Source organism: Flavobacterium okayamense, assembly GCF_019702945.1.
Lineage (GTDB): Bacteria > Bacteroidota > Bacteroidia > Flavobacteriales > Flavobacteriaceae > Flavobacterium > Flavobacterium okayamense.
Map to the genome: position 1 here is coordinate 1499462 of NZ_AP024749.1, position 57671 is coordinate 1557132.

Genomic DNA, 57671 nt, shown 5'->3' on the forward strand with positions numbered 1-57671 from the left:
GCAATAATGAGTGCTTATGAAGGTTTGTTAAAAGAAGGCAATCAGCCGAGTTATTTTTTATATCTTGAAGTTCCACCGCATACAATTGATATCAATATTCATCCAACAAAGACTGAAATTAAGTTTGATGATGAGCAATCATTATATGCTATTTTGCGTGCTTCAGTGAAGCACAGTTTAGGCCAATTTAATGTAGCGCCCGTTTTAGATTTTGAGCGAGATCCAAATTTAGATACGCCTTACGATTATAAAGACAAAGATTCTTCTACGCCATTAATTCAAGTAAATGCTAATTTTAATCCGTTTGCAACTGAAACAAAAACAAAATCTTCTGGAAGTTCAGTTTCTTATGCGTCAAAAAGTAATCATTTTCCTAAAAAAGAGTCGGCTTCTTGGGAAAGTTTATATGTCGATTTAAAAACAGATACTGAAGAAGTGGCTTCGATTTCTTTTGAAAGTTCAGCAGTTACAGGTTCATTATTTGATGAAAATGAAGTTGAAAAATCGACAACCACATACCAAATTCACAAAAAATATATTGTAAGTTCTATCAAATCAGGAATGTTAGTGGTTGATCAAAATAAAGCACATCAGCGTATTTTATACGAAAAGTTCCTTGAGAATATTACGGTTCATAGTGCTTCAAGTCAGCAATTGTTGTTTCCGTTGCATTTATATTTTTCAACCGAAGAAATTGAATTTATAAAAGAATTACAACCTTCATTAGAAAACACGGGTTTTCAATTTGATGAAATTCATTCAGATTCCATCCAAATTTCTGGAATTCCCGTAAATGTACAAGAGAGTGAAGTCTCTATTGTATTAGAGGAATTAATTTCGAATTTACAAAATGAAATTCCAGAAAATAGCTTTTCACTAAACGATGGAATTGCAAAAACGATGGCGAAAAGTTTAGCCATAAAAACGGGTACAAGCATTACGGTAAAAGAACAAGAAAATTTAGTTAATTCATTATTTGCTTGTAAAGACCCAAACGTTTCACCTTTTAATAAACCAACTTTCATTACGTTAAGTGTGGAAGATTTAGATAAAAAATTCGCTATATGATGAGAATGACCGATATGGTTAAGCATTTGCTTATCATAAATATTATATTTTTTGTAGGTAGTTTTCTTGCTCCACAAGCGCAAGAATTATTAGCCTTGCATTATTTTGAAAACGATAGATTTAGAATTTGGCAACCGTTAACGCACATGTTTATGCATGGTGGAATTGGTCATATTTTCTTTAATATGTTTGCTTTAGTCATGTTTGGTAGTACGCTAGAACATTTCTGGGGCGGAAAGAAATTTTTGTTTTTTTACATTTCTTGTGGTTTAGGAGCTATGTTGTTGCATACTGCGGTTAATTATTATTCAGTTCACGAAGGTGTCAGCATTTTGATTGAAAATGGGTTTTCAAAACAAGAAATTTATTCTTTATTGAATGAGGAAAAATACAATCTGCAATGGCAAGAGTTTTTATCTCCAACAGTTTTTCAAAATATGACACAAGGGTTTATTGGTGTTGCTGTTGGGGCTTCAGGCGCAATATATGGTTTGTTAGTAGCTTACGCATTTATGTTTCCTAATGCTGAATTAATGTTGATATTTTTACCAGTTCCTATTAAAGCAAAATATTTTGTGCCTGGATTATTGTTAATGGATTTATATTTAGGTTTAAACGGAAATCCAATTTTAGGTGGAAGTACAGGTATTGCTCATTTTGCGCATATTGGTGGCGCAATAATTGGGTTTGTTATGATGTGGTATTGGAAGAAAAATCAATTTGATAGAAACCGCTGGGATAGATAAGTAGAAGTCAAAAGTCAAAAGTAAAGTTTATTAAATGCCAATTTTAGACGATTTAAAATTACAATACAAACTAGGAGGAATAGTACAAAAACTAATCTTCTGGAATGTTGGTGCTTTTATATTATCGTTAGTTTTCTTTTACCAATTTAAAACAGGGAGATTTGTATATCCAAATTGGCTAGCTTTATATTCATTCTTTGATGTATTTATTGCAAAACCTTGGACACTGGTAAGTTATATGTTTTTACATGGAGGATTTTTACATTTATTATTCAACATGCTAGTATTGCACTTTTCAGGAAGATTATTTACCACTTTTTTTACAGAACGTCAGCTATTTGGATTATATGTATTAGGAGGTATATTTTCTGGAGTCATTTTTGTTTTAATCTATTCTTTGTTAGGTATTTCTTCAGTTTTAGTTGGGGCAAGTGGTGCTATAATGGGAATTCTTATTGCAACAGCAGTATATTCACCTTATATGATTGTTAGACTAGCTTTAATTGGAAATGTCAAGCTTTGGCATATCGCTGCAGTTTTATTAATAATGGATTTATTACAATTGCCTATTGACAATAGTGGTGGACATTTAGCGCATTTAGCCGGTGCTTTTTTTGGTTTTTTATACGTTAAAATGCTTCAAAGAGGAATTGATTTATCTATGCCAATTTCAAAACTTCAGGATAGTTTAGTAAATTTAAGTAAACCAAAAAAGAAGACACCATTTAAGAAAGTCCATAAAAATCAATATTCTCAAAAAACACAATCAAGTTTTAAAAAAGATATCAATCAAAAAAAGATAGATGATATTTTAGATAAAATTAGTCAATCGGGCTACGATAGTTTGACGAAAGAAGAAAAAGAATTTTTATTTAAAGCAGGAAAATAATGAATAAAGAATCGTTTGCAAGTAGGCTGGTTTTCTTTTGCAATAAAGTTTTAGCTTTAGTGACGATTCTTGCTTATATATTACCTTTTTTAGCGCCTAAGTTGTTTCCATTTTTAAGTGTTCTTACATTAATCTTACCTTTTTTTATTGTATTAAATGCTATCTTTTTTGTCTTTTGGGCATTGCAATTAAAACGGAAAATGATTTTGTCGGGTTTGGTTTTATTTTTTGGAATTACATTCGTTAGTAAATTATATAAGTTTTCAGAAACCGATTTACCAAAGGAATCGACAGATTTCTCTTTGATGAGCTATAACGTTCGTTTGTTTAATTTGTACGAATGGTTGCCTGCTAAAGACATTCCAGAGCAAATTACAGAAGTCATTCAAGATTACAATCCAGATATTTTATGTCTGCAAGAATATTCACCTAACGATAAGGTTCGTTTACGTAATTTTCCTTATAAATTTATTGAAGTTGATGGAGGGAAAAACAAATACGGACAAGCTATTTATTCTAAATTTGAAATTGTAAATAAGGGTGAAATCGACTTTCCTAATTCAAGTAATAATGTACTTTTTGTTGATGTTGTAAACCAAAAAGATACCATTCGTGTATACAGTATGCATTTACAATCCATTAAGATAAGCACTGATATTCATGAGAAAATTGATGAAAATAAATCAAAATTTATCTTTAAGAGAATTAGTGAGGCTTTTAGCGAACAACAATTGCAAGCCGAAATGATTAAGGAACATTATAATAGCTGTAAGTATCCAAAAATTATTTGTGGAGATATGAATAACAGTGCTTTTTCATACGTGTATCGCACAATTAAAGGCGAAATGAAAGATGCTTTTGAAATGGCGGGAACAGGTTTTGGTAAATCATACAATTTTGATTTTTATCCTGCGCGAATTGATTATATTTTCACTGAAAATGAATTCGAAATAAAAGAATTTAAAAACAATACCAAAGTAAAATTAAGCGATCACTTTCCTATTTATACTCGTGTAAGTTTAGAGAAAAAATAAATTTACAATTGCTGATTTTTCAAATAATCAACTGCGTGTCTTCCTTCGTTAAAAAGTAAATCAAGAATACTCAAGTTTGGAAGGAAACCATTTTTTTCTTCGAAAACCTGTGTATATTCTTCATTTAGAAATGTATCTTTTTTACCATTTACTAAATAACGGAAATCAGTTTTGTCTTGAATTTCGTGAAAGTATTCATTGGTTTTACTGAAAGGTAAATCAACACCCAAACATTCATTTACAATTTCAAAAATTTGAAAATTCAAATCCATCATAAATTCGTGTTTCTTTTCAAAAATCGGTCGAAAATCATCTTCAAAATATTCAAAGAATGGAGAAGTCCTATAAGCAGCTTCTAAAGATTTGAAATGATTTTTTTGCCAATCAAAATCATTTTCAATTCGTGTATCTTTAAACTTTTGATGTTTTTCCTTTGAATGTTTTACAGGAATGTTAAGCAATTGCAATCCATTTGGACTATAAATGTACATTCGATTGCGATTGGTTTGTTTTTGGAAATTATCTTCTACTTCAAAAGTAATTTCATTGGCTTGAACCATTGCCGTATAATGACTAATCGAAGGGAAATATGTTGGATGAAGGATTATTTTCATTTTCTTAGTTTAAGATTTAAGGTTGTTTAAACAATTTTAAACCCTTAAACTTTTAATTAATTTACTTCTTTAGCTTTCTTTTTCTTCTTCCAAAAGTATTCGCCTACAAAATATAAAGCTAATAACACTAAAAAGTAACTAAAATAAGATTTGGGTTGTCCTTCACCAGAAACTGTTGTAAATAATCTGTCCCAACGAATTTTCCAATTTTTAATACCATCATTAATTCCATCAATACTCATCCATATAAAAATTGGTTTTCCTACTATGTGATCTTCAGGAACGTAACCCCAATAACGAGAATCTTCAGAATTATGACGATTATCTCCCATCATCCAATAGTAGTTTTGTTTGAAAGTATAATCTTTAGCTAATTGTCCATTGATTAAAATTTCATCACCATTAACTTGTAAAGTATTGTGTTCGTAATCAGTTATAATTCTTTTATAAAAAGGTAAAGTTTCTTTATTTAAAGGAACAGTTTTTCCAGCTTCAGGAATATAAATTGGGCCAAGGTTGTCTTGAGTCCAATTATAATCATTGTGAGGGAAAATAGGTGCTTTTTTATGTGTGGATTCAACTGATTTATGTTTCATTAAAAAGTCAGCTATCTCATTTTCAGGATAGTCAACAAAAAGTAAATTATCGGTGTCTCTAATGACAGCACTTATATTATTTTCTCTTAATCTTTGAATAATAGAGGGAAGGTCACTATTTTTAAAATCAGGTTTTAATTTAAAAATATATGAAAACCTTGTGTTTGTGGTGTCTATGTTTTTTGTTAGAGACTCTATATTTGACAAACTTTTAAGCCTTGCCAGACTTTCTTCTGTTAATGAAGGAAAATAAACAAAGTTGTTGAGTCTTTGGAATTTATCATTATTATATGTGTTTAGACTATATAAAAATGAATTATCAATTTCTGAACCTTCTTTAAATTTTACTGAATATGAGAATTGAACTTTAGAGCGATTAGGTAAGATTAATTTATCGTTGTTTACAATTAATTCTCCATTAACAATTTCTATTTTATCTCCAGGAACTCCAACACATCTCTTTACATAATTTGATTTTTTGTCAACTGGTTTTTCAGCAAATCTGTGTAAACCATCTCTGAATTGATAAACCGTATCAACAGGCCAGTTGAAAACTACAATGTCATTGCGTTCAACTTTTTGATAACCAGGTAATCTAAAATAAGGTAATTGAGGCCATTTAGTATACGATTTTGTGTGTACAATTGGTAAGGTATCGTGAACCATTGGAGCGGCAACAGTTGTCATTGGTGTTCTAGCTCCATAATTAAATTTACTTACAAATAAGAAATCTCCAACTAATAAAGATTTTTCTAAAGACGAAGTTGGAATAGTAAAAGGTTGGATGAAATAAGTATGAACAAAAGTTGCAACAACAATTGCAAATGCTAAAGAACCAATTGTATCCATAGCTTTTGTTGGCGCTTTTAAATCACGATTTGCAAAATAGGTTACCTCTTGAGTGTAATTTACATAAGCGATATAAAATCCCAGCGTTACAATTCCAAGAATCATATCAAGAGTTGATTTTTTACCAAAAGTTCTTAAAGTTTCAATCCATACAATTGGAAACATAAACAAGTTAATAATTGGAATGAAGAGTAATAATGTCCACCATGTTGGACGATTGATTATTTTCATCAGCACAATAGCATTATAAATAGGAACAAATGCTTCCCAAGCTTTTCTACCTGCTTTTATGTATAATTTCCAAGTTCCTAATCCGTGAATAACCTGAACTAATAATATGAATAAAATCCAACTTGATGTTTCCATAATTTTTTATTTACTATAAGCTTTAAGCAATATGCTGTCAGTTATTTTAATTCGTAATTTTTAATTCGTAATTGAAAACTAAATTCCTAAAACGTCTTTCATCGTAAAAACGCCTTTTTTCCCTAAAATCCATTCAGCTGCAACTACTGAACCTAAGGCAAAACCTTCTCTTGAATGAGCGGTGTGTTTAATTTCTATTTGGTCTACTTCGCTATCATAGAAAACACTATGCGTACCAGGAACATTTTCAATTCTTTTCGCATCGATATGAATTTTGTTTTCATTAGCTTCGTCTAATGTCCAATTTTCATATGAAGTATTTTTTATAATTCCGTTTGCTAATGAAATAGCTGTTCCACTTGGTGCATCTAATTTTTGCGTATGATGAATTTCTTCCATTGAAACTTTATACTGTTTCAAGTTGTTCATCATTTTGGCTAAATATTCGTTTAATTCAAAAAAGATATTTACACCCAAGCTGAAGTTTGAACCATAAATAAAACTTCCGTTTTTTTGGTTACATAACGCCACCATTTCATCATATTTTTCTAACCACCCCGTTGTACCACTTACTACTGGAATCCCTTTTTCTAAACAAGTTGAAATATTTTCAACAGCTACACTTGGAACACTAAAATCAATAGCAACATCTGCATTTTCTAATCCATCAAAGCTATCTTGACTTCCTTTGCGTAAAACTAATTCATGATTGCGTTCTAAAGCTATTCGTTCGATAACTTTTCCCATTTTTCCGTATCCTAAAAGTGCAATTTTCATGAGGTATATGTCGCTCTTTGTTTTAAGTGTTAGCTAAAAAAGTGTTAAAAATTATAGGTTAGTTTTAAACCAGTATTGTATTTGTAGTCAATTTGATTTTGATAAAGATCTGGAGCGACTGAAAGGTTATCATTTACATTAAATTGCATTAAATGTGCATCAACATTAGCGTCTATAATGTTTAAAATGTAAATTCCTGCAGTGATTAAAGCTGATAAATCTCTGTTTCTTTGGTGAAATTGTTGCGCACGAATCAATCTGTCGTTATCTAATCCACCATAAATAGGGTGATTAGGATCAGAAGTTCCATCTAAACGACGCTTATATTCATCTCTAAACTCATGATACTTTTTATTGTTCCAAGTATAAAAGTAAATTCCACTACCTAATCCAATGTAAACTATTGGGATTTTCCAATATTTCTTATTGTAAGCTTGTCCTAAGCCTGGTACTAAAGCTGAGTAAAATGCAGCTTTTGCAGGTGATAACGGATTTATTTTTGTTGAAACCGTATCTTGAACTTCAATTCTAACTTCTTCTTGCGCGACTCCAGTTAAAGTGCCGAAAACGAAAAAGAATAAAAATATTTTGAATAAAGACTTCACTAATTGTTGATTAATTTCAAAATACGGTTAAAATCTTCTTCAGAATGGAACGGGATAGTAATTTTTCCTTTACCATTTCCTGCAATTTTCACATCTACTTTAGCGCCAAAAAAGTCATTAAATGATTTTTTATCAGAATCGTTTACATCAAATGAAGTTGCTTTAGCTTTTGCCGATTTCGGTTTTAAACTATCTTGATATTTTTTAACTAAAGCTTCGGTTTCTCTAACTGATAAATTTTCAGTTACAACTTTGTGGTAAATATCACTTTGTGCATCAACATCGCTAATGTTAATTAAAGCTCTACCGTGTCCCATTGAAATAAAACCATCTCGCATTCCAGTTTGAATGATTGGATCTAATTTCAATAAACGTAAATAGTTTGTAATTGTTGAACGTTTTTTACCAACGCGGTCGCTTAATTCTTCTTGTGTTAAATTGATTTCATCAATTAATCTTTGGTAAGAAATCGCAACTTCAATTGGGTCTAAGTCATGACGTTGAATATTTTCAACTAACGCCATTACTAATGATTCGTTATCGTTTGCTAAACGAATGTAAGCAGGAATTGTTTCTAATCCTGCTAATTTAGAAGCGCGTAATCTTCGCTCACCCGAAATTAATTGGTATTTATTAAAATCTAATTTACGAACAGTAATTGGTTGAATGACACCTAATTCTTTAATAGAAGTCGCTAATTCCGTTAAGGTTTCTTCGTTGAAGTTTGATCTAGGTTGGAATGGATTCACTTCAATTGCATCCAATTCCAATTCAATAATGTTACCAACAACCTTATCTGCTCCTTTATCTTCAACCGATTTAATATCGTTTGCTGGGTCTTTCAATAAAGCCGATAATCCTCTTCCTAATGCTTGTTTCTTTACTGCTTTCGCCATGCTTATTATTTATTTTTTTGAATAATTTCTTCTGCTAAATTTAAGTAATTGCTCGCGCCTTTACTTGTCGCATCATAATTAATAATACTTTCACCAAAACTTGGTGCTTCACTCAATTTTATATTTCGCTGAATTACCGTTTCAAAAACCATATCGTTAAAATGTTTTTGAACTTCTTCAACCACCTGATTCGATAAACGTAAACGAGAATCGTACATCGTCAATAATAATCCTTCGATATCTAATTCTGGATTGTGAATTTTTTGAACACTTTTAATAGTATTCAAAAGTTTTCCTAAACCTTCTAATGCAAAATATTCACACTGAATAGGAATGATAACACTATCAGCAGCAGTTAACGCATTTAACGTTAACAATCCTAAAGAAGGTGCACAATCGATAATAATGTAATCGTATTTATCTTTAACCGATTGTAAAGCTTGTTTCAGCATATACTCACGATTTTCTTTGTCTACCAATTCAATTTCAATGGCAACTAAATCGATATGAGCCGGAATTACAGATACATTTGGTGCACTACAATTCATGGTTGCCTCATCTGGAGTATTGCTGTGTTCTAAAACTTGGTACGAACCAATTTCAACACTTTCCACATCGATACCCAATCCAGAACTAGCATTTGCCTGTGGATCAGCATCTATTAATAAAACTTTCTTTTCTAATACCCCTAAAGAAGCTGCAAGGTTTACTGATGTAGTAGTTTTTCCTACGCCTCCTTTTTGATTAGCGATTGCAATGATTTTACCCATTTTACGATTCAGAATTTAGGATGGTAAAAATACAATTATTTATGGTTTATTCAAGTTAAATTTGTTAACAATAGACAATATAGTAAAATATATTTTGGCATAAAAAGTTAGTGTAAAAATTACCAATTATTTAAGAATCTTATTTTTGTAAAAAAAATAAACTGATGAAAATAAATATAATTACTCCAATGGAAATTGAAAACGAAAAAGTTATCAGTGCTATTGAGAGAATTCAAAATAAAAAACACGAATATCATTTGGTTACTTCTGAAATTGGAAGAGAAGCAACAGCCAAAACCATGATGTATTTGCCCGATAGTGATGTGACTATTCTGTTAGGTTTTGCGGCAATTGTTGGAAAAGAATCGGAAATGCCATACGAACTACGTTTTGGGAAACCTATTGAAATCACTACAGCATCTTTATACGGTTACGAAGGCGGCTTATTTGAAAATGGAAAACCAATTCGTGTACAACCGAAATTAAATTTACCTTGTTTGTCTTCTTTAACTTCCGATAAATTTGTTCGAACAACCAATTTAGCTGAAAAGACGGTAGTAAACATGGAAGATTATACTTTTATGTATTTAAAACGCCCGCAAGATTTTATTGTTCGAGTGATTTCGGATTATTTGCCACATGAAGTTGAAATTGATTTTTTCGAACATGTAAAAAACATCGACTTTTTATCGGCAATTGAAGCGATTGAAAATAATTTAATATAGTTGTCACTTCGAGCGGAGTCGAGAAGTCTCATTATTTAAATCCCACACAACTTCTCCGCAGCAGCTAGCAAAGTTTCATCCGTTTTAGCGAAACAAAAACGCAACATATGTTTGTCGGTTGCATCTTCATAAAAAACCGAAATTGGAATAGCGGCTACACCATATTCGGTGATTAGTTTTTTAGCGAAATCAACGTCGTTTTCTTTAGAAATGGCGTTGTAATTTACTACCTGAAAATACGTTCCATCGCAAGGCATTAATTCAAATCGACTATTTTTTAGTAAGCTTTGGAATAAATCTCTTTTTTGTTGGTACATTTTTGAAATTTCACTAAAATCAACTACATCTAAATATTCTGCAATGGCGTGTTGGGAAAAACTATTCACACTGAAAACCAAAAACTGGTGTACTTTTTTCATTTCGTACATCAAATTTTCAGGCGCAATTAAATAGCCAACTTTCCAACCGGTAACATGTAGCGATTTCCCAAAAGAGGAAGCAATAATGGTTCTATGTTTTAATTTTTCGCGAGTATTAAATGAGATATGCGGTTGTGTAAACGTAATGTATTCGTACACTTCATCACCCAAAACTATAATCTCAGGATGTTTTTCTAAAATAGTTTCTAAAGCTTCAAAATCACTTTCTGTCCAAATTCTTCCTGTAGGATTGTGCGGATTATTCACTACAATCATTTTGGTTTTTGGCGTAATTGCCGCTTCAATTGTGTTGAAATTTGGCGTGTAATCTAAATTCAACGAAACACGAACAGGTTTTCCACCAGCGACTAAAACGGAAGGTTCGTAACTGTCATAACTTGGATCTAAAATAATGACTTCGTCATTTGGATTCACAAATGTATTAATGGCTGTAAAAACACCTTGCGTAGCACCAGCAGTAATTAGCATTTCGGTTAAAGTGTTGACTTTTCTACCGTATTGTTTTAAAGTTTGATTCGCAATTTTATTTAATAGCGAAGGCAAACCAGCCATAGGTGTATATTGGTGAATATTTTCACGAATAATGCGTTCCGAAATTTGTAATAAACGCTCGTCTTCAGGGAAATTTGGAAATCCTTGCGATAAATTGATAGCTCCGTGTTGGTTCGCTAATTGCGACATCACGGAGAAGATACTAGTGGTAATGTTAGGTAATTTAAACATGGCACGAAAATACTAAAAATGTCCCGAAGATTTCTTTAATAAAATAGGAAATTGAAGCTTGAAATTTGTTGTGGCAAAAAAATAAAAAATGCAAAATTGCCACACTTTTTGTGGCATTTTTTTTAAAATGAAAACTTTGCCATAGCTTTTTTTCTAGAATTTTGATCCTGAAATTAAGTTTTAACTACCTGAAAATCAATACAAAAAAATAAAATAAATTTTTATTTGGAAAATTGAAAATTTTAAATATAAATTTGCAGCAGAAATTTAATAACCTTTTAAAACGAAGAAAAATGTTTGTATTTAAATCATTACCTCAAAGCAATTCATCAGTTGGAACTGGTGTGGCTGTTCTTCGTGGCTTAACGCAATCATAGATTAAAACACTATATATGAAAAAGCCCGAAGACATTTAGTTTCGGGCTTTTTTGTTTATTCTAGAACCTTCAAAATTTTCCCGAAACGATTTCAAAAAAAAGCAATGTGCTAAGTATGCCATTTTGGTTTGCTGCGGTTCATTGTTATGAATCATTTTTAAAATTATTATGGGAAATAAACTATCTGGGAAAGACCTAATCAAATTAGGCTTCCCAAAAAATAATGCAATAAATATTGCCTTAGGGCAAATTAATAGATATCGAAAAAGAGAGAAAAAGGAGAAAATTTTAACCGAAGCTAAGCAAGTATTGTTACATCCAGAACAATTTAAAGGAGATGGTACTTGGGGAAAAGTGGTGGAAGGTTTAATCAATCCCGTTCAAGTAAAGTTTAACGAATTAAAAACTACTCGAGCGCCTTTTTCAATTTTTGGAGAAAACGAAATTGATGAACAAGCAAAGTTTCAATTGTATGATGCTTTAAAATTACCTGTAGCGGTAAAAGGTGCTTTAATGCCCGATGCACATTCAGGATATGGATTACCAATAGGCGGAGTTTTAGCCACTGATAATGCGGTTATTCCGTATGGAGTAGGTGTGGATATTGGTTGCAGAATGAGTCTTTCTATTTTCGATTTACCGGCTTCTTTCTTCAAAGGGAAAGACCATCAATTGCAAGCGATTTTGAAAGACAATACCAAATTTGGTATGAGTGAAACGCATAAAGTTAAAGCTGATCACGAAGTGTTTTATCGCGAAGAATTTAAAACCATTCCATTGGTAAAACAATTGTTAGACAAAGCCTATAAGCAATTAGGTTCGTCTGGCGGAGGAAATCATTTTGTGGAATTCGGAATTGTGAAATTAGACAATCCGTTGCCTGAATGGAAATTGGAAGCCAAAGAATATGTAGCGGTTTTGTCACATAGTGGTTCAAGAGGATTGGGTGCTAATATAGCCAAACATTATACGTATTTAGCGAGTAAACAATGTCCGTTACCAAAGAATGTACAACATTTAGCTTGGTTGGATTTGAATACGCACGACGGACAAGAATATTGGTTAGCAATGAATTTAGCAGGCGATTATGCCAAAGCATGTCACGAAGATATTCACCGAAGATTGGCTAAAGCGCTTGGGAAACGCATTGTGGTGACTATTGAAAACCATCACAATTTTGCTTGGAAAGAAATCGTAGACGGTAAAGAATGTATTGTACACCGAAAAGGAGCGACACCAGCTGCCAAAGGACAATTGGGAATTATTCCAGGTTCTATGACAGCTCCTGGATTTATCGTAATGGGTAAAGGCAACGAAGACAGTTTGCAATCGGCTTCTCACGGAGCGGGTCGTTTGTTTTCAAGAGCAAAATGTAAAGCAACTTTTACGCAAAGTCAGATTAAAAAAGTCTTAGCGGATAATGATGTGACTTTGATTGGTGGAAATATTGATGAAGCGCCAATGGCATACAAGAACATTCATACGGTAATGAATTTACAAACCGAATTAGTAGATGTGTTAGGTACTTTCACACCGAAAATTGTTAGAATGGATAGATAAAATTTAAAATTATGGGAGCACCACATAACATTAAGAGATACGGCGAATTGTGGAATCAATTACGTATCGATGAAGGATTGAGAATCCTTTCTATTATAAAAGAATATATAGTTATTTCTGGAGGTTGGGCATGGCACTTTATGAGCGTGCCTAACCACACAGAATATAAGCATGCACACGATCATAAGGATATTGATGTTTTTGTAAATCCTAAAAATGTTTCTAGAGTAATGGAACTTTTACAAGCAAATGGTTTTGAAAAAGTTTGGACTCGATATGACCATTTGCCTAGTCAAGAGAATTTTAGGAGATATGAAAAAGTTATTGAAATAAAAGGTGAAAAACCTTTTAGAATAACTATCGATTTTTTTGAAAGAGATGATATTAAGGCTATAGAGTCTAATGGATTTTTGGTGGTTTCACCAAGCCAATTATTGACTTTTTATAGAAACATTCATTCAAGTGATAAATGTTGGGCAGTTTTGAAAGCTAAAGAATTTATAGAGAAGGGAATTAATCCAGTAGGAAGAATTGAGCTTTCTGAAATTCCAAAAGAGTTTCAAAAAGTTAAAAAGTAAAATTTAAAATATTGGAAAAAATAATTCAAATAACCTCTGGAAGAGGGCCTGCAGAATGTACTTGGGTAGTAGCGCAAGTATTGAAAAAAGTGTTGCAAGAAGCCGAATCTTTTAATTTAAAAGCAACGGTTTTGCAACACGAAGCAGGTTTGGAAAATGGAACGGTAGCTTCAGCTATGGTTCAAATTATAGGAAATGAAGCGGATGAATTTGTCGCTTCATGGGTAGGAACGATTCAATGGATTGGGAAAAGTAAGTTTCGAAAGTTTCACAAACGTAGCAATTGGTTTATTGGAATCTTTGAAGTAGAAGCCATTAATACCAAAGCTTTTTCGGAAAAAGACATTCAATACCAAGCGATGCGAAGTTCGGGAGCGGGCGGACAGCATTTGAACAAAGTGAGTTCGGCGATACGTGCTACGCATATACCAACAGGAATTAGTGTGGTGAGTATGGATTCGCGTTCGCAACATCAAAATAAAAAATTGGCAACAGAACGTTTGTTGGTGAAATTAAATGAAGCACAATTGGATGTGTTGAAGCAACAATTCCAAAGTCAGTGGATGAACCAAATGGCGGTTGAACGTGGTAATCCCATTCGTACGTTTGAGGGTTCCGATTTCAAGAAACTCAAAGTAGATAAAAAATTTAAACAGGAGCGACAGCGCCTTAAACGAGATTTAAAAAATGAAAAATATTGATAAATACTTATTTCAAGCCTTGGATAATTATCCGTATTGGTTGGAAGGAACGGTTGAGTCTTTAGATTATGCGTTATCGTATGATGCTAAAAATGTAACGGCTTTGTGTTTGTATGCTCGAATAGAAGCCGAACAATTGCAAAATTATGAAGCGGCAAAAAATTATTTTCAAGAAGCATTGGCTATTAACATTGATGCCGTTGCGGTGTATCCGTATTATTTGGAAACCTTGCTTTTAAATGAAGATTACGAGGAAGCTTCGAAATTAATTGATTTTGCCTTAACAATTAAAGGCATAAATAAAAAAACAATTTTGTTGAAAAAAGTACAACTGTTAGAACGTCAACAAGAGATAAAAGCGGCTTTACAATTAATGAAAGAAGTGAAATTATTCTCTTTTGATAGCGAAACTTATGAAGTGGAACAATTGGAAACCCGATTAAAAGCGAAAAAAGAATTGTTACAACCTAAGAAGAAATCCAAGAAAAAGAAAACGGATAAAAAAGGCAAGAAGAAATGATAAAACCAGCTGTAAGGCTGGTTTTTTGGTTTAATTGATATTGTTTTTAGAATGATTACTCTTCTAGTAAAACCTCTAAAATACTAATCGCGGCATCGCTAATTTTAGTTCCAGGACCAAAAACTGCAACGGCACCGGCGTCGAATAAATATTGGTAGTCTTGTGCTGGGATAACTCCTCCAACAATTACCATAATATCTTCTCTTCCGTATTTTTTCAATTCTTCAATAACTTGAGGAACTAAAGTTTTGTGTCCCGCCGCTAAAGAAGAAACGCCTAAAATGTGTACGTCGTTTTCTACCGCTTGTTTGGCAGCTTCTTGTGGTGTTTGGAATAAGGGACCAATGTCTACGTCAAAACCTACATCGGCATAACCTGTTGCTACTACTTTAGCACCACGATCGTGACCGTCTTGTCCCATTTTGGCAATCATAATTCTTGGGCGACGTCCCTCTTTTTTAGCAAAGGCATCTGCTAATTGTTTTGCTTTTTCAAAGCTTTCGTCGTTTTTAATTTCTTTACTATACACGCCACTAAAACTTCTAATTTGTGCTTTGTATCTTCCGAAAACAGTTTCTAAAGCATCGCTAATTTCACCTAAAGTAGCTCTGTTGCGTGCTGCATCTACTGCTAAATCTAATAAGTTACCGTTTCCTGTTTTGGCACATTCGGTTAGTTTGTCTAAACATTCGGCAACTTTTGCGTTATCACGCGTTGCTTTTATTTGATCCAATCGCTCGATTTGTTGTTTACGAACAGTTTGGTTATCTACTTCTAAAATATGTAACGGATCTTCTTTCTCTAAACGGTATTTGTTAACGCCAACAATAATATCTTGTCCGCTATCAATACGGGCTTGTTTACGAGCCGCCGCTTCTTCAATTCTTAGTTTCGGAATTCCAGCTTCAATGGCTTTCGTCATACCGCCTAATTCTTCTACTTCTTCCATTAAAGCCCAAGCTTTTTCGGCAATTTCAGCTGTTAAACTTTCTACGTAATAACTTCCTGCCCAAGGATCAACGGTTTTACAGATTTTCGTTTCTTCTTGTAAGTAGATTTGTGTATTACGAGCAATACGCGCAGAGAAATCGGTTGGTAAAGCAATCGCTTCGTCCAATGCATTCGTGTGTAACGATTGTGTTCCGCCAAATGCTGCTGCAGCTGCTTCAATTGCCGTACGAGCCACATTGTTAAAAGGATCTTGCTCCGTTAAACTCCAACCTGAAGTTTGACAATGCGTACGTAAGGCTAATGATTTATCGTCTTTTGGATTGAATTGTTTCAATAATTTTGCCCAAAGCATACGACCAGCACGCATTTTTGCAATTTCCATGAAATGATTCATTCCGATTGCCCAGAAAAACGAAAGGCGAGGAGCGAAGGTATCAATATCCATTCCGGCAGCAATTCCAGTACGAATGTATTCCAAACCATCGGCTAAAGTGTATGCCAACTCAATATCGGCAGTAGCACCTGCTTCTTGCATATGGTAACCCGAAATAGAAATCGAGTTGAATTTCGGCATGTTTTTACTCGTATATTCGAAAATATCGGCAATGATTTTCATCGAAGGCGTTGGTGGATAAATATAAGTATTTCGCACCATAAATTCCTTCAAAATATCATTCTGAATCGTTCCTGATAATAGGTTAGGAGCAACGCCTTGTTCTTCCGCAGCCACGATGTAGAATGCCATGATAGGTAAAACCGCACCATTCATGGTCATCGAAACCGACATTTCACCTAATGGAATTTGGTCGAAAAGAACTTTCATATCTTCTACCGAGTCGATAGCAACTCCAGCTTTTCCAACGTCACCCACCACTCGTTCATGATCAGAATCGTAACCCCTGTGTGTCGCTAAATCGAAGGCTACTGAAAGTCCTTTTTGTCCAGCCGCTAAGTTTCTTCTGTAAAAAGCATTACTTTCTTCCGCAGTTGAAAATCCTGCATACTGACGAATTGTCCAAGGTCGGCGAACGTACATGGTAGCATAAGGTCCGCGTAAATTTGGCGCAAAACCAGCTGCAAAACCAATGTGTTCTAAATTTTGAATATCTTCTTCAGAATAACTTGGTTTAACTTCAATTCCTTCAGCAGTTGTGAAGTTCTCGACTCCGCTCGAACTGACAGCTTCTGATTTTGTACTTTTTACTATCTGTAAATCTTGTATATTTTTTCTCATGATTATTGCTCTTGAGATAAACGTTCTTGTTCTAATTTTTCGGCTAATCTTCTCTCAATAATAGGAGTAATCAGCGTTTTTCTTGGATTTTGTTTCACAAACGGATACAATTCCAAATCATCTTTCATTCGGTCGTTTTTGTTAGGATATTTATTGGTTCCTAATAAAACTTCTTTTCCGTTGTCAAACAATTCTTGTTCTTTATCGGCACTTTCTTTAATTTTTCGTTGAATAGTTCCTTCGATTAATTGTGTAATGAAGCCACCATTTGCTTCAATATCTTTAAATAATGCTAAGGCTTTTTCGGCTAATTGTTCGGTTAAGATTTCAATATAATAAGCGCCATCAGCAGGATTATCTACTTTATCGAAATAGCTTTCGTTCTTTAAAACTAATAATTGATTACGTGAAATTCTATCGCCAAACTCGTTGTCTTTATGGTAAATGGCATCGTAAGGTAAATTACTTACTTCATTAGCTCCGCCAAGAATTGCCGACATACATTCAGTTGTAGTACGCAACATATTTACATTGTAATCATAAAGTGTTTTGTTGCGTTTCGTAGGAACTGCAACAATTTTACAATCTAACTTATGGTTGTATGCTGAAGCTAGCGTATTGAATAAAATACGTAAAGCACGAAGTTTAGCAATTTCGAAGAAATAGTTAGAACCTACAGCAACTTCAAAAGTAATAGGTTGTTTTATCGTTTCAATTCTATTAAAGTACTCGTTTACATGTGCTAGTGCATAAGCCAATTGCTGTACCATATTAGCACCAGCATTTTGGTAACTCGTAGTATTAATACTTAAGAAAGGAATTTTATTTTTTTGATTGATGGTGTTAAGTTGGTCAAAATCTTTTTCCAAGTTTTCAAACCAATTTCCATCTTTAACTAAATGACCAATTGAATCGAGTTGTATTGTAAAATGAGCTTGATTTTGAAGCGCAAAAGTTTCTAATTTTTGAACGAAATCGATTGAAAGAAAAGGTAAATAAAAAGAATACTTATTATTTTCTAGAGGAAGATTTTGCATTAACTCTTCAATCGAAATGTTTTCGTTTTCTAAAGTAAAGCGTATAGTTTCAGCACCACGATTTAAAACGTCTTTTGCTTTTATATTAGATTTTGCAACATCGTGTACATAAATATCTTGTAGAATTTGAAATGTTGTATTTTGTGTTTCAACAGCTACATTATTTTCAAACTCGTCATTATGATAAAAAGGTTTTACTTTAATACCTTCTAAGCTTTCCCAAACCAAAGTGTCGTTATAATCGGCACCTTTTAGTTCGACTTGTATTTTTTGTTTCCATTCTTTTGAAGATACATTTGTAAACTCTTCAAATAACTTTTCCTTTGCCATTGGTATTTATTAAATGGTTAAAAGTTTAAAAATCGGTTTGTTCTTCCTGTTTTTCGCCTTCATACTCTATTATATATATGTCTTCATTTTCGCGCTTCATATAGTATTTTTCTCGAGCGTATTTTTCAATTTGATCAGGATTTTTAAGTTTTTTTATACGAATACTATCTTTTTTTATTTCGGTTTTATAGTATTCGATATTGTCTTCTAATTCGTCGATTTCCTTATTTAAGACACGATGTTCAAGATAAGAATAATTATCTAAAAAAAGTATCCATATAATAAATCCTAAAAGTACTAAAGCATATCTGTTTCCTAAATATCTTAGAAAAGGGTATTTGTTTAGTATGTCTTTTATTTTTTTCAATTAACGAATTCGTTGTTTAATTACTGCACGAACTACATCAATGGCAACAGTGTTGTATTTATCATTTGGAATGATAATATCTGCGTAATTCTTTGTAGGTTCAATAAATTGCTGATGCATTGGTTTTAAAGTGTTTTGATATCTATTTAAAACTTCTTCCATGTCACGACCACGTTCAGCAATATCACGTTTTAAACGACGAATTAATCGTTCGTCAGAATCGGCATGAACGAAAATTTTAATATCAAACATTTCACGAAGCTCAGGATTGGTTAGAATTAGAATTCCTTCTACAATCATAACTTTTCTAGGATGAGTTACAATTACGTCGTCTGTTCTGTCGTGAGTTACAAAAGAATAAACAGGCTGTTCGATAATTTGTCCAGCTTTTAATTCTTTTAGATGTTGTACTAATAAATCAAAATCGATAGCACGAGGATGATCAAAGTTGATTTTTGTACGTTCTTCGTATGATAAATGATGTGTTTCTTTATAATATGAATCTTGAGAAATAATTCCAACTTCAGTAGCTGGTAATTCATTCATAATTTGATGAACTACAGTTGTTTTTCCGCTTCCTGTTCCTCCTGCAATACCAATAATTAGCATAGTTGTATTGTTTTGTTAAATATTTGGCAAATTTACATATTTGAAATGAATTTTTACTTTTTTAAAAATTTTAAAATAATTGGTTTTTTATTTGTTGGAGATAATTTTAATAGTATATTTGCACCCACAAATTCGGGGTGTAGCGTAGCCCGGTCATCGCGCCTGGTTTGGGACCAGGAGGTCGCAGGTTCGAATCCTGCCACCCCGACAAAAGCCTTCTCAATTTTGAGGAGGCTTTTTTATTTATGGTAGTTATGTTTTATACTTACATTTTATTCAGTACAAAGACACATAAGTATTACGTTGGTCAAACTAATAATTTATCTGATAGATTATTCAGACATAATTCAGGACAACAAGTTTCAACTAAAAATGGTATTCCTTGGATTTTGATTGTTTCTTTTGATTTTTCAACGAGAAAGGAAGCGGTTTATTTGGAAACTAAAATTAAGAAAAGAGGTATTAAAAGATTTTTAATTGATAATGATTTATTAGAACAATAATAGCGTCCCGCAAGGGCGGGAAGGTCGCAGGTTCGAATCCTGCCACCCCGACAAAAGCCTTCTCATTTATGAGAAGGCTTTTTTATTGAAATAATCAATTGTAAAATAGTTTTTTGTAATCTTAATAACACTTTTATTATTTCAAATTTCTTACTTTTGAAACTCAAAAAAATAATACAATATGTCAAATTCTATAGAAAGAGTAAAATGTTTAATAATAGGCTCTGGTCCTGCAGGTTATACTGCAGCAATTTATGCAGCTAGAGCAAATATGTTTCCAGTATTATACCAAGGTCAGCAACCAGGAGGTCAATTAACAACTACAAATGAAGTTGAAAATTTTCCTGGATATCCTGATGGAATTACTGGCCCTGAAATGATGGTACAATTACAAGCACAAGCAACTCGTTTTGGTACAGATATCCGTGATGGATGGGCAACAAAAGTTGATTTTTCAGGAGAAGTACACAAAGTTTGGATAAATGATACAATTGAAATACATGCTGATACAGTTATTATTTCTACAGGTGCTTCTGCAAAATATTTAGGTTTAGAATCAGAGCAACATTATTTAAAATTAGGTGGTGGAGTTTCAGCTTGTGCGGTTTGTGATGGTTTCTTTTATAGAAATCAAGAAGTTGTAATCGTAGGAGCAGGAGATAGTGCTTGTGAAGAAGCTCACTATTTATCTCATATTTGTAAAAAAGTAACCATGTTAGTTAGAAGTGATGTTTTTAGAGCTTCTAAAATTATGGAAGAGCGTGTGCGTAAAACGCCAAATATTGAAATTTTAATGCATACTGAAACAGATGAGGTTTTAGGTGACGGACAAGTAGTTACTGGTGTTAGAGCTAAAAATAGAGCGACAGGAGAAGTTACTGAAATTCCTGCAACTGGTTTCTTTGTCGCTATTGGACACAAGCCAAATACAGATATTTTTGCAGATTATTTAGATTTAGACGAAACAGGATACATTAAAAATATTCCAGGTACTGCAAAAACAAATGTGCCAGGTGTATTTGTTGGCGGAGACGCAGCAGATCATGTGTATCGTCAGGCAATTACTGCTGCTGGAACTGGTTGTATGGCGGCTTTAGATGCAGAACGTTATCTAGCTTCGAAAGAGTAATAAATTTTAAGATATTAAAAATCCCGCTTTTAGCGGGATTTTTTTATTGTTTCAAGTAGTCATATAAACTTTCTATATCTTCTTTATCTAAGTTATTTGAAAAAGTAGCTATATGATATACTTTTTTAAAAGTTTTTACTTTAGTAGTATCAATTTGATTTTTAAAAGTTAGCCAAGTTTTTAATTTTATCGAATCTATATTTGCCAATGCGGGTCCAGTCATATTTTTATGAAGCCTATGACAAGCTGAACAATTAGAATCGAATATTTCTTTTCCTTTGTTTTCGTTTTCAGTCAAACTAATTGTTCCACAAATTAAAGTTGGTTCAGGAGTAGCACAATTTAATTTTTGCGCATTATTTTGTAAGGTAAAAATGATAAAAATAACGGATAAGAATGTCAATATTGAAAAAATAAATATGTAAATTCTTAATCTTTTCATTGTTTAAGAAGCCTAGCTCTTTGTGTTCCTAATATAGGATATACTTTTACAGTTGGAATTTCTTCTGTTCCTTTTCCGGTAGTTTCTACTTTATTGGTATTGGTAAACATAATTTCAAAATCCATGTAGTCGTCATAGAATTTTTCAGTAGTTGTAATTAAACTTCCATTAACTTCAAACATTGAAAATATTCCATTATCGAAAACTGATGCCTGTAAAAGAATACCATTGTTTTCGTCAATAATGTATTGACCTTTCGCTTTGTCTTTTTCGATTAAAAAATAATTTCGAGGTTGATTATTGTAAACCAAAACATATTTGTAAGTTCCTATAGTATCTGTTTTAGTAAAGTGAAATTCCATATCAATTTCTTGTTTACCTTTCGCGCTAACGATTTCTAATTTACCTTTGTAATTCCCCAGAAAGTCATCAGGAAAATTCTTTTCTTGACCAAAACTTAGTCCGAAAGTTAGAAAACTTACTATGTATAGGAATAATTTCAATTAGAACTCTTTTTTATATAAAGTAGTTGAATTAGTAAATTTTAGAATTTCAATTTTTGGCTCGCCGTATAATTCTATTTCACTTTTTCCTGAAGCAGAAATAGTGATAAAGTTGGTAGCGTAAACAATTGCTTTTGCATAGCCTTCAATATTGATTTCTAAATCTTTAGCTGTTAATTTCTTTACATCTAAATTAACATTATTATCCAAACGAAGTTTTACAGTTTCGGCATCACCTTCAATTTTAGCTTCACTCTTTTCATACATATCCACTTTAAGTTCGGGTGAAGCTACTAAGGCTTTTAATTCTGCATTTTTACTTAATTCTAATGTAGTATTTTGAGCCTTTACATTTAATTCTGCTTCAGCTTTGTCATTTAAAATTAATGTAAAATAATTTGACTGAACGTTTAAAAACGATTTCGATTTATCGTAATTTTTTATTGTAATGTTTTCAGCTTGTAAATCATTTAATGCATTAACTACAGTTTCACCTTTAGCGGAAACTAATTTTAAATTTTCGGTGTAATTAATACGAATTGAAAACTTTTTTGCGCTAATAACATCTTTTAAAGCATAAACGCGAAGTGTGTTACCTGCAACTGAAAAGTTAATAGCATCATGTAAATTATCATCGGCTTCAATTTCTAGTGAAGGTTTATCTCCTTTTACTAAAAACACTTCTAAATTATCTTCAACTTCAATGTTTTCAAAGCTTTCTAAATCATTAATAGTATGAGTAATAATTTTAGAACCCTTAATTTTTTCTTTCTTTTGACCGAATGATAAAGTGGTAAATAATACGAGTGTTAGTACAAGTGTAAATTTTTTCATAAATAAAATTGTTTTCAATACGTAAACAATAATTGTTCCAAAGTATAAAAACAAACCTACATAAAAAAATGAATCTAGCAAAGTGACTAAAAATAAAAAATCCCGAAAAAATCGGGATTTTAATTATTTTCTTGAGATACTTCCTCCGGAACTTTCATTTACAGAAACATCTGTAGGATTTGATACATAATTTATTGAACTTCCGCTAGAAGCTTCTGCTTTTAATTTTTTAGATGCATTCACTGTTGTTGAGCTTCCGCTTGATGCATCGGCATCTACATTGTTTGCAATTAATTCTGATAAGTTAATTGAACTTCCGCTAGAAGAATTTGTTGAAACATTATCAGCACTTCCTAATAATTGAATTAGACTTCCGCTACTTCCATCACAAGTTAATACTTGGCTTTTTATATTCAATTTCACATTACTTCCGCTACTAGCGTCTATTTTTAAATCATTAAAAGCTAATTCGTTTTCACTTTCTATGCTAACGCCACTAGATGCTGAAATGCTATTTAAATTAGGAACTTCAACAAAAACTTTTTTAGCGATTGATTTGTAAATATTTGTATCGCAATAAACTTCTAATGTACCATTTTCTACTACCGTAAAAATATGATCTTGTAAGTTAGCGTCAGCTTCAACTTCAACATAAGTTGTGTTTCCTTGTTTTAGGTGAACTTCTAATCCGTTTTTAGCTTTAATTGCTGTGAACGAATCTACTCTTCGTTTTGTTGTAGTTACATTTCCATCGCCTGAAATCGAATTAAAATTACCACAACTTACGACTAACATTGCAGCAAGAGTAGCAATTATTAATTTCGTAATTTGAACAATTAGTTTAATCATGATTGTTTTGTTTTATAGTTGTTATAGTTGTTTATTTTGTTTGAATGTTTAAACTGTTTTCTTCTAATTTTATATTAACTTCTTTATCGTTAACTTTAATTATAACATTTTCATTTAGAGAATCATTTTCTGTTTCAATTAATTCGGCAGGACAAGAAAGACAATCAAGGTCTTTAGATTTCAATTGATATAAATTATCTTCTTCTCCATAATACATACTAATATCAGAATTAGAATTTGTTAAAAACTTGCTTACACTTTCTTCTGGATAGAAGTAAATACCTTCAGGTAAATACAAATAAATATCTACTTCTTGATCTCTAAACTTGTTTTTGAAATCTGTTGTAAAATAGTTGTCTAAGTTAACTCTATTTCCTTGAATTTCAAAATTATAGTTTATTTTTTCGGCATACGATTTAGCATCAATATGCGACTTTCCATTAGCTGTTTTTTCAATCTGAATATGAGCATTTTCAGTTTCAGATTTCATTAAATGTAAACGAACATTGTTAGAATATATTATCTCGTTATTGTTTTCGTCATGAGTATATTTTCCATGTTCTCTATTCCTAACATTTTTGGTAAAAAAGTCATTGTAAGTCATTTTTACATACAAAGTATCATTTGCTAGTAATGCAATTTCTTCTCTGTGAACAGTTTTGCCTTCATATCCTTTTTCAGTAGCTTGTTTTATGCCGAAATAAGCTAAAGTGATTATTGAAATTAACCAAATCCCAAGCAGTGCTATTTTAAAATAATTTCCAACAGGTCTCATGTTTGAAATTAACAATTTAAAACCCAATAAAAGAAAGAATAATAAAGGAATTCCAACGCTTAAAATCAATAATAATCCTTGTAGCCATAGTGGCATATTAATTTCAAAAGGAGTGTTTACATGATTAAATATAAATGTATCAGGCATTGAAGAAGTGAACATCATTACAATTCCACCAATGATTATCCCTAATAATGACATTGCGGCAAAAATGATAATAAAAACACCCATAACCTTTGCAATTCCTCTAAAAATAGCTAAAAACAAATCACCTATTGTTGTTGCAATTTGATTTGCACCAGATTTAGCTGTATTGGCTACTTTTTCATGGTCGATATTGTTTATTTTTTCTGAAATTTCACCGATACCTTCCTTTACTTTTTTCTCAATATTTGAAATGTTAATAGCTTCACCTCTCATTTCTAGTTTTTGAGAAGTTGTAATTGCTTCAGGAATTAAAATCCATAGTATTAAATAAATTAAAACCGAAGTTCCAAAGCTTATAAATGGTGAAATAATGAATAAAATTCTAACCCATAGAGGATCGATTCCGAAATAATGACCGAAACCAGCAGCAACCCCACCAAGAATTGAATTATCTCTATCACGATATAATCTTCTTGTTCGTGATGTTGAAGTTGTAAATGTAGATTTTGAACTATACGAGTTGTCTTCGTCTATTCTGTAATCTTCTGGTTGCCCCATTATTGAAATAACTTCATCTATTTCAGTTAGTCCGATTACTTGTGTTTCATTTTTCATTCTTTCTTGAAACAGTTCAGCAATCCTGCTTTCAATGTCTTTAATAATCTCGTCTCTTCCTTCAGGAGAAAGTGATCGCTTAACCGCGTCGAAATAACGTGTTAACTTTTGGTATGCATCTTCATCTATATGAAAGAAAAATCCACCTAAATTTATACTTATTGTTTTGTTCATGACGTCTTAGTTTTGGCTTGATTGTGTTATTATATTTACAGCGTCAGACAATTCTGTCCATGTACTGTTTAATTCTTTTAAAAATTCTTGTCCTTCATCGGTTAATCCATAATATTTTCTTGGAGGTCCCGAAGTTGATTCTTCCCAACGATAGCTTAAAAGGCCATCATTTTTTAATCGCGTTAGTAGAGGATAAACTGTTCCTTCCACCACTAATAGCTTAGCGTTTTTTAGCGTTTCTAAAATTTCAGATGTATAGGCTTCTTTGTCTTTCAATACAGATAAGATGCAAAACTCTAAAACTCCTTTACGCATTTGAGCTTTTGTGTTTTCAATGTTCATAATGCTTTACTTTTTTGAACCCGATTTACATCGGGTTTTAATTAAACTGTTCATTTTTTGATTTATGATGATTGATGATTATTTTATAAAATTTATAGTTAACGGATATTTATAATATTCTCCATCTGCAGCTTTATATGCAGCATAAAGGATTAAGAAAAATTCAGCTAGTTTAAGAGCAATCAATAATACTGCAGCAACAAATCCTACTAAAACCATTCCGGTGATGTTTTGAGTTGTAAATACTTCATGAAACTCAACTGAGTGATGCTCTAATTCTAATTGTTGAATAATTTTAAACAACCAAATTAAAAAAGTTGGCACCGCAATAATTATAAATAGTAATGAGTATAATAAAATACTTAATTGAAAATTTAAAGTTTGTTTTCCATGATGGTCTACAAAATTTGATTTTTCTTTATTTGTTGTCCATAATAATAATGGAAAGATATAATTTCCAAAAGGTATTATGTATTGCGATAAACTACTTAAGTGTGTTATTGCAGCTATGCTTCTTTCATTTGATGTTTTCATTTCTTTTTTTTTTAGTTGATTAATTTTAAAAAGAAAAGGTTTGATGTTATATTACCAACTAATTTCTTTTACAAAGATAAGTCTAAAAAAAGGTATTGTGTAACGCATAGTACTTAAATTTAACATTTTTTTAACATTATAAAAAATAGTATGTATGCATAGTATTTTTTGTATATTTACCAAAAATAAAGGGATTATGCAGTTTACACCATCAAAATTAAATACGTTTATGTTTTTTAAACTTCCATCTGCATATTGGAGTGGAGTTAGAGTAAAAACTATTGAATTGAATAAATGTGAAGCCACTGTAAAGCATCGTTGGTTCAATCAAAATCCGTTTAATTCAATGTATTTTGCAGTGCAAGCTATGGCTGCCGAATTCACAACGGGAGCTTTAGTTATGTATCAAATCAAACAAAGTAAAACTAATATTTCGATGCTTGTAGCTCAAAACAAAGCTGTTTTTACAAAAAAAGCTACTGGAAGAATTACTTTTACTTGTAACGATGGTGATAAAATTGCAGAGACTATTCGAAAAGCAATTGAAACAAAAGAAGGGCAAACTGTTTGGATTACTTCTCGTGGTGTAAACGAAAAAGGAGAACAGGTTTCAGAAATGCAATTTGAATGGACTGTTAGACTAAGAAATTAAGTTAAAAAGGTAAAATGCAAAACCTACTTTTTTATCTAATTTCATTTTTAAATCGACAAATCGTCAAATTCTCAAATTAATAACAAATAAAACATCTGTTAACAAAAGTTAATTAACTTACTTTTCCATTTTTTACTTTGTAAATTTGAGAAAGTAAAAAATATAAAATGAAAGTTTTAATTACAGGTGCAACAGGTTTGGTAGGAAGTGAATTGGTAAAATTATTGCTTCAAAATGGTGTGTCGGTAAATTATTTGACTACTTCTAAAAGTAAACTTGAAAATCAAGATTTATATAAAGGTTTCTATTGGAATCCACAAAATGGTGAAATAGATAGAAATGCATTTGATGAGGTAACTGCTATAATTCATTTGGCAGGAGCATCTATAGCTCAAAGATGGACATCTAAGAATAAACAAGAAATAATTGAAAGTAGGGTTTTACCTATACGACTTTTATATAATGAGTTGTCAAAAATAGATCATTCTGTTCAACAATTTATATCAGCTTCAGCGATTGGAATTTATCCTCATGATTTTACTAAAGTTTATACAGAAGATGAGAGTGAAATTGATAACTCTTTTTTAGGGCATGTTGTAGCAAAATGGGAAGATGAAGCAGATACCATTGGAAAACTTGGAATTAATGTTTCAAAAATTAGAATTGGCTTAGTTCTATCAAAAAATGGAGGTGCATTGCAAGAATTTGTTAAACCAATAAAGTTTGGGCTAGGAGCTCCTTTTGGTAATGGTAAACAATATCAATCATGGATACATGTTTTTGATTTAGCAAACATCTTTTATTTTGTGTTAAAAGAAAAATTAGAGGGTGTTTACAATGCAGTTTCGCCATATCCTATTACAAACGAAGATTTAACAAAAGCTATTGCAAAACAATTAGAAAAACCACTTTTATTGCCAAAAATTCCAAAAGTAGCTATGAAACTAGTTTTAGGTGAAATGCATTATTTGTTATTTGTTAGCCAACATGTTAGTGCAAGGAAAATTTTAGATAAAAAATTTCAATTTAAATATCCAGCAATAGATAAAGCTTTACAGAATTTATTACCATAAAAAAATCCCGAGAAATCGGGATTTTTATCTTTATTTAAAATAATATTATTTTGAAGCTTTTACTTTAACAACTAGTTCAATATCATCATTGATAAATTTATCTTTTAAATCATCAAAAATTGATTTAGAGCCATAATTAACGCCCCAAGTTGTTCTATTAATTTTAAAAGGATCAGAAGTTAAACTAACTTCAGTATCAGAAACATTAATTTCTGCAGGAAAATCTACAGCTTTTGAGATTCCTTTCATAGTTAAAACTCCTTTAACGAAGAAAGCACCATTTGCTTCTTCAATTGAAACAATTTTAAAATTACTTGTAGGGTGTTGATTAACATTAAAGAAATGGTCTACTTTTTCAGCATCATCTCCAGTTCCTTTTAGGTGTCCTTCAAGAGCGGCTTTGTCATCGCCTTCAAGGTCAGTAACATTAATAGTAGTCATGTCAATAGTAAAGTTACCACCAGTTACTTTTCCGTCTGTTACCTCAAATGACCCATCTTTCAAAGAAATTGTTCCTGTATGAGTTCCAGTTGGTTTTGCACCTGTCCAATTTATTACAGAATTTGCTGTATCTACAGAATAATTTGGGTTAATTTCAGCAACTTCAACTGTTTCAGTAGTTGCTTCAGTTTGATTTTCCTTTTTACAACTTGTAAATGCAATAAAACTTACAAGAGCTAATGTTAGCATAGTTTTTTTCATAAAGTATCTGTTTTTATAGTTAAAATTGGTTTTTATTCCCTCAAATATAATTAAAAATTTTATTACAAAAAATAGTGTAACATTGTTAATTAGAGATAAGTATAAAAAAATCGCTGACAATTTGGCATTTAATAAGGTTTGGCAATACATTTGCTATTTCAAAATAGATTTTTAAAACATTACAAAAATGGCTCAAGAAAATACTGAAAATATAGAAAAGGATAATATTCAAGAAGAGAACATTTCAGAAAATCAAGAAATTAATCAACCAGAGTTAACGGTTGAAGAAAAATTGCAAGAAGATTTAGCAAATGAAAAAGACAAATTTTTGCGTTTATTTGCTGAATTTGAAAATTATAAAAAAAGAACAGCTAAAGAAAGAATCGATTTATTTAAGACAGCAAATCAAGAAGTTTTACAGGCTATGTTGCCTGTTTTAGATGATTTTGATCGTGCTTGGTCACAAATTTCAAAATCTGAAGATGAAGCTTTAGTTAAAGGTGTCGAATTGATTCATGAAAAATTAAAATCAACGTTAACATCTAAAGGATTAGAACAAGTTGAAATAAAAGCAGGTGATGCTTTTGATGCTGATTTTGCAGAAGCAATTACGCAAATTCCTGCACCTTCGGAAGATTTAAAAGGTAAAATAGTAGATGTAATCGAAAAAGGTTACAAGCTAGGCGATAAAATTATACGTTTTCCAAAAGTGGTAATTGGAAATTAAGAAATTATGAGTAAAAAAGATTATTACGAAGTATTAGGTGTTAGCAAGGGCGCTTCTGCCGATGAGATAAAAAAAGCTTATCGAAAGAAAGCAATTCAATACCATCCCGATAAAAATCCAGGCGATAAAGAAGCTGAAGAAAATTTCAAATTAGCTGCAGAAGCGTACGAAGTTTTAAGTGATGCTGACAAAAAAGCACGTTACGATCAATTCGGACATGCTGCGTTTGATGGCGCTGGAGGATTTGGTGGAGGTCATCACATGAACATGGATGATATTTTCAGCCAGTTTGGTGATATTTTTGGAAGTGCTTTTGGTGGTGGTTTTTCAGGTTTTGGCGGAGGTTTTAGTGGTGGCGGACAACGACGTGTTAAAGGAAGTAACCTTCGTATAAAAGTTAAACTAACACTAGAAGAAATTGTTAATGGTGTTGAGAAAAAAGTTAAAGTAAAACGTAAAATTCAAGCAAAAGGAGTAACTTATAGAACTTGCCCTACTTGTAATGGTAGCGGACAAATTATGAAAGTTGCTAATACCATTCTTGGTCGTATGCAAACAGCAACTACGTGTTCAAGTTGCAGTGGTTCTGGACAAATTCTAGACCATAAACCAGCTGGAGCAGATGCTTACGGTATGGTTATGGAGGACGATACGGTTTCAATCAAAATTCCTGCTGGAGTTGTAGATGGAATGCAATTAAAAGTTTCTGGAAAAGGAAATGAAGCACCTGGAAGTAATAGTATTTCTGGTGATTTAATAGTTGCAATTGAAGAAACAGAACATGAATTTTTAAAACGTGAAGGCGAAAACTTACACTATGATCTATATATAAGTGTTGCCGAAGCTGCTTTAGGGGTTTCGAAAGAAATTGATACAGTAGGAGGAAAAGTTCGTATTAAACTAGATGAAGGAATTCAATCGGGTAAAATCCTTCGTTTACGCGGAAAAGGTGTGCCAAGTTTAAATGGATATGGTAATGGAGACTTGCTTGTTCATGTAAACGTTTGGACGCCTAAAAAGCTTAACAAAGAACAAAAAGCTTTCTTTGAAAAAATGTTAGAAGATGAAAATTTTAAACCTGCTCCAGAGAAAGATGACAAGTCTTTTTTTGAAAAAGTGAAAGATATGTTTTCATAATTCAATAAAAATCAATATTTTTGAATTCACTTTCTTCGGAAAGTGAATTTTTCTTTTTCATAGCAATTTTTCCCATCCTACCTCAAAAATAGGATGGGTTTTTTTGTAACATTTCCTTACATTTACTACTAATTAGGTATCAATTTAAATAATATAATGAGCAATATTCTCGAAGTACAAAACGTAGTGAAACAATATGGCGATTACCGCGCTTTAAATAATGTTTCATTACAAGTTCCTAAAGGAAGCATTTATGGACTTTTGGGTCCTAATGGTGCTGGAAAGACATCTTTAATTCGAATCATTAATCAAATTACAATGCCAGATTCTGGTAAAGTTTTGCTTGATGGTGAATTATTAAATCCAAACCACGTTCAATTTATAGGTTATTTACCAGAAGAGCGTGGATTGTATAAAACAATGAAAGTAGGAGAGCAATGTTTGTATTTAGCCCAATTAAAAGGGATGTCGAAGGAAGAAGCACAAAAGCAACTAAAATATTGGTTTGAAAAATTTGGAATTCAAGATTGGTGGAATAAAAAAATCCAAGAACTTTCCAAAGGAATGGCACAAAAGGTTCAGTTTTTAGTTACTATTTTGCACGAACCTAAATTACTAATATTAGATGAACCTTTTTCTGGGTTCGATCCGGTAAATGCAAATTTAATTAAAGACGAAATCATCGAATTAAATAAAAAAGGTACTTCAGTAATCTTTTCAACGCACCGTATGGAAAGTGTTGAAGAAATGTGTGACCATATTGCTTTAATTCATAAATCGAATAAATTAATAGAAGGAAAACTTTCAGATGTTAAACGCGATTTTAGAAGTAATACTTTTCAAGTCGGTATTTTAACTGATGATGTGGAGCGATTAATGTTCCAATTAACGCAAAAGTTTACTGTTGGTCAAACAAACTTTAAATCGCTGAACGATGATTTAAAATTGGAAGTACAATTAGGCGATTCAAATTCTAACGAATTGTTGTCTATTCTAACAAGTTTCGGGCAAGTAACTCATTTTGTTGAGAAGATTCCAAGTGTAAATGATATTTTTATTCAAACTGTAAGCCAAAAATAATGAAGACATTATCCTTAATTATAAAAAGAGAGTTTATTGCTAAAGTTCGTAACAAATCATTTATTGTTATGACATTTTTAAGTCCGCTTTTATTTGTAGGTATGGCGGTTTTAATTGGGTTTTTAGCATCAATGAATAAAGATTCCATTACTCAAATTGCAATTCATGATGAGGCAGGTTATTTAAAAAACGATTTTAAAAGCGATAAATTTATTAAGTACACAGATTTATCTGCCATGCCATTTGAGGTAGCAAAAGATACTGCAAGTAATAGTTATGAAGGATTATTATATATACCTAAAGTTGACTCTTTACAACAACTATTAGATAAAGTTGAATACATTTCTGAGGATAGTCCAAGCATAGAGTTTATATCTGATGTAGAAACGGTTATTGATTCAGCTTTAACTTCTGATAATTTAAAGCGATTAGGTTTTGATGCACAAAAGATAGACGAAGCTAAAGCAAATTCTGAATTAAAACTATCTAAATTTTCTGGAGGAGAAAGTTTAAAAGGTTTAAATGAAATAAAAGTTGCTATTGGTGGGGTAATGGGCTATTTAATTATGATGTTCATTATTATCTACGGAAACTTTGTAATGCGAAGTGTAATTGAAGAAAAAACGAATCGTATTATTGAAATTATTATTTCCTCTGTAAAACCCTTTCAATTAATGATGGGTAAAATTATCGGAAATTCATTAGCTGGAATTCTGCAATTCTTAATTTGGGTTATAGTTGGTTTAATCTTAATGTTTGTGGCACAAAGTTTCTTTGGATTACAAATGGGAGCAGCATCTGTTGATCCAGCAGCAATGGAAATGGCTCAGCAATCGGCTAATATTTCAAAATTACAATCCTATGTAACAGAAATAATGAATTTACCAATAGCTTTAATGGTAGTTTCATTTATTATATATTTCATTGGGGGATATTTCTTATATAGCTCATTATACGCAGCAATTGGTGCAGCAGTAGATTCTGAAACGGATTCACAACAATTTTTATTGCCTATCATTATGCCATTAATGTTAGCTGTATATATTGGTTTCTTTACGGTTATTAATGACCCTCATGGAACAGTTGCGACTGTATTTTCTATAATTCCATTTACATCACCAATTGTAATGTTAATGAGAATACCATTTGGTGTTCCAGTTTGGCAACTAATATTGTCTATGGTTTTATTATTTGCTACCTTTACTTTTGTTGTTTGGTTTGCATCAAAAATTTACCGTGTAGGTATTTTAATGTATGGAAAAAAACCAACATGGGGCGAACTATTTAAATGGTTAAAATATTAAAAAATGAAGCAAGACGTAATTGACTTTCTTACTTTTAAATTAATCAATACAGATAAGATAACATTTACTGTGTATCAACTTATTTTATTGGTCATTGCTTTGTTTTTTACAGGAATTGTCTTGAAATTTCTAAGAAAAGTAATGACAAGGAAGCTTCCACTTGAAGACAAAAACAAGTTTATTAGTATTTTTCAATTTGCAAAATATGTCATTTACGTTCTTGTAGTTGTATTTACACTTCAATCATCGGGTGTAAATATGAATGTTTTTTTAACAGCATCAGCAGCTTTATTTGTTGGTGTAGGTTTTGCACTACAAACGTTTTTTCAAGATATCATTTCTGGAATTTTAATGATTTTGGATCAATCTTTACATGTAGGTGATATTATTGAAGTTGATGGAAAAGTAGGTGAGGTGAGAGAAATTAAACTACGTACAACTCGTATGGTTACACGTAACGATAGAGTTATGGTTATACCTAACCATATTTTTATGACTGATCCTCTTTTTAACTGGACGCAAAATACTACAACTAATCGCGAACAGGTTTCTGTAGGTGTTGCTTATGGTAGTGATGTAGAATTAGTAAAAAGTATTTTAGAAGAATGTGTAAAAGGAGTTGAAGGAGTTGTTGCAACGGAAACAATAACTGTTTTATTTGAAGAGTTTGGAGATTCTTCACTTAATTTTTCAGTTTATTTTTATGTGGCAAATGGAATGAAAAGTCCCAAAATTCAGAGTGATATTCGTTTTAAAATTGATGCTGCATTTAGAAGAAATAAAATTTCAATTCCATTCCCTCAACGCGATGTTCACATTTTTAACAAATAAGAATATCAATAAATATGCTAGAATTTAGTTTTAATTTTTGCTAACTTTATTGAAAATAAGATATTAAATGCCAAAAATATTAGTAATAGAAGATGAGGCGGCAATTCGCCGTGTTTTAACAAAAATTTTATCGGAAGAAAGCGATACGTATGAAGTTGAAGAAGCTGAAGATGGTTTGCAAGGTGTCGAAAAAATTAAAAATGAAGATTACGATTTAGTACTTTGTGATATTAAAATGCCAAAAATGGATGGCGTTGAAGTATTAGAAGCTGTTAAAAAAATAAAGCCTGAAGTGCCAATGGTTATGATTTCTGGTCATGGCGATTTAGAAACTGCGGTTAATACAATGCGCTTAGGAGCTTACGATTATATTTCAAAACCACCCGATTTAAACCGATTATTGAATACCGTTCGAAATGCTTTAGACAGAAAGCAATTAGTTGTTGAAAACAAAATTCTAAAGAAAAAAGTTTCCAAGAACTATGAAATGATTGGTAACAGTGATGCAATTAATCACATTCGTGAAATGATTGATAAAGTGGCACCAACAGATGCTCGTGTGTTAATTACTGGACCAAATGGTACTGGTAAAGAATTGGTAGCGCATCAGTTGCATGAAAAAAGTAATCGTTCAGGCAAACCAATTGTTGAGGTAAATTGTGCTGCTATTCCTTCTGAATTAATTGAAAGTGAATTATTCGGACATATAAAAGGCGCTTTTACATCAGCTGTTAAAGATAGAGCAGGTAAGTTTGAAGCAGCAAATGGAGGAACTATTTTCTTAGATGAAATTGGTGATATGAGTTTACCAGCACAAGCAAAAGTATTACGTGCTTTGCAAGAAAATTTGATCCAACGTGTTGGAGCCGATAAAGATATTAAAGTCGATGTTCGTGTAGTTGCAGCTACTAATAAAGATTTAAAAAAGGAAATTGAAGAAGGTCGTTTCCGCGAAGATTTATACCATCGTTTAGCCGTAATTTTAATCAAAGTACCGGCTTTAAATGACAGAAGAGACGATATTCCAGAGTTAGTGGAGCATTTTACACAAAAGATAGCTAGTGAAAATGGAACTGCAATTAAAGACTTTTCTGAAAAAGCGATTAAACTATTACAAGAATACGATTGGACTGGAAATATTCGCGAACTTAGAAATGTAGTGGAACGCTTAATTATTTTAGGTGGAAATGAGATTTCAGAAAACGATGTAAAATTATTTGCAAGTAAATAATGAATTTAAAAAAAATAAATACAAATCTTCAAAAAGCTTTAATCGAAAACGGATTAACCGAAGCTAATGAATTACAAAAAGAAACTTTTTCACCTATAAAAAGCGGAGCCGATATAGTAATTCAAAGTCCTAAAGGTACTGGTAAAACAACAGCTTTAGCTTTAAATATTATACATAAGTTGAAAGAACCACTTGAAGAATCGCCAAGAGCTTTAATCATGGTGGAAGACAAGCAACAGGTTTTAGAGTTTAAGGAGCTTTTTGATAGATTAAATAAATACAATCAATTAAGGGTTTATATTACACACGATAAAAGTGATATAGATGAAGATAAAAATCAAATTTCAGTTGGAATCGATGTTTTAATTGGTACGCCAAATCGCTTAAACGAAATGTTTTCTGGCGCTGGTTTCAATGTAAATCGTTTGCAAGTAATAGCTTTTGACGATTTTGATGTTTTATTGAGAAATCGTTATGAATCAGTAATCTTAAGATTATTAATGAGTATGGAAAAAGGGCAACGAATATTTTTTTGTTCGCAAATAACAGAAAGAGTAGAATCAGTTGCCTTAAACGATGAAGAGCGCGAACCTATATTTTTAGAAACAGAATAAACAATATAACTATGGAAGAAGTTAAAATATTTTCAGGAACTGAAATAGAAGCAATGGCTTTTGAACAACAATTATTAGACAGAGGTGTTGAGCCAATTAAGAAAAATGGATTTGAATCGGCTCGTTTGGCTGGTTTTGGAAACTTAGACGCTACTGTAGAACTATATGTAACAGAACAAGATTACGAAAAAATTAAAGATTTAGTAGAATAAAAAAAGCCAAGTTTAAAAACTTGGCTTTTTTTATAAACTATTATTTTTTATTCAAAAACAACAGAACCTGAAATAGCAACTTCGCTCCAAGTTTTGCTCACTCCATCTGGACCTTTGTGTAAGTCAAAACAAACTTTGTTAAGTGAGGCAACTGCATCTTGAGCTCCAAAATCTTCAAGATTTAGCGTTCCATTTACTGTGAATTTATTGTTTTCAAAAGTAGTCTCAACGGCTACTTCTTTAGTGATTCCATTTAATGTTAGTAATAATGTTGTATTTCCTTCTTTAGAATGAATTTCACCAGCTAAAAAATCAGGATCTTTCATAATCATAAAGAAAAATTCTTTAAGCTTAGCATCTCGTTCTGGATTATTTGTAAATAATGAACTTACAGGAATTGAAAAACGAGCGCCTTCTAAAACTTGCTGTGGTGTTTCGCCATGTTTTGTGTCTTTTAATTCAATTTCAGTAAAACTACCGCCCACAGCTACTTTGTCTGTAGTTTTATAAGCTGTCCAATTTACTTTTGTAGAATCTGAAATAATTTTTAAACCAGTTTCAACAACTGCTTCTTCAACAGGAGTTTCCACTTTTTCTTCTTTTTTACAACTTACTGCAAAAATTGAGATTGCAAAAGCCATTATAGCAACTTTTTTCATGTTTTTAATATTAAAATTCTTATCAAAGGTAAGAAGTAAATTGTGGTTAAGCAAAAATCAATAGTTAAAGATAAATTAAGAATTAAGAATTGTTAATTATAAGAAAATCTTGCAATCTTAATATCTAAAATCTTTTGTCTAAATAACTATATTTGCACCTTCAAAAAATTCAGGTTTTAAAAATTCTGAATTCAAAAATCTAAATTCTGAATTAAACATGATTACAGTTAACGACATTGCAGTTGAATTTGGCGGAACTACTTTATTTAGTGAAGTAACTTTTGCTATAAATGAAAATGATAAAATTGCCCTTATGGGTAAAAATGGTGCAGGAAAATCAACCTTGTTAAAAATTGTTGCAGGTGTAAATAAACCTACAAGAGGAGCAATTTCGGCTCCAAAAGAAGCGGTAATTGCTTATTTGCCTCAACATTTATTAACAGAAGATAAATTAACTGTTTTCGATGAAACAGCTAAAGCATTTGAAGAAGTTTTTAAAATGAAAGCAGAAATCGATGCAATTAATGATGAATTAACGGTTCGTACAGATTATGAAAGCGATGCGTATATGAAGTTAATTGAACGCGTTTCTGAACTTTCTGAGAAATTCTATGCGATTGAAGAAGTAAATTACGAAGCAGAAGTAGAAAAAGTATTAAAAGGTTTAGGTTTTGAACGTGAAGATTTTACTCGAAAAACTTCTGAATTTTCAGGAGGTTGGAGAATGCGAATTGAATTGGCAAAAATCTTATTAAAGAAACCCGATTTAATTCTTTTGGATGAGCCAACGAATCACTTGGATATGGATAGTATTCAGTGGTTAGAAGATTTCTTGGTAAACCAAGCAAAAGCCGTAATGGTAATTTCGCACGATAGAGCATTTGTCGATAATATTACAAATCGTACAATTGAAGTTACGATGGGTAGAATTTACGATTACAAAGCAAAATATTCTGATTATTTAGAATTACGTAAAGATAGAAGAGCGCACCAACAAAAAGCGTATGACGAACAACAAAAGTTTATTGCCGAAAATCAAGCTTTTATTGAGCGTTTTAGAGGAACTTTTTCTAAAACAGAACAAGTGCAATCACGTGTTCGTATGCTTGAAAAATTAGTTCTAGTAGAAGTTGACGAAGTCGATACTTCTGCTTTACGATTGAAATTTCCACCTTCACCACGAAGCGGACAATATCCTGTTGTAGTGGAAGAATTATCAAAAAAGTATGGAGAACATGTGGTTTTCAACAATGCAAATATGGTTATTGAACGCGGACAAAAAGTTGCTTTCGTTGGAAAAAACGGTGAAGGAAAATCAACGATGATTAAAGCCATTATGGGTGAAATTGATTACGATGGCGGAAAAATGGAAGTAGGTCATAATGCACAAATTGGCTATTTCGCACAAAATCAAGCGGCTTTATTAGATGGCGAATTATCAGTTTTTGAAACGATTGATAGAATTGCTGTTGGAGATATTCGTTCTAAGATTAAAGATATGTTAGGCGCATTCATGTTCAGTGGCGATGATATTCAAAAGAAAGTGAAAGTGCTTTCTGGAGGTGAAAGAACACGTTTGGCCATGATTAAATTATTATTAGAACCGGTTAATGTTTTAATTCTCGATGAGCCCACGAATCACTTAGACATGAAAACGAAAGATATAATCAAAGATGCATTACGCGATTTTGATGGGACTTTGATTTTAGTTTCTCACGATCGTGATTTCTTGGATGGATTGGTTACTAAAGTTTTCGAATTTGGTAACAAACGTGTTCGTGAACATTTTGAAGATATTAAAGGGTTCTTAGAACACAAAAAAATGGAAAACTTAAAAGAGATTGAGAAGTAGAAATAAAAAAAGCTCCATTTTGTGGAGCTTTTTTATTAAATTATTCTTTCAACTTGCTCTCCATTTCTTTAAAATATGCAATCAATTGTTCCTTAGTTGCGTCATCTAAAATAGCATCTTTATGAGCGATAGTATAACTTTTTAAAGGCATTTCATCTTCTTCAATTAATTCGTAACATTCTTCCATTTTATGAGATTGTCTTTTGGCAGAGTATGTACCAAATTCAGAAAAATTTAAATGATGCTTTCCTTCTTCAATATGATTTTTAACCCACCACCCTACAGGCTGAATATTTGTATACCAAGGATAGCTACTCTCATTAGAATGACAGTCATAACACGAAGCTTTAATTTTAGCTGCTAATTCTGGAGATGGATTATGTATTTTTAAAAAATCTTGATTTTCATCAACTGGCGGATTGGTTTTATCAATTTGGAAAAATTGAATTACGATAAAAGCTAAAGCTAAAATTTTAAATATTTTTTTCATAACGTTTAATTTTATCTAAAAGTACTAATTTTTTTCATCTTTCCATTTAGAAAATCCCATAGAAGCGGCTTTAATATCTTTTTGCCAATTTTCTCCAAATTCTCTTGAAAGCGAATCGAATACTTTTTTATTTTTCAATTCAAACTCTTCAAAATTTGTTGGCGCAATACAACCAAAATCATAATATTTTACTTTGTATTTCTTTTCAAATTCAACATCTTCTTTGGTATAAATGGATGCAATTCCACCCAAAACATAAATAATTTTTTGGTGCTGATTTAGATTTTCTGAATCGTATTTACTTGAATAAATTTCAATTGTACCGAACTTACCTTCTTCTCCATATTTTTCAATAGAAGCATGTTCTTTTAAAACTTTAACGCTGTCAATTATTTTTGGATCGATTTTTTCTAAAATTTCTCTAGGAATTTCATTTCCATTGAGAACAAATAGAGGTTCATTTGCCTTTACTATTTTTGTTTGACTATTCATGAGATTTGCAAAGCAAATGATGAATAATAAAATAATATTTTTCATTTTATATTGATTAAATCCTACAAGATCTTAAAAACCTTGCAGGATATTACTGAATACTTTTTACTGAGACTGCCAACTAATTAATTGCATCAACCAATCGAATAAACTCTGAACGATAACCTTCTGCATCATTTGATTTTCCTTGTTTTGCTAAATTTTTAATATCAGAAATCGATTTATTACTAATCAATTTCGAATCGCGTAATTTCAACCCAAACCAAGCAACAGATGAACTAAACTTGAAATCATCAGAACTTTTAGCTAAAGCAATAGTTTCATTTTTGATAGTTTCAACCATTTCTGTACTTTTTTCACCATCTGGTTTTTTGTATCGGAATTTTATTGTTGCTAACTCATTTGAAAAATTATGATTGTTGGAAACATTCGAATATTTCAATCCATCAACTTCTTTTAAATAGTCACTTTTTACACCAACTGGAATGATTTCGTAAAGTGCTGTAACCGTATGGCCACTTCCTAATTCGCCAGCATCAATAGCATCGTTTTTAAAATCTTCTGGGCGCAATTTTCGGTTTTCGTAACCAATTAAACGATAGCTTTGAACGTGTTTCGGATTAAACTCAATTTGAATTTTTACATCTTTAGCAATCGCAAACATGTTACCTTTAAATTCTTTTCCTAAAAATCGATTGGCTTCTTGAATATTATCAATATAAGCATAGTTTCCGTTTCCTTTATTTGCCAAAGTTTCCATTTTACTGTCTTTGTAATTACCCATTCCATAACCTAAACACGTTAAGAAAACACCACTTTTACGTTTTTCTTCAATCAAACGCTCCATATCGTTATCCGAAGAAGCACCAACATTAAAATCACCATCAGTTGCTAAAATCACACGATTATTTCCACCTTTAATAAAATTTTCTTGAGCAATTTTGTAAGCTAATTGAATTCCTGCACCACCAGCTGTACTACCACCAGCTTGTAAATTGTCGAATGCGTTTATTATTGTTTCTTTTTTGTCCCCAGAAGTAGGAGGCAAGACTAAACCAGCAGCACCTGCGTAAACTACAATAGCAACTTTATCTTCTTTTCGCATTTGATTGACCAAAACCTTCATCGATTCCTTCAATAATGGTAACTTATTTTGTGCACTCATGGAACCCGAAACATCAATTAAGAAAACAAAGTTGGAATTTGGTAAATGATCCATTGGAATATCTTTTCCTTGTAATCCAATTTTTAATAATTTGTGGTTTTCATTCCAAGGACAATCGCTATATTCTGTGTGAATGGCAAACGGATGTTTGTCTCTTGGTTGTGTATAATTATACTTAAAAAAGTTAACCATTTCTTCCACTCTAACTGCATCTTTAGGAACTTTTTGTCCATTGTTAATAAATCTACGAATGTTGGTATAAGAAGCATTATCAACATCTATTGAAAATGTTGAAAGTGGTGATTGTTTCGGACTTTCAAATTCGTTTTCAACAAACACTTCGTAATCTTCTTGATCAGGAACTATGCTACTTGTTGGTTGATTAATTTCTTTAATGATTTTTGAAATTTTATCTTTTTCTTCTTTAGGTAATCCTGTTTTTGTGACAACAATAATTGCTCCATTTACACCTTGCTCACCATATAAAGCTGCCCCTTGAGCTCCTTTTACTATATTAGTATATTCAATTATTTCTGGAGGTAAAGCTTGAAGTGTATTTGCATCAGCAATTACATTGTCAATAACGATAAGAGGTTTATTACTATTACTAATAGATCTGTTTCCTCTTAAAACTATACGAGTACTAGCATTTACGCCATTGTTTGTAGTATTAATTGTTAAACCGGAAACTTTTCCTGAAAGTGATTGAACAACATTTGGATTTGCAGCTTGTGTAATGTCTTCAGATTTAACTACTTGATTACTGGAAGTTATCGCATTTACTTTACGTTTTATCCCCATAGATGTAACCACAACTTCTTCTTGATTTAAAGTAGAAAATTTTACATTTATTACATTAGATTTACCCACTTTTCTATTTTCTCGATAACCTGCATACTTAAACTCAAGTATATCACCAACTTTAGCTTTTATTGTATATTTTCCATCAAAATCTGTTGTAGTTGCAGTTTTTGTAGCTTTTATAATAACACTTACACCAGCAATTGGTCCTAGTTCGTCTGAAACGATTCCTGTAATGGTTTTTAACTCGTTTTTACATGTAAATGAATGATTTACTGTCTTGAAGCTTAGGAACGCAAAAAGCATAGCAATCCCTAATGAAAAGATTTTTAAATTTTTCATGATTATAATTTTTTTAAGTGAAACGTTGATTTTTAATCGATAATTGATTCGAAAGATTTGTCTTATCTCTGATTAATCTTTTTTAGAATAATGTTTGATTTCGATTTTTGGACGATTTGATAAAGAGTTTTTATTTTCATTTTCTTATGTATTGTTTCGCAATCGCCACTTTGATCGAAAGTAAATTGTGTAGTTTCTATTTGATTATTACTAATTATTTTATAATTCCCAGAAGATGAAGGAAAGCAATCATTGCCACAAGGAGCAGAGTAATTACTAGAGAAAGAAGTTTGGTAGAAAGTAATTGAATTTCCGTATACAAAACTTATTCTTTCATCTTGCTTTTCCACTTTTGTAAGTTGGTATTCATCTAAATACTCTCCATTATTACCAAAAACATCATTAATTTGCCATATACTATTCTCTAATGATTGCCCACTTAATTTAAATGAAGTAAATAGCAATATTAAATATATATATATTGTTTTCATTTTTTAAACTTTTTTAATGTAGAATTAAATTGGCTTTTTATTTCTTAGGTTTTCCGTTTTTGGTAGTAATTATGACAACTCCTTTTTTTCCTTTTTCGCCATACAATTTAGTAGCATCTTCGCCTTGATAGATCGTAGTTGATATAATATCTTGTTGGTTTAAAGGCGCATATGGACTAGTAGGATTTGGACCAAAAAGTTCTTTTTCAGAATATTCTTTTCCGTTTATAATGTATAAAGGTTCTTTTAAGTAAACTACTGAATCCATTTCAGTATTAATTAATTCTTCAACTTTCATTCCTTTTTTAGCTTCTCCATCTACAACCACAAGTGGATTCTCTTTTTTAGATTGAACAGCTCTGTTTGGAACGGCAGCTTCCGTAATCGTATAATTTGAACTTCCATGTGAGTTTTCTTTTTTTGCGCTTGGGAGTAATGAATTACCTTGAATATAATCATCTGAGCTCTCAAATGCTTTATCTTGCATTATTATTTCTTCAGCTTTAATTTCTGAAACTGAAACATCTACAGGATTTGTTTTTTTAATTGTAGTAACGACAACAGGTTGTTCTTCAATTTGTTTTTCTAAGATAGCATCTGCATTCGCAACAATATTTGGATTTACAAATTTTGTTTCTTCTTGATGAATTTTGCTTTCTTCAGAAGCCTCAACAAGAGTGTTATTTGTGTTTAACAAAAGACTATCGTTTACAACTACAGAATTCTTATTAGTAATTATTTCAGGTTTGTTGTCAAAGAAGTTATAAGCAATAGTTCCAACGACAACAATTGAAGCCGCAACAGCTATTTTTTTCCATTTTGAAGATTCTGATTTAGATACTTGAGCATCTAACTTATCTTCCACTCGGTTCCAAACTTTGTCCATTCCAGAAAAGTCTGGAGTAGCACCTTTTTCGGCAGCCGATTTTATTTTGTTATATATTTTATCTTCGGTATTCATTTTACTTCGCTTTTTGATAATAGTAAGTGGTGACTAATTCTTTCAATTTACTTTTGGCGGCATTCAATTGTGATTTTGATGTTCCTTCAGTAATGTTGAGTTGATCTGCAATTTCTTTGTGACTATAACCTTCAATTACAAACAAGCTGAAAATTGTTCGGCAGCCTTCGGGAATATATTTTACCAAATTGAGTAAATCTTCTTCTTCCAAATCAGTCATTTCATCTGCTAAAGGTTGATTGGCATACGAAACATCATCTAAATACAAATTGAAGTTGAGATTCTTTTTTAATTGTGCTAAACATTGATTCACCACAATTTTCTTTGCCCAACCTTCAAAGGCTTTTACTTCTTTTAATTGGTCTATTTTTGTAAAAATGATAAAGAATGAATCGGCCAACACTTCTTCAATTTCTTCCTCTTTTTTCAAATAACGTTTACACAAATAGTACAACTTAGGCGCCATTAACTCATAAAGTTGCCGTTGCGCATCACGACGTTGTTTTTTACAAGCTTGTATTATTTTTTCATCCATCACAATTGGTGCTTTCTATTAAAGAGAGAAAAAAAGAAGAAAAGGTTGGGACGACCTTAAAATATTTTTAAAGATAAATAAAAAAATCCCCAATTGAATTGAGGATTATACTTAAATGATTGGTTTAATTATTCTTTAAACACCATATCGATACACATTACTGCTGCTAATATTAGAGCTCTTAAAGGATCATTTTCAGGAACAGTTTCATTGATTTTTAAAACATAGTTGTCAGCACTTGTAAAAAATTCTTTTCCAAGTCCAGCCCATTTTTTAGAAACCAAAGCAATTTCATTATTGTCCTTTAAAAATTTGAATTCCCAACCAGTCCATTTTCCTTGTAGAGTTGCCAATGATTTTCCTTGTGGATCAAAAATTTCGAATCTTCCACCAAAAGAGAAAAACTTTTGCTTAAAAAGTCCTATTAATTTCTCATTTTCATCAAAAACTTCAACATCTGATCGAAAAAATGTAGTTCCTCTTTTAATTGAAATTATTTTTTTGTTTTGATTGTCAGATATTATAATGTCGAAAGGCGTCATTCGTTTATAATCTGTAAAACGGAAAAGTTTAGTAAAGAAACCTAAATTTGGTTCTCTACAAGTCATCATTAAAACTCCGTTTTCTGGATTTAAAACATCAAAGTTATTGGCTGCTTTAAACATTCCAATGTGTTCCTTTATTAAAAAAAGATTCTTGTTCAGAATAGAATTCATATAAATTGATTAATTTTAGTTTGTTGCAAAAATAATTTTATTTCCATTATATAATTCTATACCATGAAAAATATTGAATGTTTGTCTTTAAAAGTTACTTCGCCCATAAAATTAAAAGATAGACCAACTTACATTAACGTTGAAACATCGGAAAAAAAGAAAGAAAAAGAATTGCAAAAAATTCGTGAAAAGTTAAGCAAGCTACAAGATAAAATGTATGCGCACAACAAATATGGCGTACTAATTTGCTTGCAAGGAATGGATACTGCTGGAAAAGATAGTTTAATTCGTGAAGTTTTTAAGGAATTCAATGCACGTGGAGTTGTGGTTCATAGTTTTAAAACGCCAAATTCTACCGAATTAGAACATGATTATTTATGGCGCCATTATTTGGCTTTGCCTGAAAAAGGAAAGTTTTCGGTTTTCAATCGAACACACTATGAAAATGTTTTAATTACACGCGTGCATCCTGAATATATTTTAAATGAACGAATTCCTCATATTAATTCAGTGGAAGATATTGATGAAGCTTTTTGGGACAATCGTTTTGAGAGTATCAATAATTTTGAAAAACATATTGCCTCAAATGGCGTAATCGTGTTGAAATTTTATTTGCATTTAAGCAAAGAAGAACAGCGCCAACGTTTGTTAAGACGATTAGAAGAAGAAAAACACAACTGGAAATTTTCGCCAGGTGATTTGGCAGAAAGAGAACTATGGGACAAATACCTAGTTTGTTATGAAGATGCCATCAATCGAACTTCAAAAGAACATGCGCCTTGGTATGTGGTTCCAGCTGATAATAAAGAAACGTGTCGTTATTTAGTTGCGAAAACCATTTTAGAAGAACTTCAAAAATATACCGATATTAAAGAACCAGAATTAGACGAAGAAATTAAAGATAACATTAAGTTTTATCACGATAAATTGTCTTCTGAAAATTAAAGTGTTCTATAAGAGTGAAAAGGGATAAGAAAAAAGGGATAAGATAAATTTTATAAAAAAACTAATCCCTTGTTACTAATTACTAATCCCTAAAAAACTACCTTTGCAACCGATTTTAGAAAAGCATGAATTTATCACAATATACTAAGGAGTTCTCATATAATATTCGTTTAGCATTACCCATTATTACCGGAATGTTAGGACATACTATTGTGAGTATTGTCGATAATATTATGGTTGGTAAATTAGGTCCAGCTGAATTAGCTGCGGTTTCACTAGGAAACAGTTTTGTGTTTATTGCCATGTCATTAGGGATTGGTTTTTCAACTGCAATTACGCCTTTAGTTGCTGAAGCCGATGGAAAGAAAAATATAGAAGAGGGTAGAAGTGCCTTTCATCATGGGTTGTATTTGTGTACCATTCTTGGGGTAATTTTATTCGGAATTATCTATTTTTCAAAGCCTTTAATTTCGTTCATGGGACAACCTGAACACGTAGTAACTTTAGCTAAGCCTTATTTAGATATTGTTGCTTTTTCATTGATTCCATTGATAATGTTTCAAGCTTACAAACAATTTGCAGATGGTATGAGTGAAACTAAATATTCAATGTGGGCTACCATTCTTGGAAATATTACTAATGTTGTCTTAAATTATTTATTCATTTACGGAATTTGGATTTTCCCAGAATTAGGAATTGTTGGAGCAGCCGTAGGAACTATTGCTTCTCGTTTTGTAATGCTAGGTTATATGCATTATATGATGAACAAACGCAAGAAGTTTCATCCATTTTTCAAAGGGTTTTCATTGCAAGAAATTAAACGTGAAGTCAATTTAAAAATCATCAAGTTAGGAACGCCATCGGCGATGCAAATGTTTTTTGAAGTAGCTTTGTTTACGGGTGCGATTTGGCTTTCAGGGCGATTAGGAACAACTAGTCAAGCGGCAAATCAAGTAGCATTAAGTTTGGCATCGTTTACCTTTATGTTTGCTATGGGTTTAGGTGTTGCAGCTATGATTCGTGTTGGAAACCAAAAAGGTTTAGGAGATTTTCATAAACTTCGTTTAGTTGCATTTTCAATTTTTTTATTGGCGACTATTTTGGAAATAGCATTTGCCATAATCTTTCTTGTTTTCCACGAACAATTGCCAACCATCTTTGTCGATTTAAAAGATGTTGCGAATTATACCGAAAACTTAGAAGTAGTTACTATAGCAGCGCAATTATTATTAGTGGCAGCAGTATTCCAAATTTCTGATGGTTTACAAGTTGTAGTTTTAGGCGCTTTGCGCGGATTGCAAGATGTGAAAATCCCGATGTATATTACATTTGTAGCGTATTGGGTAATAGGTTTTCCTATTTCAATTTACTTAGGAATTTTCACCAGTTTAGGTGCAACTGGAATTTGGATTGGATTACTTGCTGGTTTAACAGCTGCTGCCGTATTTTTATTTATCCGATTTAATAACGAAACGAAGAAGTTAATTAATCAAGTCGAAAGTTAAATGTCGAAAGTCGAAAGTTGTTTTACTTTCAAAGTATCGAATAAACAAATCAACAAATTAACTATATTTATAACTCATAATTCATAATTTATAAAGATGACCTTACCAAAATTTGTATTAGCAGATAATTCTGATTTTCCAGATGATATATTTATTATCCATTTAGATTTTCCTCAATTCATTATCAATTTAAAAGACGACGAAGTGGAAATTTTAGAAGATGTTGAAGGTGAAGACGAGAAAGAATTAGAAAGCGAAATGGAACATTTAATCACATTAGCTGGCGAATTCTACGATAGAGAAATGGAGCGTTACGAGGAGTAGTAATTAGTCGTTAGTAATTAGTGATTAGCTTTTTATGAATTGGAAAGTTTTATTTAAAAAAAGAATGTTTTGGCTGATCTTATTAGTTATTGGCTCTTTTTATATTATTCGAAATTTCATAGAAACTCAAACTTATTCAGTAAATAAAACTGTAGTTTGGGCTTTTGATGTGACTAATATTTTTTTGATAAATACTTTTTTATTACCAATATCTCAGATAGTTTCCTTAATTGGCTATGGCGTTTTAGCATTATTTAGAAAAGAGACGAGCTTAAAACTTTCAGTTTTTCACTTTTGTCTATTACAATTTAATTTATTTTTCCCATTCTATTATGAGCTATTAGGTTTCATAAGTATAGCTCTTAACTTTTTGGCAATAATTATAGTTTTTGTACAATTTTTTAAAGCATTCAAAAAGGAAAAAACTAATTCCTAATTCCTTTTCCCTAATCCCTAAAAATTAAAATACTTTTCCAGCAACATTTGAGCGGCAGCAAAAGGCGATAATTCGTTATTTTGCACCGCTTTTTTGTTTTGTTCTAATAACGACATAATTTCAGGATGACTGTAAAAACGATTTTTCAATTGTTCATTTATCGTTTCTAACATCCAATATTGGTTTTGTTCTTTACGTTTTTGTTCGAAGTAGTTGTTTTCTTTCGTTAATTCGAAATATTCGGCAATAATTTCCCAAACTTTATCAATTCCAGTTTTTTCAAAAGCGCTACAAGTCGTAACTTTTGGAATCCAACCGCTATTTTTTGCAGGAAATAAATGCAACGCTCGGTTAAATTCAGTTTTGGCTAATTTAGCTTTCGCAATATTATCACCATCGGCTTTGTTAATGACTATTGTATCAGCCATTTCCATAATACCGCGCTTAATTCCTTGTAATTCATCGCCAGCGCCCGCTATTTTCAATAATAAAAAGAAATCGACCATACTGTGAACAGCAGTTTCACTTTGTCCAACACCAACCGTTTCAATGATAATCGTATCAAAACCACAAGCTTCACACAACATTATACTTTCTCGTGTTTTTCTGGCAACACCGCCTAAACTATCTCCAGAAGCACTCGGACGAATATAAGCGTTTTCATCTTTAACCAATTCTTCCATTCTCGTTTTGTCGCCTAAAATACTTCCGTGGCTAATAGATGAACTCGGATCAACCGCTAAGACCGCTACTTTTTTACCAAGTGAAGTTAAATACTTACCAAAAGCTTCAATAAACGTACTTTTTCCCACACCTGGAACGCCAGTAATTCCTATGCGAACCGATTTATTCGCATAAGGTAAACAGCCTTGAATAACTTCGTTAGCTCTTTCTAAATGTTCCGGATTCGTACTTTCGATTAAAGTAATCGCACGACTTAACGCAATTTTGTCTCCTTTTAAAATGGCTTCAATCAACTCTTGAGCAGTAGGTTGTTTTCTACGAAATTTTTGTACAGCATTTGCAACCGATTGATTTACAGCATCGGGTTGGTCTACACCATGTATTTCTGCTAAAGCCGATTTTTTATCAGGTTTCTTCAAAAGGAAAACGTTTTGGTAAAAATACAAATTTTACAGATAATGCGTACATTTGTTTAAACTCGATTATCATGAATATTTCTGCTGAAATCATAAATAAACTTCAAGAGATAGTAACTGAAAATTTTATTTTCACAGATGACGAAACACGTAAAAACTATGGTCACGATGAAACTGAAGATTATAATTTTCCGCCTCATGTTGTGGTTAAGCCAAAAAATACGCAAGAAGTTTCCGAAATCATGAAAGTAGCATTTGAAAACGAAATCCCTGTTGTGCCTATTGGTGGACGAACAGGTTTAAGTGGCGGAGCATTGAGTGTTCATGGTGGGATTGGACTTTCGATGGAGCGTTTCAATAAAATTTTAGAAATTGACGAAAAGAATTACCAAGTTACAACCGAACCAGGCGTAATTACGCAAGTTTTAAAAGATACGTTGGCTGAACAAGGTTTGTTTTATCCTGTTGATCCAAGTAGTATGGGAAGTTGTTTTATTGGAGGAAATATTGCTGAAAACTCGGGTGGAGCTCGTGCAGTAAAATATGGTGTTACCAAAGATTATGTGTTGAATTTAGAAGTGGTTTTACCGAATGGTGAAATCATTTGGACAGGTGCCAATACACTAAAAAATTCTACAGGTTACAATTTAACACAATTAATGGTGGGAAGTGAAGGAACGCTAGGAATTGTGACTAAAATTGTTTTGAAATTATTACCCATTAATCAACATAATGTTTTAATGTTGGTGCCGTTTTACAAAGCAGAGCAAGCTTGCGAAGCCGTTTCGGCTATATTTAGAGCTGGAATTGTACCAAGTGCATTAGAATTTATGGAGCGTGATGCTATCGATTGGACGATGCAATATGTTGAAGGCGTAAGTGTTGCAATTAAAGATGGAATTGAAGCGCATTTGTTAATAGAAGTGGATGGAAATTATCCAGAAGTTTTAATGCAAGAAGCCGAAAAAATATTAGGAGTTGTTGAAAATTATGAAATTGATGAGGTTTTATTTGCCGATTCAACGGATCAAAAAAATGCACTTTGGAAGTTAAGAAGAGCAGTTGGGGAAGCAGTAAAATCAAATTCGGTTTATAAAGAAGAAGATACGGTTGTGCCAAGATATGAATTACCAACACTTTTAAAAGGAATTAAAGAAATTGGAAATAAATACGGTTTTCATTCGGTTTGTTATGGACATGCTGGCGATGGAAATTTGCATGTGAATATCGTTAAACAAGAAATGACGGATGAAGCTTGGCAAACAGAAGTGCCAAAAGGAATTGTGGAGATATTTGAATTAACCAAATCGTTAAAAGGAACTATTTCTGGTGAACACGGAATAGGTTATGTTCAAAAAAATTATATGCCAATTGTTTTTTCTGATGTTGAGTTACAATTAATGAAAGGAATTAAGCAAGTTTTTGATCCTAAAGGAATTTTAAATCCTGGAAAGATTTTTCCTGACACGATATAAAAAAAGCTCGCATTTGCGAGCTTTTTTTTATAAACCTAATTCTTTTACAACATTTTCGCTGAAGATCATGTTAATCAATTGATTGCCTTTGTCTTTATTAATAAATTTCCATTTATTGTTTGTTAATTCATCAGACACACCAACCATCGTAGATCTAACTCTTATAGTAAAAGCATTTTCATTTTCATCGAAGGTAACTTCTTCAGCTTGCATAGACGATTTAAATACATCTACCATCATTTGAGCATTATCCATTTTTTCTTTGAAAGTCATTTTCATTTTAGTATCATGATCTAAAATGCAAAATTTTTGAGCACCTATACTTTTGATTTCTCCAAAAATAAAATTAGGATCAACAGGTATCAATCGAATTGAAAATTCCTCATTATTGAACATTTGTTCCATTCCCATTTTCATCATGTCTTTAGAAACTATATCAAATACTTTTGGATAGGTTGTTTCAAAAATTGCATCATAATTCATACTAGAACCTGCTAAATAAGCTTTGTTGGCTTCTTCTTTTAAAGAACTTAAATCTTGTGCAAATAAAGTAGTTGTAAATACTACAAATAGGCTTAAAAATAATTTTTTCATGTGTATTTAATTTTCATTTTTAGTTATTGCTTTTTGAATTCCTTGTAATCCTTCAGAAAAATCCTCTAAAAGAGCTACAACTTGATTCATTTTGTCATTATTACCAAAACCTTTTAATCGATTGTTTTTCTTGAAAATAACTTTAATTTCGTTCCATCTTTCCAATTCTTTCTCCGATATAATCCCCATAATCTCTTTTAATTTTAAAAGATTGGCTTCTGCTCCAGTTGTTAAAGTTTGTGATTCATTTTTGTAATGAGAAAGTAAAATAGCTTCAACTTCTTTTTCAGAATGAATTGGTTCGATTTTGGCTACTAGTTTATTCATGTCTCGATAGGAACCTTGTAATTTAAAAATAGGTTCATTGCGGTATTCATCTGCCATTGCAGCTGATTGAATATAAGTTTCGTTAACTTTAATAACTGTATTTCGAACTTGAATAATTTTAGTTAATACATTTCTAAAGTCATCGATTTCTTGACTAGTAAAATTTCCTTCTAAAGAAATATTTAAGTTATTGTTTCTAATACCTTCATATAATTCATACAAGTTGTTTAGACTTTGCTGTGTAAGTCTTGTCATGAAAGGATTAGAAAGTATTGAGTTTTCAATTAAACTCAAATCAAACAATTCTGAATTTACGCCAGAAATTTCTCCCAAGTTATAAGTATCAGCTCGGTTGGCTAACATGTCTGGTATTTGAAATTTTTCTCCACTTTCGGTATAAGGGTTTCCAGCCATAACCAAACAAAAACGTTTTGAGCGTAGGTCGTAGGTTTTAGCTTCACCATTATAAATACCTTCAATTTTTCGTTGACCGTCTGCCAATGAAATGAATTTTTGCAGAAACTCAGGATTACAATGTTGAATGTCGTCTAAATATAGCATTACATTGTCTCCCATTTCAAAGGCAAGATTTAACTTTTGCAATTCTTGTTTTGCACCAGCATTTTTCGCCTCACTTGGATCCGTTGAGGTAATTTCATGTCCTAAAGAGGGACCGTTGATTTTCATGAAGACCAATCCCATTCTATCGGCCAAGTATTCCATTAAGGTTGTTTTACCATATCCCGGAGGTGAAACCAATAATAACATTCCCATTCGGTCTGTTCTTTTTGTTTCTCCAGTTGCACCAATTTGTTTGGCTAAATTAGCTCCAATTAAAGGAAAATAAACTTCATTTATTAGCTTGTTTCGTATGAATGAAGTTAATACTTGTGTATTGAAAGTGTCGAGTTTAAATTGTTTTCTTTTTGAAACAATCCAGTCTTTCTTTAATCCTTGAAATTCAGAAAATTTAGGTTTATTATTTTCAAAATAAAATTCTAGTTTTTCTGTGAAATCATGATACTCTAGTGTGTAAACTTCTTCTTTTTGTAAAGTTTTTAATCCTTCAATTGTTTCAGATGTACTAGTTTTTACAATTTGGGTTGACTTTAAATTATTTACCAATAAGAAAACTGCGGTTTCATCCAAAATACCATTAGCCACATCAACATTATTCTCAATTGAAAATGTTTTTATAGCATTGAAAACAATGTCAAAGCAAGCAGAAGGGAACGGATAAAGCGCCTCAATTTTTTGTGTAAAAACTAAATCTTTCCCTTTTTCTTTTAAATTTTTGGTAAAGCTTTTTAAGAGTTTAGCACTTACCTCATTAATTTTAAAAGCGTCTCTATTTTCGTGTTTTAAATAAGATGCAGCTTTTAGGGAAGAAATAATTTGAAAATGATCAAAATGGCACTTAAATTCTTCAATTTTATGGGCTAATTGTTTGCTTATAAAACGGAATTGTTCTGTATTTTTAAAGGTATCCCTAAGTAATTCAATTGCTTGAAATTGTTTTTCGTAATACGATTTTTCATTTTCTTCTAGGAAGAACCAAAACAATTGTGCTAATGCTCTTTCAGAAGGAGAGAAGCGTAACAAGCCTAATTGATTATTCAGTTGTTGTAATTTTGTAACTAATTTTAACGCATCTTCATCGTGAACACCTTTAACTAAACCTTCACCAAAATGATTGGCAAAAAACTCTTCAATTGCAGTTTTATTCGCTTTTTCAGTGTTTAATAATGGGTTTTTTAAGAACACGTCCCAAGCAATATATTCAATTTTTTTAACCTTGTGATTTTCTGTGATAAACTCTTGATTCCAAACGTCTTTGAATTTTTCTATTTCAGTATATTCAATTGGTTCATAAAAATTGGTACCCGTTAAATGGTAGTAATAATTATTGTTTTTTAAAACCAAAGTTAAGTCGAGCTTTTGTTTGTTAACCGCAAATTTGTAGTTTCCTAAAGCGATAATATTTTCGCCATCTTCATAAATTTCATTACGGTCTTTAAGTTTTCTTATGGCTTCTTGTTGGCTTGTTTTTAATTGCGTTAAAAGCTCTTCCGATTTATTGGCATCATTTAAATCTTTTAATTGTTCGGCAATGTCTCGAACTTTTTCAATCATTAAATCTGAAGCAAAATAACCATTGATTTCAATTTCAGTTGAAAAAGAAGCTACTTTATTAGCCAAACCTTTTAAAATGCGTTCTGCCGATTGAAATAAATTGGTTGTTCTTTTATTTCGAGCTTCTGTTAACTGAACTCCTTTTGTTTGAAATTGTTGGTAGATTTCTTCTCGTTTTTCGCTAATAACTTGGATAAACTCATCAAAATCGACAAATTTTGCTTCCATTTCTTCTAGTTGAATAGCTAGTTTATTCAAGAAATCTTGGCATTTATCGGGTGTGTTAGCAAGCTCAAAGAAATTAATAGCAGTTTGATCAAATAAAGTTATTTGCGCTTTAAAGTCTGCTGCTAATTCTTTACCAGATAGCTCTCTTTTTTTATTGTTTAATGCAATGCGTTCTTGATTAATTAAAGAAAATAATACAGAAATATTTTCGATAATTTGAGTAGAATGCGATGCATCTTCAATTTTTAAATTGTTTACGATATCTACTAGTAGCTCTAATTGATTTGCTAAATCGTCTAAGCTTTTTTCAATCTCTTTTGCTTGAATTGTTTTTAAAAGAGTGCTTATTTCAGTAGAAACTGAATCAATTATCTGTTGATAGGGCGCTAAGGCTTCAGGTGCTAATAAGAAAATGACACAATCGTTTGCTAATCTATCAGATAAAATACTTAATTCATTTTCCCAAGCATCAATTAATTTTACATCTACATATTGTAAATCTTTAGCAGAAATCATTTCCCCTCTTAGTGAACGAATTTCAGACAAAGAGACAATGTACTGTTGTAAACTCGTATAGTTTTGATAACTAAGTTCATTTGTTTTAGCTTCAAATTTTTCTTTTATTTCTTCTAAGGCTGCAGCCGTTTTCTTTTTTATCTCCTGAACTTTTTCAAATTCATTTATTGCAGTATGAGCAATATTTCGAATTTCTTGAAGTGGCTCATTAATTTTAAAAACACCATTCTCATTTAAGAAATAATAGCTATCTAAAATAGTTGTTGTATGCTTTACAATTTCATCATATAAACCGTTATAAGAATCTTTTTTATTTAAAAAAACTTGTAATTCTTGACATTCGGCCATTAAGCGTACTAAATCTTTGTTACCAACTTTATAGATAATGTTATCTTTATTTTGGTTATCAACAACTACATCTTTTGTAAATGGTGTTTGCCAAATTTGTACTAAATGATGTTTGGTTTCTTCATTGCTTTTGAAATAGCACATTTTTCCATCTTCAAAGAGAGTGAAACCATTACAATGAATAGGCGTTTCAATACTTTGTTTAATGATGTTGTATGGAATTAACATGTATTCATTGCTTTCTTGATTGTAAAAGACAAACAAGAAATTCTCTCCATTTATTCCAACAATTTTTTTATAAAAATATATTGGTTTGTTATTTGTTTCTAAGGTTTTAATTTCACCTGTTTGTAATGCATAACCATTAGGGTAGATTAAGCCTTGATTTTCTGGGAGTAAAATACCAGAATATTGTAATGAGTCTACACGAGCGACTTTTTTATCTTTGTGATTATAGATGAAAAAACGTTCTTCTTCTTGATAAGGTTTTATTTTAAATGCGATCAGATTTTGATAATCAAAGAAATTGATTTCTGAATCGTCTAAAGTTTGATCTTTATGTTTAACATCTTCACTGTAAATACCTTTACCTGTTTTGGTATTATCTTCAACTTTAATCGTAATATCACCTCCAATAGCTTCAACAAATACTTTATCGGCTAATGAAACGTGAGGATGCTCTCCTTTACGTTGCATATCACGAGTAGCCTTTGTCCATTTAAACTCAAATTGATTAGGGAATTTAACTTCAGCTGCACTTCTTGCATCAATAAATACTATACCATCTTCTTTTAATAGCCATTTAAATGCCTTAATATCTGAAGCATTTGAAGATAATTGGAAGACAAAATATAGGTAGTTACCAGAGATGAAAAATTTGGTAAATGTTGTATTTCTATAATATTTATAAAGATTTTTGAATTCGTCTATAAAGTTTTGATCTTCTAGCCATGATAAGGCAAGTGGTTCAAATCTATTTTCAGAAAAAGTATACATGGAAAAAACGTCAGTTATGTCTACTTCTGTTTTTAACCCAAGATGTGTTTGATGTCCGACCAAACAAATAGAACCAATAGAAATAATATCGCGAATTTTACAACTTTGCTCAGTTGAAAGTCTTTCATTTGCGATAAGATTATAATCGATACCTCCAAATATTTTCTTCCGTTCTTCGTCTAAAAGAGTTATTCTTTTTGCTAACTCATTTTTTTGTTGCGTTAAACGTTGTTGAATAATTTCGTAGGTACCATTTTGTATGGTTTCTTTACTCATAGAAATTCGTAAATGAGAGTTTTATAAGTTTAAACACCTATCTTTTCTAAAAAAGACAGGTGTTTTTTATATTAAAATTACTTGATAGGCTTGCTATCAATACCTAAATGTCTTGCCATATCAAGAGCCTTGGTTAAAATTCCTTGCTCGTTTTGATTTGCAACATCTTTTAATTTAAAAATTAATGATGCGATACTTAAGTTTTTAATGTCTTCAGAAGAGATTTTATATTTTTCAACGATTTGCATTACTTTTCCCACTAGATTTCCTTCTTCATCACTGTTTAAAAGGGCATCTTTTAGTAACTGAGCATTTTCGCTATGTTGAATAAATTTATCAATTCCTTTACCAGCAGTTATTTGTTTAACAACATTGTCAAAGAATGTATTTTCTCCACCAACAATATCAATATTTGCTGTTTTAAATGCTTCAGCTAATACATGTGCTTGTGCATCTGCTATATCTTTTTGAATTGCAATTTGTGCTAACTCTACTTCTTTTTCTTTTGCTAACTTTAAACGGAATTCTTCGTGATCTTTACCAGCATCATTTAATTTTTTCATCGCTTCAGCTTTTTCAGTGATTCCTGCAGCTTCAGCTAATGCCTTTTCTTTAATAACTTCTGCTTGAGCAAGACCATCTTTTTTGTTTGCTTCTGCTTTTTTCTCAATAATTGTAGCTTCAACAATTCCTTGGCGTTCTTGAGCTTCTGCTTTAGCGTGCATTACTTGAGCTTCAGATAATCCAACAGTTGCTTCTTCTTTTGCTTGAGCATCAGCTATAATTTTTCTAGCTTCTGCTTCTTTTTCTGCAGCATCACGTTTTGCTTGCGCTTCAATAACATATTTTTGCGCATCTTTTTCAGCAGCTAATTTACGTGCTTCTGCAGCTTTAGTTTCAGCAATTAAACGTTCTTCAGCCTCTTTGTTAGCAGCAATTATTTTTACTTGTTTGTCACGTTCAGCTATTTTTAATGCTTCAACGTCAAAAATTGTTTGTTGTTCTTCTACTACCGTTTTTTCTTTCACTAAACGTTCGCGAATAACATCTTGAATGTTCTTCTTTTCTAATTCTACTGCTTTTTCTTTTTCAATTTCAGCAAGGGCAACTACGCGCTCTCTTTCAGTAGCTTCTAATAAACGGTCTTTTTGAACTCTTTCAGTTTCAACTAAGTCAGCTCGCTCTTTATTTTTAGCAGCAATTACAACCTGACGTTGCTTGTTTTCTTCCGCTATTTGAAGACTTTCTTCTGTTGCAATACGAACTGTTTCATGTTTTAAACGTTCTTCCTCAGCCACTTTAAGAATTTCAGCATTTTCACGCGCTTTGATGTTTTCAATCTCACGTTTTTGAGATTCTTCTTTTTCGGCTAATTGTTTCTCTAATTCTAAAATAGCTTCTCTGGCTTCAACATCTTGCTTCTTGATGGTTTTTTCTTCATCACGTCTAACAAGGTTTGCTTTTATGTTTTGATTCGCTGTTAACTCTGTAATCTTTTTAATACCTTCAGCATCTAAGATATTATCTTTATTTAAGTGATTTAATGAAGTTTGTTCTAAATAATCTATTGCGCAATCATCTAAAACATATCCATTTAAATCAGTACCAATAATATTTAAAATTTCATTTCTGAATTCGCTTCTAGCTTCATATAATTCTGTGAAATCGAATTTTTTACCAACAGTTTTAAGTGCTTCTGAAAATTTAGCTTCGAAAAGTTCTCTTAAAGTTGAAATATCAGATGCTCTTTGACAACCAATTGTTTGTGCTACGTTTACGATATCATCTACTGATTTATTAACACGAATAAAAAAGGCTACTTGTATATCAGCACGCATATTATCTTTACAAATAAGACCATCTTTTCCTTCTCTTGAAATTTCTAGTTTTTTAACTGAAATATCCATATTTTCTTGGCGATGAATTACCGGAATTACAATACCAGCGTTAAAGAAAACTTTTGTTCCACCGTAACCAGTTCTTAAAATTACAATTCCTTGAACTGTTTTTTTATACATGGATAAAACCCAGAAAATTAATCCTAGTGTAGCGACAAGAAAAACTAATACTCCAATGTAGAATGTGTTCATAAATAAATATTAATAGTTATTATAATTGTTTTAAATTTCAAATGATTTTTCGATGTAGTAAAATTTTTTTTGAGGCTCTTCGTCAATAATTATTGCATTTTC

Annotated in this window: 58 protein-coding genes and 1 tRNA gene (2 of these 59 running past the window's edge); 27 read left to right on the forward strand and 32 right to left on the reverse strand. The window is 31.6% G+C overall.

Annotated features, from left to right (window positions below; all coding sequences use genetic code 11):
* The 4 genes in view from mutL to KK2020170_RS06885 are tightly spaced (at most 34 nt apart) and all read left to right on the forward strand, a layout consistent with a single transcriptional unit that may run on beyond the window.
* Nucleotides 1-1068, forward strand: the 3' portion of a protein-coding gene (gene mutL, locus KK2020170_RS06870; RefSeq protein ID WP_221257605.1) for a DNA mismatch repair endonuclease MutL. Its footprint begins 798 nt before the window's first position; the window shows 1068 of its 1866 coding nt (coding positions 799-1866); the start codon falls outside the window, past its left edge; the stop codon is at nucleotides 1066-1068.
* On the forward strand, nucleotides 1065-1814 hold the full coding sequence (locus KK2020170_RS06875) for a rhomboid family intramembrane serine protease (protein WP_221257606.1): 750 nt from the start codon (nucleotides 1065-1067) through the stop codon (nucleotides 1812-1814). Before mutL ends, KK2020170_RS06875 begins: the two co-directional genes overlap by 4 nt.
* 34 nt (nucleotides 1815-1848) lie before the next feature.
* Nucleotides 1849-2703 carry a rhomboid family intramembrane serine protease gene (locus tag KK2020170_RS06880; protein ID WP_221257607.1) on the forward strand — a complete coding sequence of 285 codons (855 nt, stop codon included), beginning with the start codon at nucleotides 1849-1851 and terminating at the stop codon, nucleotides 2701-2703.
* Entirely contained in the window at nucleotides 2703-3737 is a 1035-nt protein-coding gene (locus KK2020170_RS06885) for an endonuclease/exonuclease/phosphatase family protein (RefSeq protein WP_221257608.1), read from the forward strand. Before KK2020170_RS06880 ends, KK2020170_RS06885 begins: the two co-directional genes overlap by 1 nt.
* 2 nt (nucleotides 3738-3739) lie before the next feature.
* Here the strand turns inward: KK2020170_RS06885 and KK2020170_RS06890 are convergent, their stop codons facing one another.
* From KK2020170_RS06890 to KK2020170_RS06915, 6 genes are all read right to left on the reverse strand, one after another.
* Entirely contained in the window at nucleotides 3740-4351 is a 612-nt protein-coding gene (locus KK2020170_RS06890; protein ID WP_221257609.1) for a WbqC family protein, read from the reverse strand.
* Between the two features lie 56 nt (nucleotides 4352-4407).
* Nucleotides 4408-6162 carry a signal peptidase I gene (lepB, locus tag KK2020170_RS06895; protein WP_221257610.1) on the reverse strand — a complete coding sequence of 585 codons (1755 nt, stop codon included), beginning with the start codon at nucleotides 6160-6162 and terminating at the stop codon, nucleotides 4408-4410.
* A 78-nt stretch (nucleotides 6163-6240) separates the two neighbouring features.
* Nucleotides 6241-6939, reverse strand: a complete 699-nt coding sequence (gene dapB / locus KK2020170_RS06900; RefSeq protein WP_221257611.1) for a 4-hydroxy-tetrahydrodipicolinate reductase — start codon at nucleotides 6937-6939, stop codon at nucleotides 6241-6243.
* A gap of 44 nt (nucleotides 6940-6983) precedes the next feature.
* Complete coding sequence (locus KK2020170_RS06905) at nucleotides 6984-7544, reverse strand: DUF5683 domain-containing protein (protein ID WP_221257612.1); 561 nt, start codon at nucleotides 7542-7544, stop codon at nucleotides 6984-6986.
* Complete coding sequence (locus KK2020170_RS06910; protein ID WP_221257613.1) at nucleotides 7544-8440, reverse strand: ParB/RepB/Spo0J family partition protein; 897 nt, start codon at nucleotides 8438-8440, stop codon at nucleotides 7544-7546. Before KK2020170_RS06910 ends, KK2020170_RS06905 begins: the two co-directional genes overlap by 1 nt.
* 5 nt (nucleotides 8441-8445) lie before the next feature.
* Nucleotides 8446-9210 (reverse strand): ParA family protein, encoded by a 765-nt coding sequence (locus KK2020170_RS06915; protein WP_221257614.1) that lies wholly within the window; start codon nucleotides 9208-9210, stop codon nucleotides 8446-8448.
* 164 nt (nucleotides 9211-9374) lie between these two features.
* Here KK2020170_RS06915 and KK2020170_RS06920 point away from each other — a divergent pair, with 164 nt between their 5' ends.
* On the forward strand, nucleotides 9375-9935 hold the full coding sequence (locus tag KK2020170_RS06920; RefSeq protein ID WP_255567293.1) for a hypothetical protein: 561 nt from the start codon (nucleotides 9375-9377) through the stop codon (nucleotides 9933-9935).
* 35 nt (nucleotides 9936-9970) lie between these two features.
* Here KK2020170_RS06920 and KK2020170_RS06925 read toward each other — a convergent pair whose 3' ends face one another.
* Complete coding sequence (locus KK2020170_RS06925; protein WP_221257615.1) at nucleotides 9971-11098, reverse strand: methionine aminotransferase; 1128 nt, start codon at nucleotides 11096-11098, stop codon at nucleotides 9971-9973.
* Nucleotides 11099-11643: 545 nt separating this feature from the next.
* Between KK2020170_RS06925 and KK2020170_RS06930 the strand changes: the two genes are divergently transcribed.
* The 4 genes from KK2020170_RS06930 to KK2020170_RS06945 are packed head-to-tail and all read left to right on the forward strand — an operon-like array spanning nucleotide 11644 to nucleotide 14834.
* Nucleotides 11644-13035 (forward strand): RtcB family protein, encoded by a 1392-nt coding sequence (locus tag KK2020170_RS06930; RefSeq protein ID WP_221257616.1) that lies wholly within the window; start codon nucleotides 11644-11646, stop codon nucleotides 13033-13035.
* An 11-nt stretch (nucleotides 13036-13046) separates the two neighbouring features.
* Entirely contained in the window at nucleotides 13047-13613 is a 567-nt protein-coding gene (locus tag KK2020170_RS06935) for a hypothetical protein (RefSeq protein ID WP_221257617.1), read from the forward strand.
* Nucleotides 13614-13624: 11 nt separating this feature from the next.
* Nucleotides 13625-14314, forward strand: a complete 690-nt coding sequence (prfH, locus tag KK2020170_RS06940; RefSeq protein WP_221257618.1) for a peptide chain release factor H — start codon at nucleotides 13625-13627, stop codon at nucleotides 14312-14314.
* Nucleotides 14301-14834, forward strand: coding sequence for a tetratricopeptide repeat protein (locus KK2020170_RS06945; protein WP_221257619.1), 534 nt, complete (start codon nucleotides 14301-14303; stop codon nucleotides 14832-14834). Before prfH ends, KK2020170_RS06945 begins: the two co-directional genes overlap by 14 nt.
* Nucleotides 14835-14889: 55 nt before the next feature.
* Here KK2020170_RS06945 and scpA read toward each other — a convergent pair whose 3' ends face one another.
* From scpA to udk, 4 genes are read right to left on the reverse strand one after another with little or no spacing between them, the layout of a single operon-like run.
* A complete protein-coding gene (gene scpA / locus KK2020170_RS06950) occupies nucleotides 14890-17022 on the reverse strand; it encodes a methylmalonyl-CoA mutase (RefSeq protein WP_221260002.1) in 2133 nt (710 codons plus the stop codon).
* Entirely contained in the window at nucleotides 17022-18386 is a 1365-nt protein-coding gene (locus KK2020170_RS06955) for a methylmalonyl-CoA mutase subunit beta (protein WP_221257620.1), read from the reverse strand. The genes scpA and KK2020170_RS06955 overlap by 1 nt, the downstream gene beginning before the upstream one ends.
* 25 nt (nucleotides 18387-18411) lie before the next feature.
* Nucleotides 18412-18753: an FtsB family cell division protein gene (locus KK2020170_RS06960; RefSeq protein WP_255567294.1), complete on the reverse strand. Its 342-nt coding sequence runs from the start codon at nucleotides 18751-18753 to the stop codon at nucleotides 18412-18414.
* Nucleotides 18754-19362 carry a uridine kinase gene (gene udk, locus KK2020170_RS06965; protein ID WP_221257621.1) on the reverse strand — a complete coding sequence of 203 codons (609 nt, stop codon included), beginning with the start codon at nucleotides 19360-19362 and terminating at the stop codon, nucleotides 18754-18756.
* 133 nt (nucleotides 19363-19495) lie between these two features.
* Here udk and KK2020170_RS06970 point away from each other — a divergent pair.
* The 3 genes from KK2020170_RS06970 to trxB all read left to right on the forward strand — a co-directional run bounded on the left by KK2020170_RS06970 (nucleotide 19496) and on the right by trxB (nucleotide 20994).
* Nucleotides 19496-19570 (forward strand) — tRNA-Pro (locus KK2020170_RS06970).
* Nucleotides 19571-19616: 46 nt separating this feature from the next.
* Complete coding sequence (locus tag KK2020170_RS06975; protein ID WP_221257622.1) at nucleotides 19617-19865, forward strand: GIY-YIG nuclease family protein; 249 nt, start codon at nucleotides 19617-19619, stop codon at nucleotides 19863-19865.
* A 181-nt stretch (nucleotides 19866-20046) separates the two neighbouring features.
* A complete protein-coding gene (trxB, locus tag KK2020170_RS06980; RefSeq protein WP_221257623.1) occupies nucleotides 20047-20994 on the forward strand; it encodes a thioredoxin-disulfide reductase in 948 nt (315 codons plus the stop codon).
* Between the two features lie 43 nt (nucleotides 20995-21037).
* Here trxB and KK2020170_RS06985 read toward each other — a convergent pair whose 3' ends face one another.
* From KK2020170_RS06985 to KK2020170_RS07015, 7 genes are all read right to left on the reverse strand, one after another.
* On the reverse strand, nucleotides 21038-21436 hold the full coding sequence (locus KK2020170_RS06985; RefSeq protein ID WP_221257624.1) for a cytochrome c: 399 nt from the start codon (nucleotides 21434-21436) through the stop codon (nucleotides 21038-21040).
* Nucleotides 21433-21939 (reverse strand): hypothetical protein, encoded by a 507-nt coding sequence (locus KK2020170_RS06990; protein WP_221257625.1) that lies wholly within the window; start codon nucleotides 21937-21939, stop codon nucleotides 21433-21435. Before KK2020170_RS06990 ends, KK2020170_RS06985 begins: the two co-directional genes overlap by 4 nt.
* The gene (locus tag KK2020170_RS06995; RefSeq protein ID WP_221257626.1) at nucleotides 21940-22773 is read right to left on the reverse strand and encodes a GIN domain-containing protein; all 834 of its coding nucleotides are present in this window, start codon (nucleotides 22771-22773) and stop codon (nucleotides 21940-21942) included.
* 123 nt (nucleotides 22774-22896) lie between these two features.
* Nucleotides 22897-23622, reverse strand: coding sequence for a head GIN domain-containing protein (locus KK2020170_RS07000; protein WP_221257627.1), 726 nt, complete (start codon nucleotides 23620-23622; stop codon nucleotides 22897-22899).
* 31 nt (nucleotides 23623-23653) lie between these two features.
* Nucleotides 23654-25333 carry a PspC domain-containing protein gene (locus KK2020170_RS07005; RefSeq protein WP_221257628.1) on the reverse strand — a complete coding sequence of 560 codons (1680 nt, stop codon included), beginning with the start codon at nucleotides 25331-25333 and terminating at the stop codon, nucleotides 23654-23656.
* A gap of 6 nt (nucleotides 25334-25339) precedes the next feature.
* A complete protein-coding gene (locus KK2020170_RS07010; RefSeq protein WP_221257629.1) occupies nucleotides 25340-25675 on the reverse strand; it encodes a PadR family transcriptional regulator in 336 nt (111 codons plus the stop codon).
* A 78-nt stretch (nucleotides 25676-25753) separates the two neighbouring features.
* Entirely contained in the window at nucleotides 25754-26209 is a 456-nt protein-coding gene (locus KK2020170_RS07015; protein WP_221257630.1) for a DUF4870 domain-containing protein, read from the reverse strand.
* A 196-nt stretch (nucleotides 26210-26405) separates the two neighbouring features.
* Between KK2020170_RS07015 and KK2020170_RS07020 the strand changes: the two genes are divergently transcribed.
* Together KK2020170_RS07020 and KK2020170_RS07025 are read left to right on the forward strand one after the other, a co-directional pair.
* Nucleotides 26406-26861: a DUF4442 domain-containing protein gene (locus KK2020170_RS07020; RefSeq protein WP_221260004.1), complete on the forward strand. Its 456-nt coding sequence runs from the start codon at nucleotides 26406-26408 to the stop codon at nucleotides 26859-26861.
* 167 nt (nucleotides 26862-27028) lie between these two features.
* Entirely contained in the window at nucleotides 27029-27934 is a 906-nt protein-coding gene (locus KK2020170_RS07025; protein WP_221257631.1) for a TIGR01777 family oxidoreductase, read from the forward strand.
* Nucleotides 27935-27979: 45 nt separating this feature from the next.
* Here the strand turns inward: KK2020170_RS07025 and KK2020170_RS07030 are convergent, their stop codons facing one another.
* Nucleotides 27980-28636, reverse strand: a complete 657-nt coding sequence (locus KK2020170_RS07030; RefSeq protein ID WP_221257632.1) for a YceI family protein — start codon at nucleotides 28634-28636, stop codon at nucleotides 27980-27982.
* Nucleotides 28637-28823: 187 nt separating this feature from the next.
* Here KK2020170_RS07030 and KK2020170_RS07035 point away from each other — a divergent pair, with 187 nt between their 5' ends.
* The 8 genes from KK2020170_RS07035 (at nucleotide 28824) to KK2020170_RS07070 (ending at nucleotide 35772) form a co-directional block, all read left to right on the forward strand.
* On the forward strand, nucleotides 28824-29363 hold the full coding sequence (locus KK2020170_RS07035; protein ID WP_221257633.1) for a nucleotide exchange factor GrpE: 540 nt from the start codon (nucleotides 28824-28826) through the stop codon (nucleotides 29361-29363).
* Nucleotides 29364-29369: 6 nt separating this feature from the next.
* Nucleotides 29370-30500 carry a molecular chaperone DnaJ gene (dnaJ, locus tag KK2020170_RS07040; RefSeq protein ID WP_221257634.1) on the forward strand — a complete coding sequence of 377 codons (1131 nt, stop codon included), beginning with the start codon at nucleotides 29370-29372 and terminating at the stop codon, nucleotides 30498-30500.
* Nucleotides 30501-30656: 156 nt separating this feature from the next.
* Nucleotides 30657-31580, forward strand: a complete 924-nt coding sequence (locus tag KK2020170_RS07045) for an ABC transporter ATP-binding protein (protein ID WP_221257635.1) — start codon at nucleotides 30657-30659, stop codon at nucleotides 31578-31580.
* Entirely contained in the window at nucleotides 31580-32884 is a 1305-nt protein-coding gene (locus KK2020170_RS07050) for an ABC transporter permease (protein WP_221257636.1), read from the forward strand. The genes KK2020170_RS07045 and KK2020170_RS07050 overlap by 1 nt, the downstream gene beginning before the upstream one ends.
* A gap of 3 nt (nucleotides 32885-32887) precedes the next feature.
* Nucleotides 32888-33715, forward strand: a complete 828-nt coding sequence (locus tag KK2020170_RS07055) for a mechanosensitive ion channel family protein (RefSeq protein ID WP_221257637.1) — start codon at nucleotides 32888-32890, stop codon at nucleotides 33713-33715.
* Between the two features lie 67 nt (nucleotides 33716-33782).
* On the forward strand, nucleotides 33783-34946 hold the full coding sequence (locus KK2020170_RS07060) for a sigma-54-dependent transcriptional regulator (RefSeq protein ID WP_221257638.1): 1164 nt from the start codon (nucleotides 33783-33785) through the stop codon (nucleotides 34944-34946).
* Nucleotides 34946-35560: a DEAD/DEAH box helicase gene (locus tag KK2020170_RS07065; RefSeq protein WP_221257639.1), complete on the forward strand. Its 615-nt coding sequence runs from the start codon at nucleotides 34946-34948 to the stop codon at nucleotides 35558-35560. The genes KK2020170_RS07060 and KK2020170_RS07065 overlap by 1 nt, the downstream gene beginning before the upstream one ends.
* An 11-nt stretch (nucleotides 35561-35571) precedes the next feature.
* Entirely contained in the window at nucleotides 35572-35772 is a 201-nt protein-coding gene (locus KK2020170_RS07070) for a DUF2007 domain-containing protein (protein ID WP_221257640.1), read from the forward strand.
* Between the two features lie 47 nt (nucleotides 35773-35819).
* Here the strand turns inward: KK2020170_RS07070 and KK2020170_RS07075 are convergent, their stop codons facing one another.
* The gene (locus KK2020170_RS07075) at nucleotides 35820-36431 is read right to left on the reverse strand and encodes a YceI family protein (RefSeq protein WP_221257641.1); all 612 of its coding nucleotides are present in this window, start codon (nucleotides 36429-36431) and stop codon (nucleotides 35820-35822) included.
* A 217-nt stretch (nucleotides 36432-36648) separates the two neighbouring features.
* Here KK2020170_RS07075 and KK2020170_RS07080 point away from each other — a divergent pair, with 217 nt between their 5' ends.
* The gene (locus KK2020170_RS07080; protein ID WP_221257642.1) at nucleotides 36649-38283 is read left to right on the forward strand and encodes an ABC-F family ATP-binding cassette domain-containing protein; all 1635 of its coding nucleotides are present in this window, start codon (nucleotides 36649-36651) and stop codon (nucleotides 38281-38283) included.
* A 40-nt stretch (nucleotides 38284-38323) separates the two neighbouring features.
* Here the strand turns inward: KK2020170_RS07080 and KK2020170_RS07085 are convergent, their stop codons facing one another.
* The 7 genes from KK2020170_RS07085 to KK2020170_RS07115 form a co-directional block, all read right to left on the reverse strand.
* Nucleotides 38324-38773, reverse strand: coding sequence for a heme-binding domain-containing protein (locus KK2020170_RS07085; protein WP_221257643.1), 450 nt, complete (start codon nucleotides 38771-38773; stop codon nucleotides 38324-38326).
* Between the two features lie 24 nt (nucleotides 38774-38797).
* Nucleotides 38798-39310, reverse strand: coding sequence for an FEKKY domain-containing protein (locus KK2020170_RS07090; protein ID WP_221257644.1), 513 nt, complete (start codon nucleotides 39308-39310; stop codon nucleotides 38798-38800).
* A 76-nt stretch (nucleotides 39311-39386) separates the two neighbouring features.
* Nucleotides 39387-41573, reverse strand: coding sequence for a VWA domain-containing protein (locus tag KK2020170_RS07095; RefSeq protein ID WP_221257645.1), 2187 nt, complete (start codon nucleotides 41571-41573; stop codon nucleotides 39387-39389).
* 62 nt (nucleotides 41574-41635) lie between these two features.
* Nucleotides 41636-42064, reverse strand: a complete 429-nt coding sequence (locus tag KK2020170_RS07100; protein ID WP_221257646.1) for a hypothetical protein — start codon at nucleotides 42062-42064, stop codon at nucleotides 41636-41638.
* A gap of 37 nt (nucleotides 42065-42101) precedes the next feature.
* Nucleotides 42102-43025 carry a hypothetical protein gene (locus KK2020170_RS07105; protein ID WP_221257647.1) on the reverse strand — a complete coding sequence of 308 codons (924 nt, stop codon included), beginning with the start codon at nucleotides 43023-43025 and terminating at the stop codon, nucleotides 42102-42104.
* A 1-nt stretch (nucleotide 43026) separates the two neighbouring features.
* Nucleotides 43027-43560: an RNA polymerase sigma factor gene (locus KK2020170_RS07110; protein WP_221257648.1), complete on the reverse strand. Its 534-nt coding sequence runs from the start codon at nucleotides 43558-43560 to the stop codon at nucleotides 43027-43029.
* A gap of 128 nt (nucleotides 43561-43688) precedes the next feature.
* On the reverse strand, nucleotides 43689-44276 hold the full coding sequence (locus KK2020170_RS07115) for an LURP-one-related family protein (protein ID WP_221257649.1): 588 nt from the start codon (nucleotides 44274-44276) through the stop codon (nucleotides 43689-43691).
* A 63-nt stretch (nucleotides 44277-44339) separates the two neighbouring features.
* Between KK2020170_RS07115 and KK2020170_RS07120 the strand changes: the two genes are divergently transcribed.
* The 3 genes from KK2020170_RS07120 (at nucleotide 44340) to KK2020170_RS07130 (ending at nucleotide 47050) form a co-directional block, all read left to right on the forward strand.
* Nucleotides 44340-45221, forward strand: a complete 882-nt coding sequence (locus tag KK2020170_RS07120) for a PPK2 family polyphosphate kinase (protein WP_221257650.1) — start codon at nucleotides 44340-44342, stop codon at nucleotides 45219-45221.
* 125 nt (nucleotides 45222-45346) lie between these two features.
* Entirely contained in the window at nucleotides 45347-46726 is a 1380-nt protein-coding gene (locus KK2020170_RS07125; RefSeq protein WP_221257651.1) for an MATE family efflux transporter, read from the forward strand.
* 96 nt (nucleotides 46727-46822) lie between these two features.
* Nucleotides 46823-47050 carry a hypothetical protein gene (locus KK2020170_RS07130; RefSeq protein ID WP_221257652.1) on the forward strand — a complete coding sequence of 76 codons (228 nt, stop codon included), beginning with the start codon at nucleotides 46823-46825 and terminating at the stop codon, nucleotides 47048-47050.
* A gap of 453 nt (nucleotides 47051-47503) precedes the next feature.
* On the opposite strand, the gene meaB is transcribed toward KK2020170_RS07130, so the two are convergent.
* Nucleotides 47504-48589, reverse strand: a complete 1086-nt coding sequence (meaB, locus tag KK2020170_RS07135; protein ID WP_221257653.1) for a methylmalonyl Co-A mutase-associated GTPase MeaB — start codon at nucleotides 48587-48589, stop codon at nucleotides 47504-47506.
* 68 nt (nucleotides 48590-48657) lie between these two features.
* Here meaB and KK2020170_RS07140 point away from each other — a divergent pair, with 68 nt between their 5' ends.
* The gene (locus KK2020170_RS07140) at nucleotides 48658-50061 is read left to right on the forward strand and encodes an FAD-binding oxidoreductase (RefSeq protein WP_221257654.1); all 1404 of its coding nucleotides are present in this window, start codon (nucleotides 48658-48660) and stop codon (nucleotides 50059-50061) included.
* A 27-nt stretch (nucleotides 50062-50088) separates the two neighbouring features.
* Here KK2020170_RS07140 and KK2020170_RS07145 read toward each other — a convergent pair whose 3' ends face one another.
* The 4 genes from KK2020170_RS07145 to KK2020170_RS07160 form a co-directional block, all read right to left on the reverse strand.
* A complete protein-coding gene (locus KK2020170_RS07145) occupies nucleotides 50089-50655 on the reverse strand; it encodes a hypothetical protein (protein WP_221257655.1) in 567 nt (188 codons plus the stop codon).
* Between the two features lie 6 nt (nucleotides 50656-50661).
* Nucleotides 50662-55479, reverse strand: coding sequence for a DNA repair ATPase (locus tag KK2020170_RS07150; protein WP_221257656.1), 4818 nt, complete (start codon nucleotides 55477-55479; stop codon nucleotides 50662-50664).
* Nucleotides 55480-55556: 77 nt separating this feature from the next.
* The gene (locus KK2020170_RS07155) at nucleotides 55557-57569 is read right to left on the reverse strand and encodes a flotillin family protein (RefSeq protein WP_221257657.1); all 2013 of its coding nucleotides are present in this window, start codon (nucleotides 57567-57569) and stop codon (nucleotides 55557-55559) included.
* A 30-nt stretch (nucleotides 57570-57599) separates the two neighbouring features.
* Nucleotides 57600-57671, reverse strand: partial view of a hypothetical protein gene (locus tag KK2020170_RS07160; RefSeq protein WP_221257658.1) — the end only. 585 nt of this gene lie beyond the right edge of the window; only the last 72 of its 657 coding nucleotides appear in the window; its start codon lies beyond the right edge, outside the window; its stop codon occupies nucleotides 57600-57602.

Excerpts from the sequence above, each read along its gene's own strand:
- KK2020170_RS07055 (WP_221257637.1), top strand. The coding sequence starts at position 32,888 with ATGAAGCAAGACGTAATTGACTTTCTTACTTTTAAATTAATCAATACA.
- KK2020170_RS07060 (WP_221257638.1), top strand. The coding sequence starts at position 33,783 with ATGCCAAAAATATTAGTAATAGAAGATGAGGCGGCAATTCGCCGTGTT.
- KK2020170_RS07030 (WP_221257632.1), bottom strand. The coding sequence starts at position 28,636 with ATGAAAAAAACTATGCTAACATTAGCTCTTGTAAGTTTTATTGCATTT.
- KK2020170_RS06955 (WP_221257620.1), bottom strand. The coding sequence starts at position 18,386 with ATGGCAAAGGAAAAGTTATTTGAAGAGTTTACAAATGTATCTTCAAAA.
- KK2020170_RS07095 (WP_221257645.1), bottom strand. The coding sequence starts at position 41,573 with ATGAAAAATTTAAAAATCTTTTCATTAGGGATTGCTATGCTTTTTGCG.
- KK2020170_RS06875 (WP_221257606.1), top strand. The coding sequence starts at position 1,065 with ATGATGAGAATGACCGATATGGTTAAGCATTTGCTTATCATAAATATT.
- KK2020170_RS07005 (WP_221257628.1), bottom strand. The coding sequence starts at position 25,333 with ATGAACAAAACAATAAGTATAAATTTAGGTGGATTTTTCTTTCATATA.
- KK2020170_RS07105 (WP_221257647.1), bottom strand. The coding sequence starts at position 43,025 with ATGAATACCGAAGATAAAATATATAACAAAATAAAATCGGCTGCCGAA.
- KK2020170_RS07045 (WP_221257635.1), top strand. The coding sequence starts at position 30,657 with ATGAGCAATATTCTCGAAGTACAAAACGTAGTGAAACAATATGGCGAT.
- KK2020170_RS06985 (WP_221257624.1), bottom strand. The coding sequence starts at position 21,436 with ATGAAAAGATTAAGAATTTACATATTTATTTTTTCAATATTGACATTC.
- KK2020170_RS07110 (WP_221257648.1), bottom strand. The coding sequence starts at position 43,560 with ATGGATGAAAAAATAATACAAGCTTGTAAAAAACAACGTCGTGATGCG.
- KK2020170_RS06945 (WP_221257619.1), top strand. The coding sequence starts at position 14,301 with ATGAAAAATATTGATAAATACTTATTTCAAGCCTTGGATAATTATCCG.
- trxB (WP_221257623.1), top strand. The coding sequence starts at position 20,047 with ATGTCAAATTCTATAGAAAGAGTAAAATGTTTAATAATAGGCTCTGGT.
- dapB (WP_221257611.1), bottom strand. The coding sequence starts at position 6,939 with ATGAAAATTGCACTTTTAGGATACGGAAAAATGGGAAAAGTTATCGAA.
- KK2020170_RS06915 (WP_221257614.1), bottom strand. The coding sequence starts at position 9,210 with ATGGGTAAAATCATTGCAATCGCTAATCAAAAAGGAGGCGTAGGAAAA.
- KK2020170_RS07065 (WP_221257639.1), top strand. The coding sequence starts at position 34,946 with ATGAATTTAAAAAAAATAAATACAAATCTTCAAAAAGCTTTAATCGAA.
- lepB (WP_221257610.1), bottom strand. The coding sequence starts at position 6,162 with ATGGAAACATCAAGTTGGATTTTATTCATATTATTAGTTCAGGTTATT.
- KK2020170_RS07070 (WP_221257640.1), top strand. The coding sequence starts at position 35,572 with ATGGAAGAAGTTAAAATATTTTCAGGAACTGAAATAGAAGCAATGGCT.
- KK2020170_RS06920 (WP_255567293.1), top strand. The coding sequence starts at position 9,375 with ATGAAAATAAATATAATTACTCCAATGGAAATTGAAAACGAAAAAGTT.
- KK2020170_RS07115 (WP_221257649.1), bottom strand. The coding sequence starts at position 44,276 with ATGAATTCTATTCTGAACAAGAATCTTTTTTTAATAAAGGAACACATT.
- KK2020170_RS06975 (WP_221257622.1), top strand. The coding sequence starts at position 19,617 with ATGTTTTATACTTACATTTTATTCAGTACAAAGACACATAAGTATTAC.
- KK2020170_RS07080 (WP_221257642.1), top strand. The coding sequence starts at position 36,649 with ATGATTACAGTTAACGACATTGCAGTTGAATTTGGCGGAACTACTTTA.
- KK2020170_RS07140 (WP_221257654.1), top strand. The coding sequence starts at position 48,658 with ATGAATATTTCTGCTGAAATCATAAATAAACTTCAAGAGATAGTAACT.
- KK2020170_RS07155 (WP_221257657.1), bottom strand. The coding sequence starts at position 57,569 with ATGAACACATTCTACATTGGAGTATTAGTTTTTCTTGTCGCTACACTA.
- KK2020170_RS07010 (WP_221257629.1), bottom strand. The coding sequence starts at position 25,675 with ATGAACATTGAAAACACAAAAGCTCAAATGCGTAAAGGAGTTTTAGAG.
- KK2020170_RS06885 (WP_221257608.1), top strand. The coding sequence starts at position 2,703 with ATGAATAAAGAATCGTTTGCAAGTAGGCTGGTTTTCTTTTGCAATAAA.
- KK2020170_RS07000 (WP_221257627.1), bottom strand. The coding sequence starts at position 23,622 with ATGATTAAACTAATTGTTCAAATTACGAAATTAATAATTGCTACTCTT.
- KK2020170_RS06925 (WP_221257615.1), bottom strand. The coding sequence starts at position 11,098 with ATGTTTAAATTACCTAACATTACCACTAGTATCTTCTCCGTGATGTCG.
- KK2020170_RS07120 (WP_221257650.1), top strand. The coding sequence starts at position 44,340 with ATGAAAAATATTGAATGTTTGTCTTTAAAAGTTACTTCGCCCATAAAA.
- udk (WP_221257621.1), bottom strand. The coding sequence starts at position 19,362 with ATGCTAATTATTGGTATTGCAGGAGGAACAGGAAGCGGAAAAACAACT.
- dnaJ (WP_221257634.1), top strand. The coding sequence starts at position 29,370 with ATGAGTAAAAAAGATTATTACGAAGTATTAGGTGTTAGCAAGGGCGCT.
- KK2020170_RS07130 (WP_221257652.1), top strand. The coding sequence starts at position 46,823 with ATGACCTTACCAAAATTTGTATTAGCAGATAATTCTGATTTTCCAGAT.
- KK2020170_RS07145 (WP_221257655.1), bottom strand. The coding sequence starts at position 50,655 with ATGAAAAAATTATTTTTAAGCCTATTTGTAGTATTTACAACTACTTTA.
- KK2020170_RS06910 (WP_221257613.1), bottom strand. The coding sequence starts at position 8,440 with ATGGCGAAAGCAGTAAAGAAACAAGCATTAGGAAGAGGATTATCGGCT.
- KK2020170_RS07150 (WP_221257656.1), bottom strand. The coding sequence starts at position 55,479 with ATGAGTAAAGAAACCATACAAAATGGTACCTACGAAATTATTCAACAA.
- KK2020170_RS07075 (WP_221257641.1), bottom strand. The coding sequence starts at position 36,431 with ATGAAAAAAGTTGCTATAATGGCTTTTGCAATCTCAATTTTTGCAGTA.
- KK2020170_RS06935 (WP_221257617.1), top strand. The coding sequence starts at position 13,047 with ATGGGAGCACCACATAACATTAAGAGATACGGCGAATTGTGGAATCAA.
- KK2020170_RS07025 (WP_221257631.1), top strand. The coding sequence starts at position 27,029 with ATGAAAGTTTTAATTACAGGTGCAACAGGTTTGGTAGGAAGTGAATTG.
- KK2020170_RS07090 (WP_221257644.1), bottom strand. The coding sequence starts at position 39,310 with ATGAAAAATATTATTTTATTATTCATCATTTGCTTTGCAAATCTCATG.
- KK2020170_RS06880 (WP_221257607.1), top strand. The coding sequence starts at position 1,849 with ATGCCAATTTTAGACGATTTAAAATTACAATACAAACTAGGAGGAATA.
- KK2020170_RS07035 (WP_221257633.1), top strand. The coding sequence starts at position 28,824 with ATGGCTCAAGAAAATACTGAAAATATAGAAAAGGATAATATTCAAGAA.
- KK2020170_RS07125 (WP_221257651.1), top strand. The coding sequence starts at position 45,347 with ATGAATTTATCACAATATACTAAGGAGTTCTCATATAATATTCGTTTA.
- KK2020170_RS06995 (WP_221257626.1), bottom strand. The coding sequence starts at position 22,773 with ATGAAAAAATTTACACTTGTACTAACACTCGTATTATTTACCACTTTA.
- KK2020170_RS07020 (WP_221260004.1), top strand. The coding sequence starts at position 26,406 with ATGCAGTTTACACCATCAAAATTAAATACGTTTATGTTTTTTAAACTT.
- KK2020170_RS07085 (WP_221257643.1), bottom strand. The coding sequence starts at position 38,773 with ATGAAAAAAATATTTAAAATTTTAGCTTTAGCTTTTATCGTAATTCAA.
- KK2020170_RS07100 (WP_221257646.1), bottom strand. The coding sequence starts at position 42,064 with ATGAAAACAATATATATATATTTAATATTGCTATTTACTTCATTTAAA.
- KK2020170_RS06890 (WP_221257609.1), bottom strand. The coding sequence starts at position 4,351 with ATGAAAATAATCCTTCATCCAACATATTTCCCTTCGATTAGTCATTAT.
- KK2020170_RS07050 (WP_221257636.1), top strand. The coding sequence starts at position 31,580 with ATGAAGACATTATCCTTAATTATAAAAAGAGAGTTTATTGCTAAAGTT.
- KK2020170_RS07015 (WP_221257630.1), bottom strand. The coding sequence starts at position 26,209 with ATGAAAACATCAAATGAAAGAAGCATAGCTGCAATAACACACTTAAGT.
- KK2020170_RS06930 (WP_221257616.1), top strand. The coding sequence starts at position 11,644 with ATGGGAAATAAACTATCTGGGAAAGACCTAATCAAATTAGGCTTCCCA.